Source organism: Lysobacter sp. Root916, from assembly GCF_001429785.1.
In the GTDB taxonomy this organism is placed as follows: domain Bacteria; phylum Pseudomonadota; class Gammaproteobacteria; order Xanthomonadales; family Xanthomonadaceae; genus Lysobacter.
In genome coordinates this window covers 1-57671 of the sequence record NZ_LMJF01000016.1, presented here as the reverse complement: position 1 = coordinate 57671, position 57671 = coordinate 1, and the positions used below count along the sequence as shown (strand labels likewise).

The window sequence follows — 57671 nt, the reverse complement described above, 5'->3', positions numbered from 1 at the left end:
TGTCCTACGCCAACGGCGGCGTGCCCGCGTCCAACGGCCAGATCATCCCGGGCGCGCAGGTGTTCTCCGGCTTCCGCGCCAGCGACGCCGGCGATTTCGACCGCCACAGCTATTCGCTCTATGCCGACGTCGAAGCCGACCTGACCGACAAGTTCTCCGCCGGCATCGCCGCGCGCTTCGAGAGCTACAGCGATTTCGGCGACACCACTTCCGGCAAGCTGTCGGCGCGTTATGCCTTCACCGACAAGGTCGCGTTGCGCGCCACCGCCTCCACCGGCTTCCGCGCGCCCTCGCTGCAGCAGCAGTTCTTCCAGTCGATCGCGACCAACTTCATCAGCGGCGTGCCCTACGAGATCGGCACCTTCCGCGTCGACAACCCCGCCGCGATCGCGCTGGGCTCGGAATCGCTGAAGGCCGAGGAATCCACCAACTACAGCCTGGGCCTGGTGCTGCAGCCCAGCGACAGCCTGTACATCACCATCGACGCGTACCACATAAAGGTCGACGACCGCATCCTGCTGTCGGAAAACCTGACCAGCACCGCGGTGCGCAACTACCTGCAGGCCAACGGCTACCCGGGCATCGGCGGCGGCCGCTACTTCACCAACGCCGTCGACACCAAGACCCAGGGCGTGGACATCATCGCGACCCAGAACTGGGACCTGGCCTCGGGCAAGTTCGGCCTCACCCTGGGCTACAACTACTCCAAGACCGAGATCGAGAAGATCGCGCCCAACCCGGCGCGCCTGGCCGCGATCGACCCGGCGGCGGTGCGCATCGGCCGCACCGAGATCGGCCGCATCACCAAGGGCGCGCCCAAGGACAAGTTCTTCCTGGCCGGCGATTGGGATACCGGCAACTGGAGCTTCAACGCCACCGCCACCCGCTACGGCGAGTTCACCGAGCTGCACGCGACCAATCCGCTGCTGGACCAGACCTTCAGCGCGAAGTGGACGCTGGACCTGGCCGCCACCTACCACCTCGATCAGTGGGACTTCACCGTCGGCGGCGACAACGTGCTCGACGAGTACCCCGACGAGTCCAAGCTGGTGCTGGGCACGCGCAACTACCTGCCCTACAACACCGCCTCGCCGTTCGGTTTCAACGGCGCCTTCGTCTACGTGAAGGCCGGTTACAAGTGGTGATCTGAACGGCGTGGTTGGAACGCCCGCATGCGACGACGGCCCGGACTCCCGGGCCGTCGTCTTTTTCGACCGGCGAATGCCGCCCCCGTGCGCCCAAACGATGGCGGCGGCGCATTCGCGGGGCCCGGGATCGGCTATAAGGAGTCACCCCGCCGCGCCGGCCTTGCGGATTCCCGAAGCCGCGCGCGGTTCCGACGTCTCCGCCCAAGGAGGGCCGCCATGCGCTTAGCCGGATCGCTGCTGCTGTCGTTCGCGTTGCCCGCCGTACTCGCGTTCTCGATCTCCGACGCCCTCGCCGCCCGCCGCGAACAAGTGGTGCTGATGCAGGGCAACGTCGCCGGCAAGCAGGTCGTGGAAACCGCGGCCGACGGCAGCGTGAAGGTCGAATACCACTTCACCGACCGCGGCCGCGGCGACCGCAGCAAGACGCGTTGGAAGCTCAATGCCGACGGCACCCTGGCCGACTACGCGGGCAGCGGCAACGACTATCTGCTCAATCCCTTCGAGGAGCGCTATCAGGTCCGCGACGGCCGCGCGAGCTGGAAGAACCCCAGCGAAAGCGGCGAGCGCGCGCTGTCCGCGCCGGCCTTCTTCCTGCCGCTGCAGGCGGCGCCGGAAATCTCCGGCGCGCTCGCGCGCGCGCTGCTGCAGGCGCCCGAGCGCAAGCTCGCGATCCTGCCCGGCGGCGAGGCGCGTCTGCAGACTTTGGGCGAGTACGAAGTCGCCGGCAAGAACGGCCCGGTGTCGCTGACCCTGCAGCGCATCGTCGGCCTGGACTTCACCCCGCGCTCGGTATGGTTGCGCGGCGACGGCGAAACCGCCGCGCTGATCGTCGCCTCGGGCTGGTTCGTGATCATCGACGCCGATCTGCAAGGCGCGCTGCCGAAGCTGCTGGAGCTGCAGGAGCAGGCCGACGCGAAGTGGGCCGCCGAGATGACCCAACGGCTCACCCATGTGCCCAAGGGGCCGCTGCTGATCCGCAACGCACGCGTGTTCGATCCGCGCGACCTGGCCGCCACCCCCGGTACCAGCGTGTTGATCGAAGGCGAGCGCATCGTCCGGGTCGCACCCGACGCCCAGCTCAAGGCGCCGGAGAACGCCGAGGTCCTCGACGCGCGCGGCCGCTTCCTGATGCCGGGCCTGTGGGACGTGCACAAGCACTATGCGTCCATCGAGGACGGCGCCCTCGACATCGCCGCCGGCGTGACCAGCGCGCGCGACGTCGCCAACAACTTCGACACCTTCCCCGAGCGCGTGAAGCGCTTCGACGCCGGCAGCGAAATCGGCCCGCGCGTGCTGATGGCCGGCTTCATCGACGGCCCCGGCCCCTACGCCGGACCGACCAAGATGTTGGTCGACACGCCCGAGGAAGCGCTCAAGGCCGTGGACTTCTATGCCGACCGCGGCTACGTGCAGATCAAGACCTATTCCTCTTTGAAACCGGAACTGTTCCCGATCATCGCCGACCGCGCGCACGCGCGCGGCCTGCGCGTGAGCGGGCACGTGCCGGCCTTCATGTCGGCGCGCCAGTTCATCGAAGCCGGCGCCGACGAACTGCAGCATCTGTTGTTCGTGGAACTCAACTTCATGTACCCGCGCGTGCAGGACACCCGTACCAAGGCGCGCCTGACCGAGGTCGGCGAGCACGCCTACGAGTTCCCGCCGGACAAGCCGGAGGTGCGCGAGTTCATCGATTTCCTCAAGCGCCACTACACCGTCATCGACGCGACCATGGCGCTGGAAGAGGACCTGTACAGCGGCGATCCCGACGCCAAGACCCCGCCCGGACTGCGCGGTGTGGCCGAGCGTTTCCCGCCGCAGGCCCAGCGCGGCCTGAGCTGGGGCGCGCTGAAGCCGCCGCACGGCAAGGAAGAGGCCTACAAGCAGGCGCTGCCGAGCATGATGCGTCTGCTCAAGGCCCTGCACGACGCCGGCGTGACCATCCTGCCCGGCACCGACGCGCTGGCCGGCTACATGCTGCATGCCGAGTTGGAGGTGTACTCACGCGCCGGCATCGCCAACGCCGAAGTGTTGCGGCTGGCGACGCTGACGCCGGCACAGGTGCTGGGCGTGGACAAGGACCGCGGCGTGATCGCGGCGGGCAAGCTCGCCGACCTGGTGCTGATCGACGGCGATCCGCTCGCCGACATGCGCGATATCCGCAAGGTCGACGCCGTGTTCAAGGGCGGCAAGCGCTACGACCCGGGCGAGATCGAGCAGGCGTTGGGGATCGTGCCGAGGAAGAAGCCCGCGGTCGCGGAATAAGGTCGCGACCGTAGCTCGATCCGGCTTACGCCGCTCCCACAGGAAGCGGCGCTCCCGCGACATCGATGGTCTCGCTGTGTGGGAGTGGCGAGCGATGGCTCGCTCTGCGTGGGAGCGGCAAGCGATCGCGCTGCGCGTGTGGGAGCGGCGTAAGCCGCGATCGAATCCCACAAACGACGTAGATCATTGAGCGCGAAACGGCCCGCCACAGCGGGCCGTTTCGCTCAGCCCTCAACCCTTGCGGAACACCAGGTGCCCCGCCTCGGCCTCGACCTGGATGACATCGCCGCTGACGAACTCGCCGCTGAGGATCTTCTGCGCCAACGGGTTCTCCAACTGCTGCTGCACCGCGCGCTTGAGCGGACGCGCGCCGTAGACCGGATCGAAGCCGACGTTGCCAATCAACGCCAGCGCCGCGTCCGACAAAGCCAGCTTCAGGCCGCGCTCGCCCAGACGCTTCTCCAAGCCAACCATCTGGATCTTGGCGATCTCACGGATCTGGCTCTTGTCCAGCGGATGGAACACGACGATGTCGTCCAGGCGGTTGATGAACTCCGGACGGAAGTGCGCCTGCACCACGCCCATCACCGCCGCCTTCATCTGGGTGTAGCTCTCGGCGCTGTCGTCGGCCGACAGCTCCTGGATCATCTGCGAGCCCAGGTTGCTGGTCATCACGATCACGGTGTTGCGGAAATCGACCGTGCGGCCCTGGCCATCGGTGAGGCGGCCGTCGTCCAGCACCTGCAACAGGATGTTGAACACGTCCGGATGCGCCTTCTCGACCTCATCGAGCAGGATCACGCTGTAGGGACGGCGGCGCACGGCCTCGGTCAGATAGCCGCCTTCTTCGTAACCGACATAGCCCGGAGGCGCGCCGACCAGGCGACTGACCGCGTGCTTCTCCATGAACTCGCTCATGTCGATGCGCACCATGGCGTCGCTGGAGTCGAACAGGAATTCGGCCAAGGCCTTGCACAGCTCGGTCTTACCCACGCCGGTCGGGCCCAGGAACAGGAAGGAGCCGCTGGGGCGGTCGGGATCGGACAGGCCCGCGCGCGAACGCCGCACGGCGTCGGAGACCACGCGGATCGCCTCGTCCTGGCCGACCACGCGCTGGTGCAGAGCCTGCTCCATCTTCAGCAGCTTCTCGCGCTCGCCTTCCAGCATCTTCGACACCGGGATGCCGGTCCAGCGCGCGACCACCTCGGCGATCTCTTCGGCGGTGACCTTGTCCTGCAGCAGCTTGAAGCCCTGGGTTTCGGCTTCCTGCGCGGCCTTGAGCTGCTTTTCCAGCTCCGGCAACTTGCCGTACTGGATCTCGCTCATGCGGCCGAAATCCTGGGTGCGCTGCGCGGCTTCCAGTTCGAGCTTGGCCTGCTCGATCTGCTCCTTGATCTTGGTCGCGCCCTGCAGGGTCGCCTTCTCGGCCTTCCAGACTTCCTCGAGGTCGTTGAAGTCGCGCTCCAGGGTGGCGATCTCGGCTTCGAGGTCGGCCAGGCGCTGCTTGGATTCGGCGTCTTTCTCCTTCTTCAGCGCCTCGCGCTGGATCTTGAGCTGGATCAGACGGCGTTCCTTGCGGTCCAGTTCCTCGGGCTTGGAATCGATTTCCATGCGGATGCGCGAGGCGGCCTCGTCCATCAGATCGATGGCCTTGTCGGGCAGCTGGCGGTCGGCGATGTAGCGGTGCGACAGGGTCGCCGCGGCGACGATCGCCGGGTCGGTGATCTCCACGCCGTGATGCACCGCGTAGCGCTCCTTGAGGCCGCGCAGGATCGCGATGGTGTCCTCGACCGTGGGCTCGCCGACGAACACCTTCTGAAAGCGGCGCTCCAGCGCGGCGTCCTTCTCGACGTACTTGCGGTACTCGTCCAGGGTGGTCGCGCCGATGCAATGCAACTCGCCGCGCGCGAGCGCGGGCTTGAGCATGTTGCCGGCGTCCATCGAGCCTTCGGCCTTGCCGGCGCCGACCATGGTGTGCAACTCGTCGATGAACAGGATCACCTGGCCTTCGTTCTTGGACAGGTCGTTGAGCACCGCCTTCAGGCGCTCCTCGAACTCGCCGCGGAACTTGGCGCCGGCGATCAGCGCGCCCATGTCCAGCGACAGCACGCGCTTGCCGCGCAGGCCTTCGGGCACTTCGTTGTTGACGATGCGCTGGGCCAGGCCCTCGACGATCGCGGTCTTGCCCACACCGGGCTCGCCGATCAGCACCGGATTGTTCTTGGTGCGGCGCTGCAGCACCTGGATGGTGCGGCGGATTTCCTCGTCGCGGCCGACCACCGGATCGAGCTTGCCCGATTCGGCGCGCGCGGTCAGGTCGATGCAGTACTTCTCCAGCGCCTGGCGCTGCTCTTCCGCATTTTCCGATTGCACGCTCTCGCCTCCGCGCAGTTTGTCGATCGCCGGTTCCAGCTTGGCCTTGTTGGCGCCCGCGGCCTTGAGCGCGCGACCGACTTCGCCGCCGTCGTCCAGCGCGGCCAGCAGGAACAGCTCGCTGGCGATGAAAGCGTCGCCGCGCTGCTGGGCCAGCTTGTCGGTGACGTTGAGCAGGCGCGCCAGGTCGTTACCCAGCGAGACGTTGCCGGCCTGGCCACTGACCTTGGGCAGTTTTTCCAGCGCTTCGCCGAGGCGCTCGCGCAGCAGGGGCACGTTGACGCCGGCCTGCGCCAGCAGGGGCCGCGTGCTGCCGCCGCTCTGCTCCAGCAGCGCGGTCAACAGGTGCACGGGTTCGATCACGCTGTGGTCGCGACCGACCGCCAGCGATTGCGCGTCGGCCAGCGCCTGCTGGAAACGCGAAGTGAGCTTGTCCATCCGCATGGAGGTTTCTCCGAAAGGTGTGGCGGCCCGGCGCGAGTGTCGCGCGACGGCCGCGAATGACCTGTTAATGCGGGCTGGATGGGGCGATTCAAGCGGCGCAGGGTCGCGGCTGGGGCGATGCTTCAGGCTGCGCTGCGGTACGGGCGCGATCGGTTGCCCTTACGCGGGCATGAAGAAAATCCCCCCTCTCCCCCCTTTTCAAAGAAGGGGAAGAGAGTCATCGCCCCCTTTGAAAAAGGGGGCGGGCGCCTGGGATGGGTGGATGCTGAGTGATGTTGAGGCGCGGGGGATTTGCTGTTGCGCGGGCAGGAGCAAATCCCCCCTAGCCCCCCTTTTTCAAAGGGGGGAAGAGAATCMGTCATCGCCCCTTTGRAAARGGGGGCRGGCGCCTGGGATGGCTGGATGCTGAGTGATGTTGAGGCGCGGGGGATTTGCTGTTGCGCGGGTAGGAGCAAATCCCCCCTAGCCCCCCTTWTYMAARGGGGGAAGAGAATCAGTCATCGCCCCCTTTGGAAAAGGGGGCRGGCGCCTGGGATGGCTGGATGCCCTGTGATGGTGAGGCGCGGGGGATTTGCTGTTGCGCGGGTAGGAGCAAATCCCCCCTAGCCCCCCCTTTTTCAAAGGGGGGAACAGCAATGGCATCAGACCCGGCTGGTCGGCTGCAGGATCTCGACCCAGTAGCCGTCCGGGTCCTTGATGAAGGCGATGTCCTTCATGCGGCCGTCGGTCAGGCGCTTCTGAAACTCCACGCCCAGTTGCTCGAAGCGCGCGCAGGCGGCTGCGACGTCCGGTACCGAGACGCAGATGTGGCCGAAGCCGCGCGGCTCGCTGTTGCCGTGGTGGTAAGCGAACGCCGCATCGTGTTCGGTGCCGTGGTTGTGGGTGAGTTCGAGCACGCCGCGCTGGCTCAGCAACCATTCGCCGCGCGCGGGCTCCTCGGCCGGGATTTGCGCCGGGTCCGCCACCAGCACCAGGAAGTACAGGCTGAATTGCGCCTCGGCGAAATCGCGCTTGCGCACCAGGGTGAAACCGAGCACGCGGGTGTAGAAATCCAGCGACCGGGCCGGGTCCTTGATCCGCAGCATGGTGTGGTTGAACACGAAGTCGCGGGTGGCGGCGTCGGGCCGGGCGGTCACGCCGGGCACGGCGTCTAGTTCGGTCTGCAGGGACATGGCGGGGCCGGAGTCGAAGGGGGAATCGAAGATATGAGGACGCGCGACGGCCGCCTCAAGCCGGCGCGTCGTCGCCGCGGCGCTGCAGCGACAGCAGGGCCATCAGCGCCGCCAGCGCCAGATAGGCGCCGATGAACTGCCAGGCGATGATGCGCGGCAGGCCTTCCAGCGCCCACGGCAGATAGATGCCGCCGCGCGGATCGACCGAGTGGATGATGCCGAACAGCGCCAACGCCGCGCCCGCCAGCAGGAAGGCCGATGCGCGCAGCAGGCGGCCGTCGACCATGGCCGCGACCGCCGAGGTCCAGATCATCGAGGTCATGATGAAGCCGTTGCCCAGGGTCACGATCACCGCCAGTTCCGGCAGGCCGTGGCCGTCCAGCGCGCTCATCAGCTGGGCGTGGTGCTCGGGCGCGATCCAGCCCGGATTGCCGGTCTTGATCGCCAGCATGTAGGCCACCGATGGCAGGAAACCGAACACCATCGCGGTGGCGTGCTTGCTGGGCGTGGCCTGGAAGGCCTGGGTGGTGATGTCCAGCGCGACGTAGACGATGATCGGCGCCAGCACCGCCAGCGGCAGCCACTGCACCAAGCCGGAGACGATGCCGAGCATGCCGCCCAGGCCCACGAACAGACCGGTCAGCAGGGTGTAGCCGCTGCGCGCGCCCATGTGCTTGTAGGCGGGCTGGCCGATGTAGGGCGTGGTCTGGGCGACGCCGCCGCAGAAGCCCGCGACCAGGGTCGAGAAGGCCTCGGCGAGCAGGATGTCGCGGGTGCGGTAGTCGTCGCCGGCCGCGCGCGCGCTTTCGCTGACATTGATGCCGCCGACCACCATCAGCAGCCCGAACGGCAGCAGCAGCGGCAGATAGGGCACGGTCGCGGGCAGGCCTTCGATGAAGCCCAGGGTCGGCCACGGCAGCACCAGGCTCGGCGGCACCGCCTGCGGCCAATGGAAGCCCGGCGCGCCCAGACCCAGCGCGCCCAGGCCGTAGTACAGCGCGGTGCCGAACACGAAGGCCACGAACACGCCTGGCAGGCGCACCGGCAATCGGCCCTTGGCGATCAGCACGTACAGCAGCAGGCCGAGGGTGACGAAGCCCACCAGCGGCGAACGCAGAGTTTCCACCAGCGGCAGGAAGCCCATCAGCACCAGCGCCACGCCGGCGATCGAGCCCAGCAGGCCCGCGCGCGGGATCAGGCGGGTGACCGCGTCGCCGGCGAACGAGAGCACGAACTTGAGCACGCCCATCACCACCAGCGAAGCCATGCCCAGCTGCCAGGTCGCGATCGCCGCGGCCTGCGGGTCCAGCCCGGATTGCTGGTAGGCGACGAAGGCCGGGCCCAGCACCAGCAGGGCCATACCGATGCTGGTCGGCGCGTCCAGGCCCAGCGGCATCGCGGTGACGTCGTCGCGGCCGGTCTTGGCGGCCAGGCGGCGCGCCATCGCCGTATAGATCAGGTTGCCGACCAGCACGCCGAAGGCGGTGCCCGGAAACATGCGCGTGTACACCACCTCGGCCGGGAAGCCGAATATGCCGATCAGGGCCGCGGCGATGAAACCCAGGATGGACAGGTTGTCCACGACCAGGCCGAAGAAGCCGTTGAAATCGCCGGCGACGAACCAGCGGCGCGAGGGGGAAGCGGTCATCGGCGGATCCTGGGCGAACGCGGGCACGACCTGGGATTGTGCGGGCTGGACGGGCCGCGCGAACAGCGCCGGGGCTAGAACGAAACGTCCGCCCGTTGGCGCGACCACAGCACCGACTGGTGCCCGCTCATGCGTTTCCAGGCCGCCCGGATCGCCTCGATGTCGGCGCTGCGCGCGGGCGTGTCCTCGTGCAGCACCACCAACACCTTGGCGCGCTGGCGCTCAGGCGCGGCGGCGCCGCGGAACAGCCACTGGCCGTAGCCCTCGAACACGGTCAGGCCGTCGGGAAAGCGCGGGGTGACTTCGCGGTCGAGGAAGGCGCGCCATTGCGCCTCGTCGATCCGGGTCTGGTCCTGGCCTTCGGTGCCGACGCTGAAGTAGAGCTCGCTGCGAATCCAGGCCTGCGCGGCGGCCGGGCGCGCGGCATCGCCGTGCAGGGCGGGATCGACGGTCGCCGGCGCGACGCTGGCGCAGGCGCTCAGGACTAGGCACAGGGACAGCAGCAGGCCGTGACGTGGCATGGTCGGGCGCTCCGGGGCGGTCGTTGCATGGTTGCCGGCCCGGTGGGGCGGCGCAAGGGTGGCGGCGATGTTGGTGGGTGTCGTGTCGTGCTTGTAGCGAGGTGTCGCACATAGCGACGAACTTGCAGGGTAAAAGCAAATCCCCCTCAATCCCCCTTTTTCAAAGGGGGAGGACTGGCGGCGGCGCTGCTATTTCGGGCTTCGCCAGGAGGTTCCAAAGTGTGGAGGCACCGGGCTTTGCACCCTCCTTTGGAAAAGGGTGAAGCCGTGCGTTTACGAACTGCAGGTTCGTGCACCAATGAACGCCGGCAGGTTATGCCTGTCGGCCGGGCGGGTTGGGAGGATTTGCTATTCGGGCGTTGGTCGGCCTGCGCTGCGCTGGCAAGGCTTCAATCGAGAAAACGCGCGCGCTGCTCCGGTGTCGGCAGCAGGCAGTGTTGGTAACGGCCGAACCAGCGATAACGGTTGCGCGCGACCAAGCGATAGAGCGGATCGCGCAGCGCGCGCGGCAGCCAGCGCAGGATCGCCGCGAGGCGCCAGACGCCGCCCAGACCGACCAGCACGCGCGCGATGGCGTCGGTGTCGGTCCAGGCCTGCCCGCCCTCGATCAATAGGAACGACATCGGATCGTCCGGATCCAGTCCGTGCGCGGACAGCAAGGCGCGGCCCTGCTCGCCCTGCATCGCCGCGAATCGGTAGCGCTGTTGGCGGTCGTGGCGCAGCAGGAAGCGCACCCAGCCGTTGCACAGCGCGCACACGCCGTCGAACACGATGATCGCGTCGTGGCGCGGGCCGCGATCCTGCGTCGTCGTCGCGCGCTCGTGGGTTTCAGTCGACATCCAGCCAGCCCCGGTAGTGCACCAGCAAACCCGCCAGCGGCAAGGCTGCACGCACGTCGAAGCGATAGCGCCCTTCGCGCTCGGACTCGCTCGCGCTCACGCCGTCGAACCAGCGCGCCGGCAGCGGCAAACCCAGCGCGTGCACGCGCGCGACGCGCCAGCGCACCGCGGCGTCCTCCACGTCCAGGGCGAAGCCGAAACGCACCAGGCCCAGGCGTTCGCACAGCAAGCCGTCCTGCGCCCACAGGCGCGAGGGCATGTCGTGGCCGGCGAAACGGCGCAGCCAGCGTTCGGATTCGGGGCTGGCGACGATCTCCACTTCGATCGCGTCGCGGGTGGCCGGCGGCAAACGCGTCGCCCAGGCGCACAGACGCGATAGCCAGCCGGTACCGCGCTCGGATTCGACTTGGCCGCGATAGCGGTGCAGGCCGGCGCGTTCGTGCAAGGCACGCACGCTCGGCGGTAAAGCCTCGTAGCGCGCGCCCAGCAGTTGCCGATACAGCGAAACCGCGGCGACGCTCATCCGATCGGGCCCCGAGCCGAGCGCCCGTCGGGCCGATGCGCCAGTCGCGTCCATCGGCAAGCGCACGAAGATCCGGCGTGGACGGCGCGCGCCATTCGCTTCAGTCCAGACCGCGCAGCGCGGGCGGCACCGCGTACTCGCGGCCGTCGTAATACAGGCGTTCGCGGCTTTTGCGCGCGGGGCTTTCGACGTTCGAACACTGCCCGTCGCTTGCTTGTTCGTTGCGATGGGCGCTGGCGCTGCTGGCCACCAGCAGGCCGGCGTAACCGTGATCGCGCTTGCCGTCGATGGCGACGGTGCGCTGCACGCTTTCGAACTCGCCCGCGCACTGCGTGTCCCATTCGCCGCGATCCAGCGCGACCTGCAGCCGGCTCAGCACCGGACGCAGGCGGGCGCCGTCGGGCACGTACAGGCTCAAGGAGGTGCTGCTGTAGGGATTGGCGCGCGAGGCGCCGGTGTAGCTCACGCGCAGGCCGAAGGCGGTGGTGCGCTCGTCGAGACGGTAGCGCGCGGTATCGAGGCTCAGGCCGCTGACCCGGATCGCGTCGGAGTCCAGCGCATTGGCCTCGCGGTAGCGCTGCAGGATTCGGGGGCGCGCGGAGTCGGCGACCAGCAGCTCCAGATCGGCCGGTTCCACCTCGAGGTCGGTGGCGGCTTCGTGCTGCAGCTTGAGCGCCAGCAGGGTCTTGTCCGGCGCGGCCGGCCAGACCTTGCAGACCACCTCGCCGAGGTTGATCCAGCGCGCGGGCGATTCCGGCAGGCGCAACAGTTCGCCGTTGTCGCCGGTTTCGCCTTGCGCGCCGGGATAGGCGGCCTGGAGCAACTCGTAGACGCGCGACTGGCAGTCGGCGGCCATCGCCGGCAGCGGCGCGGCCATCGACAGGAGAGACAGCAGCAGGCATCGGCTGGCAGCGCGCATCACGTGATCCATATCAGGCTGGCCATGCGCCCGCCGCGTTGGTCGCGGCGGTGCGAATAGAAACGGTGCGGATCGGAGATCGTGCTCAGCCCGCCGCCATACACCCGGGCGGAATCCAGCCCGGCCGCGACCAGGCGGCGGCGCGCGAGCGCGTACAGATCGACGCGCCAATGTTCGGCGCGGCTGGCGACGAAGGCCTCGGCGGCGCCGGTATCCTGGGCGACGAAGGCTTCGAAGACCTCGGCGCCGATCTCGTAATCCCGCGGGCCCGCCGCCGGTCCCAACCAGGCGCGCAGCCGCGACGGCGGCGTGCGCAGGGCCGCGACCGTGGCTTCGAGCACGCCCGCGGCCAAACCGCGCCAGCCCGCGTGCGCGGCGCCCACTTCGCTGCCGTCGTCGGCCGCGAACAGCACCGGCAGACAGTCGGCGGTGAGGATGGCGAGCACGCAGCCCGGCGTGGCGGTCACCGAGGCGTCGGCCTCGGGTTCGCCGGCGCTGGAGCCGGCCTCGCCCTCGAAGCGCGCCACCTCGACGCCATGCACCTGACGCAGCCAGCGCGGCGGCGACGGCAGCGCGGCGTGTTCGATCAGCGCGGCGCGGTTGCGCAGCACCGCATCGGTCTCGTCGCCGGCGCGCAGGCCGAGGTTGAAGCGGTCGAACGGCGGCGCCGATACGCCCGGGCCCGTGCGCAGCGTGGTGAAGCCGCGCACGTTGGCCGGCGCGGGCCAGTCGGCTTGCAGCCAGGCGTCGCCGTCGCGCATGGCTCAGCGCGCCTTTTCGGCGGCCGCGACGGTGTCGTCGTGCAGGGTCTTGATCAGCGCGCGCATGTCCGCCGGCACCGGCGCGCTGCAACGCACCGGTTCGCCGGTCACCGGATGTACGAACTCCAGGGTTTCGGCGTGCAGGGCCTGGCGGCGGAAACCGCGCAGGGCCTCGATCAACTCGGGGGTGGCGCCGCGCGGCAGCTTGAGCGGGCCGCCGTACAGCGGATCGCCGATGATCGGGTGCTTGAGGTGGGCCATGTGCACGCGGATCTGGTGGGTGCGCCCGGTCTCGAGCCGGCACTCCAGCAGGGTGTGGGCGCGGAAGCGCTCGCGCAGACGGTAGTGGGTGACCGCGTCGCGGCCGTCCTCGCGCACCGCCATGCGGATGCGATCGCGCGGATGGCGGTCGATCGGCGCGTTGGCGGTGCCGCCGGAGACCAGCGCGCCCACCACCACGGCCAGATACTGGCGGTGCACCTCGCGCGAGGACAACTGCTCGACCAGGGCGGTGTGCGCCGGCAGGGTGCGCGCCACCACCATCACGCCCGAGGTGTCCTTGTCGAGGCGGTGGACGATGCCCGCGCGCGGCAGCGCGGCCAGGCCGGGGTCGCGGTGCAGCAGGGCGTTGACCAGGGTGCCGGCCGGATTGCCGGCGCCCGGGTGCACGACCAGGCCGGCCGGCTTGTCGATCACGATCACGTGCTCGTCTTCGTACAGCACGTCCAGCGCGATGTCCTCGGGCTCGGAATGGGTCTGGATGTCGAGCACGGCGGTCAGGGTGACGGTCTCGCCGCCGCGCACCGGATCGCGCGGGCGGACTTCGCGGCCGTCGAGGCGGGCATCGCCAGACTTGATCCAGGCGGCCAGCCGGGAACGCGAATAGTCCGGGAACAGCTCGGCCAGGACCGCGTCGAATCGGCGCCCGGCGGCGCTGTCGGGCACGGTGGCCTGGAGGGGGTTTACGGACTCGTTCATCGGATGGGCAGGATTCAGGGGCTGGGCGCGGGGACTGCTATTATCGGCGCTTCGTGCCTCCGGCGCCCGCGAACCCTGCCATGACCCTTCGTTTCGCCCGTTCACACCGTCTCGTCCGACTGCTGTCCCTGCTGCTGATCGTGGTCCTCGCCGGTACTGGCTGCGGCCGGTTGGGCAAGATGTTCAAGGACAAGGACGCGGACGAGGGCCAGCCGGTGGAGGCGTTGTACGACAAGGCCCACACCTCGATGACCAATGGCAACTGGGCCGCCGCCGAGAGCACCTTCAAGCGCCTGGTCGCCCAGTACCCCTATGGCCCCTACACCGAACAGGCCCTGGTCGAGACCGCCTACGCCCAGTTCAAGTCCGGCAAGCACGACGACGCGATCAGCAGCATCGACCGCTTCATCCGTACCTACCCGACCCACCGCTACGCCTCCTACATGTACTACCTGCGCGGCCTGGTGAACTCCAGCCGCGACACGGTGTTCCTGCAGCGCGTGTGGCGCCTGGACTCCAGCCGCCGCGACCTGGCCACGCCGATGCAGGCCTACAACGACTTCTCGATCGTGGCCGATCGCTATCCGAACAGCCGCTACGCCGCCGATGCGCGCCAGCGCATGATGGCGCTGCGCGACACCTTCTCGCGCCACGAGCTCGACGTCGCCCTGTACTACCTGCGCCGCACCGCCTATGTGGCCGCGGCCGAGCGCGCCAAGTACCTGCTCGAGACCTACCCGCAGAGCAAGTACCAGAACGACGCCGTCGCCACCCTGGCCGTGGCCTACGCCGGCCTGGGCAACGAGACCCTGGCCGCCGACGCCAAGCGCGTGCTGCAGCAGAACGACCCCAACCACCCGTATCTGCAGAGTGGCGAGTGGCCGGACTACCCGGGCAACTGGCGCAAGCTCAACCCGTTCGCGGGCGAGAAGTCGGCGCTGGACAACCAGGACCGCAAGGCGAACTAAGCCTGCGACCGCGCCGGGATACGACAGACGCCGCCTTCGGGCGGCGTCTGCGTTTGCGGGGTGTGGTGGGCGGATTCGGGATCGTCGCGCCGACGGCTTTGGCGGCATGGCGCTGAAGTCACCGGATCCCCGCCTTCGCGGGGATGACGAGCAAAAGAGAAAGACCTCCCCAACCCGCCGACAGCGCAGTTGCTGGGGTGCTGCGCGTCGTTCTGTCGTCTACGCGCGGCCCGTAGGATGCGGTGAGCCGTAGGCGAACCGCATCGCGCACGTCGGCGCGTTTACATGCGCTGCACGCCCAACACCACGTTGAGGCGGCGCACCTTGCGCATCACATCGGCGAGGTGGCGGCGGTCGCCGACCTCGATCGAGAAACGCATGATCGCGATGTTGGAGTCGCGCTCCAGATACTCGACGCGGTCGATGTTGGACTCGGCCTCGGCGATCGCCGCGGCGACCTGGGCCAGCGCGCCGGGGCGGTTGTCGACCTCGATGCGCAGCGCGGCGCCGAAATCGCCGCTGACCTGGCGGTCCCAACCGATCGCCACCCAGCGGTCGGGCGACTTTCGGTAGTCGGCGACGTTGGGACAGTCCAGGCGGTGCACCACGATGCCCTTGCCGGCGGTGTGGTAGCCCATGATTTCGTCGCCGGGCAAGGGCAGACAACAGTTGGCGAAGCTGATCACGCCGCGCTCGGCGCCGGTGATCAGGATCTTGTCCTCGGTCATGCGCGGGCGGTCGATCGCGCGACCGCGCGGCTTGCCCGGGGTCTCGCGCGCGAGCGCCAGCGCGACTTGGTTGGGCATGCGGTTGCCCAGGGCGATGTCGGCCAGCAGGGCCTCCAGGCGCGGGTAGCGGCTCTCGCCCAGATAGGCTTCCAGCCGCAGCGCCGGCACCCGGTCCAGCGAGGTCTCCAGCGCTTCCAGCGCGCGGTCGAGCATGCGGTGGCCGAGCTGGACCGCATCCTCGTGTTCGAGCTGCTTGAGCTGCTGGCGGATCGAGGTGCGGGCCTTGCCCGAGACCACGAACTCCAGCCACTGCGGCTTCGGCGTCGAGGACTTGGCGGTGATGATCTCCACGCGCTGGCCGCTGGCCAGCTTGGTGCGCAACGGCACCAGCTTGCCGTCGACGCGCGCGGCGACCGCGCGGTTGCCGACGTCGGTGTGCACGGCGTAGGCGAAATCCAGCGCGGTCGAATTGCGCGGCAGCGAGAGGATGTCGCCCTTGGGCGTGAACAGGTAGACCTCGTCCGGGAACAGGTCGACCTTGACGTTCTCCAGGAACTCCAGCGAGGAACCGGTCGAACGCTGCGACTCGACCAGGCTGGCGATCCAGCTGTGGGCGCGGGTCTGGGCGCTGTTGGGGCCTTCCCCGCCGTGCTTGTAGGACCAGTGCGCGGCGATGCCGCGCTCGGCGATCAGGTCCATCTCCTCGGTGCGGATCTGCACCTCCACCGGCGAGCCGTAGGGGCCGAACAGCACGGTGTGCAGCGACTGGTAGCCGTTGGCCTTGGGGATGGCGATGAAGTCGCGGAAGCGCGAGTCCAGCGGTTTATAGGCCGAATGCACCACGCCCAGCGCGTGATAACAGTCCGGCACGCTCTTGACCACGACGCGGAAGCCGAACACGTCCATGACCTGGGTGAAGCTTTTATGCTCGTGGTGCATCTTGGTGTAGATGCTCCACGGCGATTTGACCCGGCTGATCAGGCGGTGCTGCAGTTTTTCCTTGGCCAGGCGCTGGGCCAGGTGCGCCTCGATCTGCACCAGCGATTCGCGCCGCACCACCGGCTGGGTGCGGATGCGCTTCTCGATCACCGCGTGGCGCCAGGGATGCAGGGCGCGGAAGCCCAGGTCCTGCAGCTCGGCCTTGATCAGGTTCATGCCCAGGCGCTGCGCGATCGGCGCGTAGATCTCCAGGGTTTCCAGGGCGATGCGCTCGCGCGCCTCGGCGCTCTGCGCGCCCAGGGTGCGCATGTTGTGCAGGCGGTCGGCGAGCTTGATCAGGATCACGCGCAGGTCGCGCGCCATCGCCAGCAGCATCTTGCGGAAGCTCTCCGCGGCCGCTTCCTGGCGGTCGCGGAACTGCAGCTTGTCCAGCTTGGTGACGCCGTCGACCAGCTCGGCCACGGTCTCGCCGAACTCGGTCGCCAGGCCCTCGCGGGTCAGCGGAGTGTCTTCGATGGTGTCGTGCAGGATCGCCGCGATCAGGGTCTCGACGTCCAGGCCCTGGTCGGCCAGCACCTTGGCCACCGCCACCGGATGGGTGATGTAGGGCTCGCCCGACTTGCGGGTCTGGCCGGCGTGCGCGGCGGCGCCGATCGCCCAGGCGCGCCGCAATACCTGGCGCTGCGCCTCGGGCAGGTAATGCGCGGATTGCTCGAACTCGCGCACATAGTCCGGCAGGTCCGCGTCGTCGTGGGCGGGAACCGGATAGGACTGCAGCGCGGGCTCGGCGGGGGTCATAAGGGCAATCTACGCGGGCGGCGGCGCGGCTTGCAACGCGGTCGCATGCGAATCCGGCGCCGGAAACATGAATATGGTGGCGATTATCGGAATCCGTGTGTGGAATGCCGGTATTCCGGGGCTAAGGGAAGGCCCGTTCGCGGCGGCCGCGACTGCATTCCCCTGCTTCCTGTGGGAGCGGCGTAAGCCGCGATCGCGCGGTCCCGACCCGGGATTCAATCGCGGCTTACGCCGCTCCCACATCAAGCCCGGAAACCGACGCCACAGCCGCCAAGGCTCCGCAATCGCATCCGCATACGAAAACGGCCCCGCCGAGGCGGAGCCGTTGGTCTCGCGGGCGCGGCCCTGAGGCCGCGGCCGGGATCAGTCGTCGCCCTTGGACAGGTCGTCGTCGGCGACCACTTCGGCGGCGGCCCATTCCAGCGCCTCGCGCTCCTTGCGCTCGCGCTCGGACTTCTCGACCGCGTCGATGTATTCGGGGTTGATCTGGCGCGCGGCGATCTCGCGCAGCGCCAACACGGTCGGCTTGTCGTTGGCTTCGCTGTTGTCCAGCTGCGGCTCGACGCCGTTGGCCAGCTGACGGGCGCGCTTGGCGGCCAGCATGACGAGTTCGAAGCGGTTATCGACCACTTCCAGGCAATCTTCGACGGTAATGCGGGCCATGGGGCTCCTGGCGGCCGGTGCGGCCGTCTTTACAGCGGATGGGGACCGGGAAGTTTAGCCCCGCCCGCGGTCCAGAGCAAGATTCGGGCCCTTTCAACATTAAGAATCAATCACTTAACCACGCCACAGTGGTGCAGCGACTGTAGGAGCGGCGCAAGCCGCGTCCGCGCCAATGGGCTACGGCGTCACTGCGGGTAGGTCCAGGGGTCGCCCGGTCGCGGCTCACGCCGCTCCTACTCCCAGGCGGGAAGGCCGGCCTACCTCTCTCAGCCCTCGTCGGCGAGCAGGGCGGTGATCAGGCGCGAATGGCGCGCCACCTGCGGATCGCGGCGCAGCCGGCTGGCGACGAAGATCGCGCACATCTCGTCGACCGCGGTGTCGAAGTGCTCGTTGACGATCACGTAGTCGAATTCGCCGTAATGCGACATCTCCTCGCGCGCGGCCGCGAGCCGCTGCTGGATGACTTCCTCGCTGTCTTGCCCGCGCGTGCGCATGCGCGATTCCAGGGCCTGGCGCGACGGCGGCAGGATGAACACGCTGACCGCGCCGGGCACCTTGTTGCGGACCTGGCGCGCGCCCTGCCAGTCGATCTCCAGCAGCACGTCGCGGCCACTGGACAACTGCGGCTCCACCGATTGGCGCGCGGTGCCCTTCCAGTCGCCGTGCACGCGCGCGTGCTCGAAAAAGTCGCCCGCCTCGACCATGCCCTCGAACTCCTCGGCGCTGACGAAGTGGTAGTGCTCGGCGTGGCGCTCGCCCGGCCGCGGCTGGCGCGAGGTGAACGAGATCGACAGGCTGATGTTCGGATCGCGGGCCAGCACCGCATTGACGATGCTGGATTTTCCGGCGCCCGAAGGGGCTGCGACGATGTAGAGGGTTCCGCGCATTAGGCTGGGATTCGTGATTGGGGATTCGGGATTAGCAACGGCGAACCAGCAGCGGGATCAGAGCGTTCGGCCGATTCGCGATGGCTTTGGCCAATCTCGAATCCCCAATCCCAAATCCCGGCCCTATTCGATGTTCTGGATCTGCTCGCGGACCTGATCGATCAGCACCTTCAGCTCCACCGCCGCCGCCGAACTGCGCGCGTCGACCGACTTGGAACCCAGGGTGTTGGCCTCGCGGTTGAATTCCTGCAGCAGGAAATCCAGCCGACGACCGACCGCCTCGCGCAGCTTGAGCACGCGGCGGGCTTCGGCGACATGGGAATCGAGCCGATCCAGCTCCTCGTCCACGTCCAGCTTTTGCAGCCACAGCACCAGTTCCTGCTCGACCCGGCCCTGATCGAAACCGCCGACGCCGCTGGACTGCGCCAGATCGGCCAAGCGCGCCTCCAGCTTGGTGCGCTGACCGGTGCGGATGCCCGGCATCATGCCGCGCACGTCGGCGGCGATCGCGGCGATGCCGTCGACGCGCTCGGCGATCACCGTCGCCAGCTTGGCGCCCTCGCGCTCGCGCGCGGCCAGGAATTCGTCCAGCACGCCGTCCAGCAGATCCAGCGCGGCGGCCTGCAGCGCGGCCTGGTCGGTGGCCGGGGTCTGCAGCACGCCCGGGAACTGCAGCAGGTCGGTGAGTTCGGTGCGCAGGCCGGGGAAGCGCGCCTGCAGGTCGATCGCCAGATCGCCCAGTTCGCGCAGGCGGCTGGGGTTGAGCTGCAGCGCGGCGGCGCCCTCGGGCGCGCGCAGGCGCAGCACGAAATCGAGCTTGCCGCGGCTGACGCGGCTGGCGATGCGTTCGCGCAGCGCCGGTTCCAGCGCGCGCAGCTCGTCGGGCAGGCGCAGGCCCAGCTCCAGGAAGCGGTGATTGACCGAGCGCAGCTCGCAGCCGAGCGTGCCCCATTCGGTGACGCGTTCGCCGCTGGCGAAGGCGGTCATGCTGCGGATCATGCGGTGGTCCAAGGCCTACAGGGAGCGAATGGTAAACTCGCCGGCCACCAAAACGGTAACTCATGGCCATGACCGGCACTTCCGCCGCCCCCACCGACGCCTTCGCGCGTCCCAGCGGGCGCACGCCCGGGCAGATGCGCGAAGTCCGCATCGAACGCGCTTATACCGCCCACGCCGAAGGCTCGGTGCTGGTCAGCTTCGGCCAGACCCGCGTGCTGTGCACCGCCAGCGTCGAAAACAAGGTGCCGGCCTTCCTGCGCGGCAAGGGCGAAGGCTGGGTCACCGCCGAGTACGGCATGCTGCCGCGCGCCACCCACACCCGCAGCGACCGCGAGGCCGCGCGCGGCAAGCAGGGCGGGCGCACCCTGGAAATCCAGCGCCTGATCGGCCGCGCCCTGCGCGCCTGCATCGACCGCAAGGCCCTGGGCGAGCGCACCATCACCCTGGACTGCGACGTGCTGCAGGCCGACGGCGGCACCCGCACCGCCGCGATCACCGGCGCCTATGTGGCCCTGGTCGACGCGGTGCGCTGGCTGCAGGCGCGCCGCGAGATCGCCAAGGACCCGATCTTCGGTGCGGTCGCGGCGGTCTCGGTCGGCGTCTACCGCGGCGTGCCGGTGCTGGACCTGGACTACGCCGAGGACAGCGACTGCGACACCGACATGAACGTGGTCATGAACGACGGCGGCGGCTTCATCGAGCTGCAGGGCACCGCCGAGGGCCATGCGTTCCGGCGCGAGGAACTCGACGGCCTGCTAGGCCTGGCCGAGGCCGGCATCGCCGAACTGATCCAGCACCAGCGCGACGCCCTGGCGCGATGAGCGAGACGGCGATGCGACGCACACTGGGCAGCCTGACCCTGGTCGTGCGCGACTACGACGAGGCGATCGCCTACTACACCGGGGCGCTCGGCTTCGTCCTGCTCGAAGACATCGACCAGGGCGGCGGCAAGCGTTGGGTGCGGGTGTCGCCCTCGCCGGGCAATGAGACCGCCCTGCTGCTGGCCCAGGCCGTCGGCGACGAGCAGCAGGCCGCGATCGGTCACCAGACCGGCGGCCGGGTCGGCTTCTTCCTGCACACCGACGACTTCGCCCGCGACCACGCCGCGATGAGCGCGCAGGGCGTGCGCTTCATGGAGGCGCCGCGCCACGAGGCCTACGGCACGGTGGCGGTGTTCGAGGACCTGTACGGCAACCGCTGGGATCTGTTGGAGCTGAAGCGATGAAACTGGTGCTGGCGAGCAGCAATCCAGGCAAGTTGGTCGAACTGCGCGAACTGTTGGCCGACACCGGCATCGAGCTGGTCGCGCAGAGCGATCTGGGCGTGGAGGATGCCGAGGAAACCGCCAGCACCTTCGTCGAGAACGCCCTGCTCAAGGCGCGCCACGCCTGCGCGATCACCGGGCTGCCGGCGCTGGCGGACGATTCGGGCATCTGCGTCGACGCCCTGGGCGGCGCGCCGGGCCTGTATTCGGCGCGCTATTCGGGCGTGCACGGCGACGCCCAGGCCAATATCGACAAACTGCTGCTGGCGATGAAGGACGTGCCCGAAGGCCAGCGCGCCGCGCATTTCTACGCCGTGATCGTGCTGTTGCGCCATCCCGGCGATCCGCAGCCGATCATCGCCGAGGGCGTGTGGCCGGGCCGGATCATCGACCAGCGTCGCGGCACCGGCGGTTTCGGCTACAACCCGGTGTTCCTGGACCCCGACTACGGCCTGACCGCGGCCGAGATGGACACCGAGCTGAAGAATCGCCTCAGCCACCGCGGCCGCGCCCTGGCCGCGCTGCGCGAGAAGTTGCTCGACGCGATACGTTAAGCACCCTTCCGCGTTGCGCTGGCGGCTTTACGCGCGGATCGACGCGCAGGTAGGCGCAGCGACCCTGTCCCGGCGCCGTCTCGGCCGCTTCGCGGTGCATGCAGGCACGACCAGTAAGGCCCGGCGCCGGAACGCGGCAGGCGTCACCGGCCGACGAACGCCACCCGCGTATCCTCTTCGCCAGCGCGCGGCTGCCCCGGGCCGATGCGTCCGCCCCATCCCACCGACCCGATCCGCATGCCGCCTTCCTTCCCGCTCCGCCCCGCCGCGCTGGCCCTGACCGGCGCGCTGCTCCTGACCGCCTGCAGCTCCCTGGACGGCCTGTCGCCGCTGACCTGCAGCCGCAACGAGATCCGCGAACAGGGCGACGCCACGCCCGCGCAGCGCCGCTACGCGTTCCCGTTCCGGATCGAGTACGAACAGGACGGCCGCCGCGGGGTGGTCGAAAACAGCCTGATCTGCGTTTATCGCGGCCGCGAGTACCTGGGCGACTGCGACAACGCCAACCGCTGGAGCATGTCCCTGGCCCAAGGCCGCGGCCTGTACGTGGGCCTGGGCGCGCCGCGCAAGGACCGCCAGGTCGCCTACGACCCCGGCGATTGCGAACTGCTGGTCAACCATGGCCAGGACCAGCCCTCCTACGTGGCGATCGGCCCGGACGCCGGCGAAGCCGACGACGCGGCCCTGCTGGATGCGCTGTCGATGCGCCGCGACTACGGCATCCGCATCGTCGACTACCGCATCGACCTCGGCGCGCGCCAGCCGCGCGCCGCCCGCTAAGCCGATGCTGTCGCTGCCGCCCCTGTCGCTGTACGTGCACCTGCCCTGGTGCGTGCGCAAATGCCCCTACTGCGACTTCAACTCGCACGAAGGCCGCGGCCCGCTGCCGTTCGCGGACTACGTCGACGCCCTGCTCGCCGACCTGGATCACGACCTGCCCCTGGTCTGGGGCCGCACCGTGCAGACCGTTTTCTTCGGCGGCGGCACGCCCAGCCTGTTCCCGCCCGAGGCCATCGACTGTTTCCTCCAGGCTGCGAGCGCGCGTCTGCGCTTCGCGCCGGGCTGCGAGATCACGCTGGAAACCAACCCCGGCACCGCCGAACACGGCCGCTTCGAGCTCTACCGCGGCGCCGGCGTGAACCGCCTGAGTTTCGGCATCCAGAGCTTCGACGACGGCTGCCTGCGCCGCCTCGGCCGCATCCACGACAGCGGTGAGGCCGAAGCGGCGGTCAAGCTGGCCCAGGACGCCGGCTACGACAACCTCAATCTCGACCTGATGTACGCCCTGCCCGAGCAGAGCCTGGCCATGGCCGAGCGCGACCTGGAGCGCGCGTTCGCGCTGCAGCCCGCGCACGTCTCGCACTACCAGCTCACTCTGGAGCCGAACACGGTGTTCGCCGCGCGCCCGCCGCAGGGCATCCCCGACGACGACGGCGCCTGGGACATGCAGGAGCATTGCCAGGCCCTGTTGGCCGCGCACGGCTACGCCCAGTACGAAGTCAGCGCCTACGCGCGCCCGGGCCGGCGCTGCGCGCACAACGTCAATTACTGGCGCTACGGCGATTACCTGGGCATCGGCGCCGGCGCCCACGGCAAGATCACCCTGGGCGCCGAGCAGGCGGTGCTGCGGCGCTGGAAGCTCAAGCATCCGACCCAGTACCTGGCCCGCGCCGGCAGCGCCGAGGCGATCGGCGGCGACGACCGGATCGGGCCGGAGCGGCGCCCGTTCGAGTTCATGCTCAACGCGCTGCGCCTGGTCGAGGGCTTCGCCCTGAGCGATTTCGAGGCCCGCACCGGCCTGCCCGAGGCCAGCATCGCCGCGCCGCTGCAGGCCGCCTACGCCCAGGGCTGGCTGGAGCGCGACGGCGCGCGCGTGCGCCCGACCGAGCTGGGCCGGCGCTACACCAACGACGTGATCGCGCTGTTCCTGGAGGACTGAGCGCCCGCATCCGCGCGCGTTTCGCGCGCCCGCCGTGCTGTCCCGCAGCATGGCGCCCGACTGTCGTCCAACGCGCGCTGGCCGCGCCTGCCGCCGGCCCGCGTTCGAATCGGTGGTCGCTCCATTCCGGCCGCTTGGCCGCGACAGGGCTGGCGGGTCTCAAGGGGGCGTGATTAGATCGCCCGATTCGGTATTGGTGAGTCCTGCATGTCCGCGACGTTCGAACCGCTAGGCAAATCGTTTCCGCGGCCCACGCTGGCCTCCGCGGCGATGCCCAAGCGCGTGCGGCGGGTGCTCGAGCATCTGTACGCCCTGGTCTCCGACGAAATGGCGCGGGCGCTGGACCTGATGCTGATCGAGTACGAGCAGCAGCTGTTCCGCCAGGCCGATCAGGCGCGCAACCCCAGCCTGCAGTCGGTGCACCTGGAAACCCTGCGCCTGGTGCGCTTGAACCGGGTCGACCTGGTGCCGCGCTACCTGGTCGGGCTGGAAACCGCGCTGACCAAGGTGCGCGAGCCGGTGGTGGCCGCCGAGGATCAGCAGGCCCTGCCGACCTTCCGCGACCTGCGCCTGGTCGACGATCGCGAAATCGACGAACACACCGCCCTGCGCACGATCGCGACCCGCCAGGAAACGCGCGCCGGCCTGCCGCTGATGCTGCTGGGTCAGCGCTTCGGCGTGCTCGCCGGCGCACCCGCCTACGACGCCGAGCGCCTGCCGCTGGGCCCGCACAGCCTGGGCCGGATCCTGGCCGAGGCCTGCTCGGTGCTGCAGATCGGCCAGGAAGCCAAGCTCGACCTGTACCGGATCTACGACGTGCAAGTGATGGCCGGCTACGCGCAACTGGTCGAAACCATGAATGCCCTGCTGGCGCGCGAGAACGTGCTGCCCAGCCTGTCGTTCGTGCCGATCCGCGCCCGCCCGACGGCGCAGAACGTCGAGCGCGGCGAAGACCCGCGCAGCGCGCGCGAGGACGGCAGCCGCGGGCCGCGCGGCGCGCGCCCGTACACCGCCTGGACCGGCCAGACCGACGTCGCCGCGATCGCGGCCGGGGGCGACGAGGGCGGCGACTACGCCTCGCTGCAGCAACTGCTGTCCGGGCGCCGCGACCTGCTCGGCAAACTGCGCCCCGGCGCGCAGCCTGCCGCGCGCCCGCCGCTGCCCACCGACGACCTCATCGACGCCCTGCGCGCGCTCCAGGCCACGCCCGCGCAGGCCGCGCCGCCGCAGCGCAGCGTCTCCGACCTGCGCCAGACCCTGCTCGCCCAGGCCCGCCAGCAACGCGGCGAGGCCGCGACCCTGTCGCGCGAAGACAGCGACGCTTTCGAGCTGCTGGACCTGTTCTACGGCGAGATCGAGCGCGAACTGCGAGGTGACGCCGCCACCACCGGCCTGCTCGGGCGTTTGCAGGTGCCGCTGCTGCGCCTGGCGCTGCAGGACCGCGCCTTCTTCGTGCGCAGCCAGCATCCGGCGCGCCAGTTGTTGAACGCGGTCGCCGAAGCCGGCGCGAGCTGGATTCCGAAAGAGGAATCCGATCCGCAGCTCAACGAGCAACTGCGGCGCGCGGTCGATCATGTGGTCGAGCACTACGACGGCGACGCCACGGTATTCGAGGCCGCCAACCAGAGCCTGCAGGACCATCTGCGCACGATGGCGCGCAAGGCCGAAGTCGCCGAACGTCGCCACGTCGAAGCCGCGCGCGGCAAAGAAAAACTGGAGATGGCCAAGCAGCAGGCCGGCGAGGCGATCCAGTCCGCGGTGCACGGCCAGGCCCTGCCCAAGTTCGTGCAGGCGCTGCTGACCCAGGCCTGGTCCGACGTGTTGACCCTGACCCTGCTGCGCCACGGCGAAGAATCGGACGAATGGCGGCGCCAGGTCGAGGCGACCCGCCAGATCGTCGCCGCCAACGTGGTCGGCGCCAGCGAACGGGCGCCCGGCGGACTGGACGGCGATATCGAACACGCCCTGACCCTGGTCGGCTACCACGCCGACGAGGCCAACGCGATTTCGCGCCAGCTCACCGTCGGCGCCACGGCCGCCAACGACGACGTGGCCTCGCGCACCGAGCTGGCGATGAAGCTCAAGGCGCGCGCGCGCCTGGGCGAGGACAACAGCGCGGTCAAGCGCGACCTGCCGCCGCGCGGCGAGCAGGAACAGATCTGCTGGGAGCACATCCGCACCCTGCCCTTCGGCACCTGGTTCGAATTCGTGGTCAATCAGCAGGGCGATGCGGTGCGCAGACGACTGTCGTGGTTCAGCACCGTCACCGACAACGCGCTGTTCGTGAACCAGCGCGGCCAACGCATCGGCGAGCAGTCGCTGGACAGCCTGGCGCGGATGATGGCGCAGGGCCAGGCGCGCGTGGTCACCGCCGAGAAGGGCCGTCTGGTCGATCGGGCCTGGAACGCGGCCCTAGGCGTGCTGCGCGGCTTCGTCGGCGGCCAGAAGACCGAGGAGGCGCAGGCATGAGCGAGGAATTCCGCCGCGTGCGCCGACGCCGGGTGCAGGACACCGTGCAGGTCGTGGACACCATGACCGACGTGGTGATCGGTCAACTCAGCAATCTGTCCGAGACCGGCATGCTGCTGATCGCGAACACGCCGCTGGTCGACGACGCGCTGTACCAGCTGCGCTTCAGTCTGCGCGATGCCCCACACCACGCTTCGCCGATCGAAGTCGGCGCGCACCTGCTGTGGCAGGACCGCACCAGCATGCCCGGCCAGACCTGGAGCGGCTTCCGCTTCATCACCATGCTCGAGAGCGAGATGCTGCAGCTACGGCAGTGGCTGGATTCGCCGGGCGGCACTTACGAGTGAAGCGGGTAAGGCAGGAGTGAGCGGGGAGGAGTGAGTAGCGAGCGGGAGAGCGCTTGCGACGCGCGCCATGTTCGATACATGGGATGGCGTGTCGAAGCGGTTCGGCGAAGCGCGACGATGCGGTTCGCCTTCGCCTCACCACATCCTACGTCCGTCGTCCGATTCGGTGGCCTGGCCGGCCCGCCGTAAGGTGCGGTGGCGACCGCACCATCGCCATCGGCCCGAACCGCCGCATCAAGGCGCTCAACGTCGATGGAACGGCACCGGCTCGGGCTGGTGCAGCGCGTAGCCCTGCGCGTAGTCCACGCCCAGCGCGCCCAGCTCCAGCAGAATCTCGTCGCTGGTCACCCACTCGGCGATGATCTTCAAGCCGCGCTGATGGCCGATGTCGGTCACCGCCTTCACGATCGCATGACTCATCGGGTCGGTGAGCAGGTCGCGGATGAAGGCGCCGTCGATCTTGATGATGTCCACCGGCAGATTCTTGAGATAGCCGAACGAGGACATGCCCGCGCCGAAGTCGTCCAGGGCGAAGCGGCAGCCGACCGCGCGCAGGCGCTCGATGAAGCGCGCGACCTGGGCCAGGTTGCGCACCGCCACGGTCTCGGTGATCTCGAAGCAGACCCGCTCGGGTGCGACCGCGTGGCGCTTGAGCAGTTCCAGGATCAGATCGGCCAGGGTCTCGTCCTCGATGCTGGCGCCGGACAGATTGATCGTCGCCGTGCGCAATTGCGCGCCCGAAGGATGCAGGCGGTCGAAATTGGCCAGCGCGGTTTCGATCACCCAGCGATCGATCATCGGCATCAGGCCGTAGCGTTCGGCGGCCGGGATGAAAGCGCCGGGCACCACCAGCCGGCCCTCCTCGTCGCGGAAGCGCAGCAGCAGTTCCAGGTGCAGGCCGGATTCGGCGCTGGGCGACAACGGCCAGACCTCCTGGTACTTGAGCAGCAGACGGCCCTCGTCGATCGCCCAGCGCAGGCGGTTGGCCCATTCCATCTCGCTGCGCCGGCGCGCGGCGTTGTCGTCGTGCTCGGAATAGAAATGCACGCGGTTGCGCCCGCTCTCCTTGGCCATGTAACAGGCGGTGTCGGCCTGCGATAGCAGGTCCTTGAGGGTCACGTTGGGCCGGTCCAGCATCACCCCGCCTATGCTCGCGGTGATGGTGTAGGTGCGCTGCTCCCATACGAACACGTAGCCGTCGATGTGCTCGCGCAGGCGTTCGGCGACCAGCGCCGCGCCGGCCTGGTCGTGGACTTCGGTGGCGAGCACGCCGAATTCGTCGCCGCCCAGGCGCGCGAGCACGTCGCCGCCGCGCAGGTGACTGCTCATCATGGTCGCCAACTGGCTCAACAGCTGATCGCCGGCGACGTGGCCGGAGGTGTCGTTGATGAGCTTGAACTGATCCAGGTCGATATACAGCAGCGCGCAAGGCGAACCGCCCGCGGCAACGCCCGCCAGCACGCGCTCGATCCGGCGCTCGAACTCGCGCCGGTTGTAGAGCTCGGTCAGGGTGTCGTGGCTGGCCTGATAGGTCAGCAGTTCGGTGAGCTGGCGCTGCTCGGAAATGTCGGAGGCCACCATCAGCAGCCGGGCGCGCCCCTCCAGGACCACGCTGGTGATCGACACGTTGGCCCAGAAGCGATCGCCGTTGACGCTGCGCAGCATCGCCTCGGCGTTGGCGCAGTCGACCAGATCGGCAGCGCGCAGCTTGTCTCGCAGCAGCGCATCCTCGAACAGCTCCGGCAGCGGTACTTCGTAAACGGTCTCGCCCAGGCGCGCGCGCGAGGCCTGGTTGGCGTAGGAGATGCGGCCGTCGTCGCGGCGCGCCAGCAGCACCAGCGCCGGCAGCAGTTCGTTGAGCGCGCGGAAGCGCTCCTCGCTCTCGCGGTAGCGCCGGCTCATGCGCGAGCCCAGCTCCAGCGCGAGCCGGCGGGTACGCGCGACCGACCACACCAGCAGGGCCAGCAGCACGCTCGCGAGCAGGCCGGGCAACAGAATCCAGTTGCGCTCGCTGGCCACGTCGGCGATCGGCTGCAACGCGTGCATGCGCACCCGCCAGCGGCGGCCGCCGTAGTCGAGCTGGCGTTCGAAGCGATAGCCGGTGTCCGTCGCTGGCGCCGGGCCGGTCGCGAACAGCAGCGCCGCGCCGTCGCTCATGTCGCTGACCTCGACCTGCAGCTCGCGGCGCGCGTCCTCGCTCAGGCTGCCTTCGATCAGTTGCCCGGCATGGAACGAGATCGCGATCGAGCCGCGCATGCGCGCGCGCCGCTGTTGGATATCCAGCGGCGGCGGTCCGGCCGAGAACACCGGCAGGCGCATGGTCACGCCGTCGCGGCGCGGATCGGCCGCGCCCTGCTGGGCCAGGCGGAACGGCGCCGACAGCACCGCCTGGTCGCTATCGCGCGAGCTCAGCACGCCGACCAGGTTGGTCGGTTGCAGATTCACGTCCAGGCCGATCAGGCGCTCGTTGCCGCGCAGCGGCGCGACTAGCTCGGTGATGTAGTGATCGCCGTCCACGCGCGACTCGCGGCGCGAATAGGCCATGGCCTCCAGACTGGGGAAGCGGTCGCGCGGACGCACGTTGGCGTAGAGGTTGGCGTACTCGTCGGCGGTGATCGCGTCCGAGGTCAGGAACAGGGTCTGGACCGAGCGCAGCAGCAGTTCGCAGGACTGCAGGCGGTCGACGATGGCGTGGTAGCCGCGCTCGGCGCTGCTGTCGAGCGCGGCGGTGCGGTCGTCGACCACGCGGCGCTGCTGCGCGCCGCCCAACCACAGGGTCAGGCCGACGCCGAAGGCCAGCGCGAGCAGGCTCCAGGCCCAGGCCGGGATGCCCAGCGGCGCGATCCGCTCGGGCACGCCCCCGCCCGGCGGCTCGGCTGCGCCGCCATAGCGACGAGCGCCGCCCAAGGCGCCGGCCTGCGAGGACGAAGAGACTCCTGATAAATCCCTGGACGTCCCCAAGCGACCCTCCATGATGTCCCACGATCCGGCGATCCTATACCGCGTCGATCTCGTTGAGCTTCGACGTTGCGTTCACAAAGCCTGGGCGTGCCGGTGGCCATCGACGGCACGTGCGAACCGCGTCCGCGCCTCGGGTCCCGACACACCTATAAGAAGCCTTACGCAATCAGGGCGATGCGAGCGGCCATCGGCGACGTAGGCGCCGTGATCGTGTCGGCGCGCCGGTTCGATTTTGTGACGTGGGCAGCACGATTTTGTGACGTGGGCGACAGCACGGCGAGCATCGGCGGTGTCTGTGCCACGCTCGCCGGCTGGATAGACCCGGAACGCAGCAGCGATCGGGCCGTAGGTTGCGCTAGGCGGGGCTCATGCTCAGCGGTCGACCTGGATCATCCGCCGAGCGCGGCGCAGGCATCCCAGCCCTGCGGCGTGCCGGCCGTGGAATCGCCGTTGAAGTTCTCGCGTAACGTCGTCTGCGCCCATTCGTCGGCTTCGCCGCGCTGCGCCGGGCTCAGGCTTGCGCCAGCCAGAGCGAGCTGGCGATCGATCTGGGCGATCCGGAAGCTCTCCGCTCCCAGACGATAGAGTTTGAGGTAGCGATAGTGCTGATAGGGGTCGGAGCCGACCAGGCCCGCGAGCATGCTCTGCGCGCCCGGCTCGTAGGCGCTTTGCAGCAGGTCCACCACGCGCCAGTCGCCAGCGGCCAGGCCGCTCTCGATCAGCCGGGTCGCCTGCTGGCGGTAGACGCCCAGCGCGCCGGGCTGCTTGAGCAGGCCGCGCGTGTCGTACAGCGGCCCGCGGCTGAGGTAGCAGGCGCGCGCGTCGGCGTCGCCGAGCCGAGCCGCCTGCGCCAGGTTCGCGTTCAAGGTATCGAGTATCTCGTCGCTGACGCCCTCGCACAGCGTCCGTCCCTGGTCGACGTCGCGTTGGCGAATCGCGGCGGTGTCGAGCAAGGCCTGGTAGGTGCGCAACTGCGCCGCGCTCAGATTCTCGGTCTTCTGTTCGGTGAGATCGTGGGTGTTGCGCATCGTCGACCACTCGATCGCGCGCTGGCGGCTGCAACGGTTGAGGTCGCGCAACAGGCGCGCCGCGGCCCGGCCGTCGCCGGCGTTCGCCTGCGCCTGCAGTTGCGCGTACACCGACTTGAGCGGCGCGTCCAAGGGCGGCAGCCGCGCGCCGCGATCGAAGGTCAGCGAGGCCTGGGCGACCATGGCCAGGTTGCTGCCCGGCGCTCCGCCGACCGGCTGCTCGGTCGCCGCGGCCGACACCGGCGGCGCGGGCGCGCGCGCGCCTTGGTTGCGGCCGTACAGGTAGGCACCGACGATGGCCGCCAGGGCCAGGGCGGCCAGAAACAGTAGTCGATATCGGCTCATGTCGAAGTCTTGCTCGCTGGGGCCGGCACAGGCCCGATTCGGTGGCCGATTCGTAGCGAAACCCGCAACGATGGAAGCCAGAAAGCATTCATTCTTGAGACGTGGCGAATGAGCATGGATCCCAGCCGGGTGCGGTCGAATCGGTGGAGTTGCTGCTGCTGAACTCGTTCTGGAATTTTTCCTGCGCCCACCGATCGGCATCCGCGAGCTGTTCCGGTTGGATCCGCGCGGCCGCCAGCGCCAACTTCCGATCCATGTCGGCGGCGCGGCCGCGTTCCGCGCCGAGGCGGTAGAGCTTGAGGTAACGGTAGTACTGGACGGCATCCGAACCCAAGGTGCCGGCGAGCATGCCATCCGCGCCAGGCTCATACGAGCGGCGCAGTATGTCCACCACTTTCCAATCGCCCGCGGCCATGCCGGCGTCCACCATCGACTTGACGCTGCTGCGGTACTCCTGGATCCATTCCGGATGACGCATGAGTCCGCGTGCGTCGTAGCCGGGGCCGCTGGCGAGATAACAGGCGCGCGCATGCGCCTCGCCCAGTTGCGCCGCTCTTTGCAAACTCGACAGTTGCGAATCCAGCATGCCGCGATCGAGCCCGTCGCAGAGCGCGCGGGTCTTCTGGATGGCCTGCTTGTGCGATTCCACCGCCTCCAACTGCACCCGATAGCGCTCCAAGGCCTGCGCGCTGGTCCCGTCGATCTTGTCGGCCAGGGTCTCGTCGGCCACCCGTGTCAGGAACCATTCCAGATTGTCGAGGCTGGCGCAGGTACGAAGGTCCTGGTACAAGCGCGTGGCCGCCGCGACATCGCCGGCATCGGCGCGCGAGCGCAGGTCGTTGAAGATCCGCTTCAACGGCACATCGCGTGACGGCAGCGACGCCATCATCCGGACCGGGTCGCTCGATGCGGCATTCGTGCCTGTCTGCGGCCCCCGAGCGGTGGCGATGGACGCAGCCGCCGCCGGTGCCTCCGGACTCCGGCCTCGCCCCAGGAAGTAGGCGCCGATCAGCGCGGCCAATCCGAACAAGGCGATCAGGATGTAGCGCAATTGCATTCCCGAATCCACTCCAGAACCGCAAGAAGCATCGGCAACGGGACTAGCCGCCTGCCGTTGTCGCGAGATGCCGGCCGCTGTCGCGACGCCCCAATCAACGCCGAACCGGACAGGGCGGCCCCTCGCGAGGCCGCCCTGCGCGCACCAGTGAAGCGCTACTGGTACGGCGAACCGTCCCGCACGTATGCGGCGGCGGCAATGCCGGTATCGCCCTTCAAGATCGCCTGGTTCTTGCCTGCGGCCGACGGCAATCCCACCTTAAGATTAACCGCACCCGAGACCAGCGAGTCGAGCAACTGGGTCAGGATCGGCAAACCCAGGGCGATGTTGCCGCAGCCCTTCGCCGCCGGCACGGCGAACGTATTGTCGACCAGGATATTGCCGGTGTTCTGGAAATACGCGTACGGGTCGTTACCCACCTGGATGGAATCCAGGCTGCCGGGGCTGCCCGAGATCGGCGCGGTGGGCGCCGGCGGAGCGGTGGTGCCGGTTTGCAGCTTGACCACGACCGGATTCTGCGCGGAACCGATGTAGCAGGAGTTGCCGAGGAACGGATTCTGCAGGCGCACGCGCAGCGCAAGCCTCACCGCGGTCGGGTCGCCACCCCAGTTCGGGTTGAGCGCCGCACCGAAATCGGTCTGTATCGTCTGCACCGGCTCCATCGTGGCGGTCACGTCGTTGACCGAATTGACCACGCTCCAGAATGCCTGCCACAAGGGCAGCGGCCAATTCGGCGCCGGGTTGACGATGCCGAGCAGGCCGCCCGGGACCTTGCCCGGCGGGGAATTGAGCGTCGGCGCGCCTACCGCCTCGAACAGCGGCGAAGGCTGGATCCCGGTGATACCGCCCTGCAAGACGATCGGCTTGTCGATCGGCAAGGTGGTGGTGCCGATGGTGAACGAGCCCGAGGTGGTGACGCTGTGCACGCAAGCGGTCCCTTCTTCCTGAAGGGGCAGGCTTTCGTACGGGCAGAACTGGAACCTCTCGTAACCTGCGGCCGGTGGTGCCGCCGTCGCGGCAGGCGTGACGACGACTCCGGCCAACGCCGTGGCAAGGGCCGTGAATAGCAATGCCTTGGACATGATGAACTCCTGAATCTAAGGAAGAATCCTGATCTGCGCCCAGCGGACGCAAGTCCGCCGCCCGTTGGCGATCGCCGCATCACCGGGCTATCGCTGCATGCGCCGGTTCGATCGAGCCCCATCCAACCGGAGGGGCCCGATGCTCCGCCCCAGCGCCTTCGATACCGCCCGCCAAGAACGCCGCATCAGGCGCGTGTCTCGCGCGCCTGATGCAGCGGATGGCTAAGCGGCTATTTCCACGACATCCCCGCGTCCCTCGGCAATCGCTCCAAGCAGCGAGGAGATTCGCGCCCTACTTACATGAAGCGAAGCGGCGCGTTGGCCGTCAGCGTCGAGGTGGACCTGACGTTGGTGCAAGGCGACGGTGCGGGGAGGAACTGCGCGGTGAAGGTGAACGTCGCGTTGGTCGCGGTGTTGTTCAGGTTACTGAGCGAACCGGCGGCGACGCCGCCCGTGCACACGCGCGCCGGCGTGTTGAACCTGACCTGGATCGGGTTCGGATAGGACGTTCCGCCGATCGTCACGCTCGAGCTCGTCGCGCCCGACCCCACGCCCGGGGAAACGCCCCAGCTCAGGTTCTCCGCCGTCACGTTGCCCGTGCAGGCCGAGCCGCCGGTGAAGGTGGCGCTGGCGATCGACGCAGCGCCGCTGGTCAGCTGCATGTTGAAGGTGGCGCTGGAACACGGAACCGCGATACCCGAGACCGTAGCGGTGGTGCTGCCGGTGATCGTCACGTAAGTACCGGCGGGCGTGGTGTCCACCCAGGCGCTACCGTTCCAATACTCCCAACCGGCGAACGCGGGCGAGGCCACGAGCGGGCCCACCGCGATCAGGGAGGCGAGAAGGGTGGCTTTCAACTTAGTCATCGTATTTGCTCCACAGTCGATAATCGAAATCCCCGAACGCGAAGCGCGCGGAGGTCGTGCCACGGGGGAAAGGCAAGTGCCGTGGCGGCACCGAACCGAGGGGCACCGAACATCAGCCTGTTCGAACTCTTGCTCTCATTCGCCAGAGCGCTGAAACAGATGCGTCCTTGGTCTGTATCGACCGCCCACGGATGCGGGCGGTTGATGGGGTGAAACCGCTACTCAGAAGAACCCCTTGCGGATCGAGAGTCCGAAGATGCGCGGGTCCTGCAGGAACACGTTCGACGTCAGGCCGCTGTCGTCGCTGTTGAGGAAAGTGCCGGTGATCGCCTCGCCATCCAGCGCGTTCTTGACGTACAGCTGCACGGTCAGATCCTGCTCGGGCTTGTACCAGGTCAGCGACAGATTGACGTTGCCCCAGTCGTGCAGGCGATCGATCCGGTCCTGATAGACGCGCGCCCAGCTCTTGCCCTGGTAATAAAAGTCCGCGCGCAAGGTCAGGTCGCTTTCCGCCAGCGCGAACGTGTACTGCGGGCTGAGGCTGACGGTGATCTTCGGCGCATTCGGCAATTCGTGGCCGCCCACATTCTTGGCGAATCCGGCGCCTCCGTTGGGCGCATCGATTTCCGGATTGTAGAAAGCGCCGCCCAGCAACCACGCATTGTCGCCAGGGCCGCCATTGAGGCCCCGATCCTGGGTGAAGCCGCCCAGGCCGGTGGGCAGATTGACCGTGCAGAAGCTGTTCAAGTAATTGGCGAGGCTGCTCTCGTCGAATATCTGATAGAAATTCTCGAAGAACCGCTCCACCATCGCCTTCGGCGCGATGCAGTTCGACGCCAATTGCATCCACGGCCGCACGACCACCCAGTCGGGATTGCCCGCCGTCCTATCCATCACGTCGATGGAGTACTGGTTGGCGCCGATACGCGTGCGCAACAGGCCGACGTTTCCGCTGAGCTGGAACTGCGAGGTAGGCCGCCACACCGCTTCGATCTCGGCGCCCCAGGTCTTGGCGTCGAAGTTCTCGTTCACCGTCTGCCGGTCGATGATCTGCGAGACCTGATAGCCCTTGTAGTCGTTGTAGAAGGCGGTCGCGTTGAGGATGAACCGGCCGCCGCCCATCACGTTCTTCATGCCGACTTCCAAGGCATTGACGTACTCGGCCTTGAAGCGCGGGTCCTTCGGAATAAAGGACAACACCTCCGGATTGGCGCCGATGCCCGGGGAGTTGGTGCCGCCGGCCTTATAGCCCCGCGACAACGACGCATAGACCATGGTGCTGTCGGTGAAGGAAAGATCGGGCGACCAGTCCAGCACCAGACGCCCGGTCGGCTCGTTCCAGGTCTGCTTGATCGTCCCGCCGGCCGGATAGCCGTAACCGACATAGCCGCCGCCCAGCAGCGGGAAGTCCGGATCCGTGGAGCTCGCCAGCAGCAGCTGGCTCGGCACGGGGGTGGTGGTCTTGACGTCGCGAGTCCAGCGCAGGCCGGCGGTCAATTTCCACTTGTCGTTGATCTGCCAGTAGCCCTCGCCGAAGACCGCCGAGGAGCGGGTGTTGGCGATGTTGCGGCTACGGAAGTAGTTGTGACCTTGGCCGTTGATGGATCCCAAGGGATTGGGATCGATGTACACGCAAGGAAAATGCCTTCCGAAGAAGTCAGTCTCCACCGAAAGGGCCGTCCCTGGCGTACAGGTGGCTGGACTCAGCACACCGCCTCTTCCGTTGAAAAAGTTCTGAGCAGCAGCAGTGAAGAGGTTACTGAAAACGTAGTAGCTCTCGTCGATCTTGAATTCGAGGTAGTTCGCGCCGACGCTGAAATTGAACGGACCGTCGTAAGAGGACTGCAGGCGGAACTCCTGCGACCATTGCCGGCTGTCGGCATCGACCAGATCGACCAGCAGCAGGCGGTCGGAACAACCCAATTGCGGGTCGCAGAACACGCCGCCGGGCGTAAGCGGATAGGCGGGAACGAGGTTTCCGTCCGGATCGAACTGAACCACCTTGTTGGAATCGGTAAAGATCGGGTTGGACTGGAAGCGCCCGTAGTCTTGAGTGGAATAGTACTGATCGCGGGTATACAGCGACTGCGACACCAAGTTCAGGTGGTCGCCGATTCCGACATCGAAATTGAACTGCAGGATGTCGTTGGTGGCGTGGAACTTCGGATCGTAGCTGGTCGCGATCTCGCGCAGATCGCGCGATTGCTTGACTCCGGAATACGGATCGACGCCTTGCGAGATCAGGTATGCCGGATTGAAGTTGTCCGCGAAGAATCCCAGGGCGCCCGCCGTGGTCTGCGCGGCCAGCACCGACGGCAGGCTGTTGCCGTTGGGCACGCCGAAAGCATCGTTGTCGTACAGCGATCCGTCCTTACAGGCCTGGCTCAGGAATCCGACGTCGTTCGGCCGCAATGTCACGTTGCCTATCGAGGTCGGCCCGGCATCGTTGTGACACAGCTGCTTGCCCGTGCGCGAGCGCGTGTCGTCTTCCTGGAAGTGCTCCCACACCAGGCTGGCGTTGAAGCGGTCGCTGGGCGTATAGCTGGCCGACAAGCGGGTGGAAAGCAGATCGCGATCATTGATGTCCTTGCCGGTGACCGTGTTGTGGTCGTAGCCGTCGCGCTTGGTGTACTGGGTGGCGAGGCGCAGCGCGAAGGTATCGCTGAGCGGCACGTTGATCATGCCGTTGATGCGTCGCGTGTTGTAGTTGCCCACCTCAGCCTTCACGTCCGCATCGAAGCCATCCAGGTTGGCCAGATTGGGAATCATATTGACCACGCCGGCGGTGGCGTTGCGACCGTACAGGGTTCCCTGCGGGCCGCGCAGCACCTCGACCCGCTCGACGTCGAAGTACTCCTGCTCGAACAGGCGGTTGCGGATCATCGGCGTGCTGTTGAAGCTGATCGCCACGGCCGGGTCGGTGGTGACCGACAAGGCCTGGGTGCCGATGCCGCGGATCTGGAAGTTGTAGCTGGCGAAGTTGGTCTTGCTGAAGCTGACGTTCGGGGTCGCGGTGACCAGGTCGCCGCCGGTTTCGATCTTGCGGCTGCCCAGATCGTCGCCGCTGAAGGCGCTGATCGCGATCGGCACCTTCTGGATGTTCTCGACCTTTTTCTGCGCGGTAACGACGATGGTGTCGAGATTGGTCGCCGCCTGCGCATTGGCCGCGGCGGTGGGATTGGGCGCCGTCGACTCTGCCTGGGAATCCGCTGCCGGCTGCGTCTCAGCGGTCCCCTCTGCGTTTCCCGGCGGTACCGCGTCGGAAGGCGGTTTGGCGTCCCCTGCCGCCGAACTGCCGCCCGCGTTGCCGTTGATGAGGATCGCGCCGGAGGCGCTGGTGGAGTATTGGAGACCGGTGCCGCTGAGCAGTTCGTCGAGCGCCTGCAAGGCCGGCTTCTCACCGCGCACCGCGCGCCCGGTCTTGCCGACCGCGAGCTCGGGCGCGTACAGCAGCTGCTGGCCGCTCTGGCGCGCGTACTCCGACAAGGCGGCGTCGAGGCGCTGCTGCGGGATGTCGAACTTGGCGGTGGCCGCATCGCCGCGCGCGTGGGCGCTCAGATACGGCAGCAGCGCCAGCAACAGCACGCAGGGTTTGAGTACACGCCTCGACAGTCCCTTCTGGTCTCCCACTCGCATCGACTCCCCTCCGGTTGCGGGCCCACTTCATGTGGCCTGGTCTCTATAGGGACGCAGCGTCTCCGAAAACCCGAACCCGTCCCGGCACGATCGTGGTGCCACGCGCGATCGCGGCCGCGAATAGCGCGTGTTTCGCCTGGCAATCGTTTTGCAGCGCAGCAAATTCGCGCGCGCCATCGCCCCGACGCAGCATCGGCCTGCGTCGTCCCATTGCCTGAGAATGCCGCCGCGCGCGGGCGCGCGAGGGGCGGCGGATGCGCATGGCGGCATGGCGCATTGCTGCGCCGCGCCATGCGTCGGGATGCCGCGGGTATCAGCCGCGCTCGGGCGCGCGCGGCTTGAGTACGATCGCTGCGTTCTTGCTGGTCGCGCGTTCGATCGGGAAGTACGCGGTCACCGCCTCGACGAAGGTGTCGGTGTCGCCGGTGTTGAACGCGCCGCTGATCTTCAACGAGGCCAGACGGGTATCGCCGAGCACGATGCGGTTGCGCGAGTAGCGATTGATCTCGGCCACCGCGTCGGCCAGGCTCTCGTTCTCGAACACCACCTGGCCATGCCGCCAGCTCACTTCACGCCTGACGTCGGCCACACGCACCTGCGGCACGGTCGCGGCCAGCGCGACGAACTGCTGGCCCGGCTGCAGCTCCGCGGTGGGCGCGGCGGCCATCGCGGCGGTCCGGGTGCGCTCGCGGGTCACGGTTACGCGGCCCTCGAGCAAGGTGACCTCGAACAGGCGCTCGGACATGTGGACTTCGAACTCGGTGCCCAGCGCCGTGACCTGGCGGCCGTCGGCGGTGACGATGAAGGGCCGGGTGCGGTCCTTGGCCACCTTGAACAGGGCCTGCCCGCGTTCCAGCGTGACCGCGCGGGTCTTGCCCTGGTAATGCACGGACACGCGGCTGTCGGTGTTCAAGGTGATCACCGAGCCGTCGGCCAGGGTCACTTCCGAGCGTTCGCCGACGGCGGTCTCGTGGACATTGCCGGCGATCGCGTCCTGCACGCCCTGGACCATCCGGCCGGGCGCGTCGGGCCGCAGGATCAGCAGGCCGACCGCGGCGACCACCAGCAGGGAGGCCGCGATCGAGTAGCCATAGGTGCGCGCCGCGCACGACAGCCGCGACTTGGATGCGCGCGCCAGCGTCTCGCGCCGCAGCGCCAGCATGTCGGGCGCGTCGGCGACCGCCTGCGCGAGCGAGCGCGCGGCTTCCACGCGCCGGAACGCGGCGGCGTGCGCCTGCGAACGGTCGCGCCAGGCCTCGAAGGCCGCGCGCAGGGTGCCGTCGGCGCCGTCGGCGTCGCTCAGGACCTCGCTCCAGCGCGCGGCCGCTTCGTCGATATCGTCCGGCAGCGGGCCCGGTCCGTTGGCGATGGGGGTGGTCTGCCATTTCATCCGACACCCCCTAGCGACCGCTTCGGTCCGGCGGCGCGGCACCAGGAGCCCGGGGCACAGGCCCGGATCGGCGTGGCCCGGCTCATTCCGGCTTCTCCGCGTCCATCGCGCGGCCCAACTGCGCCAGCGCTTTGGCCATGTGCTTTTCGGCGGCGCGCACCGAAATTCCCAGCATGTTGGCAATGTCCATATATTTCCGCTTCTCCATGGTGCGCAACACGAACACGTCGCGCGTACGCTGCGGCAGCGCGCGCAAGACGGCGACAGCCAATTTCACCGCCTCCTCCCCTAGTAAGACGCGCTCCGGCGAGATTTCCGTAGCGGGTTGATGAATTTCTTCGTCGAAGGACACGTGCGCGTCCTGGTCGCGGGCCTGGCGGCGGCGGCCCCAGTCGCGCAGGGCGTTGGCGGCGATCTGGAAGACGTACTGTTTGACGTGCTCGATCGGGCCCCCGCGCGCGCGCCGGAGCAGGTGCAGGAACACTTCCTGGGTCAGGTCCTCGACTTCGGCGGGATCCTTGACTCGCTTGGAGAAGAATCCGCGCAGTGGCGCGCGGTACTGCTGGGAGATGTTCTCCCATTGACTGGAGCAATCCTCGCCGTAGTCGGCGAGCGATGCCGGTTCGCGCGTAGACGGCGCCGGATCGGCCATCGAGTCCCCTCCCATACGCGTTGGTATGCGCAGGCCGGCAGCATACTCCGTCGGAGCGGCGCGGGTGTATCGGCCCGCACGCGGTCCGGCCGGATGTTGAGAACCGGCGATTTTCCCGGGAAAAACCGCGATTCATTCGACCGCCATCCGATGCGGCGGCGCAGCATTTCGGATGCGCGCAAGCCAGTTGCGGCGACGGCGGAACCTCGACGGACGTGGCGCATCCGACCGCCGCGCGCACGCCCGACCCGCAGCGACCGATCCGGCAAAGTCGCGCGCGCCGATGCGCATCGCCGCGTCCTGCGGCGGCGAGCGGAATCCGTCAAAATCCCCGCACGCCCCTCCACGAGACCTCCCACGATGTCCCACGATCCAGCGAGCCTGTACCCCGCCCACCTCGCCGAGCTGCAGCGCCGCGTACACGAGGCCCTGGAGCGCGCCGGCCTCGATCATCTGGTCGTGCCCAGCGGGAACTCGCACTACCAGGTGTTCGACGACCGCGACTACCCCTACGCGGTGAACCCGCAGTTCAAGGCCTGGCTGCCGCTGACCCGCAACCCCGGCAGCTGGCTGGTCGCGACGCCCGGCCGCAAACCCAAGCTGATCTACCTGCAACCTTTCGATTACTGGCACGTGGTGCCGCAGGCGCCGAGCGGCTATTGGGTCGACCACTACGACATCGTGGTGATCCGCAAGCCCGAGGAAGCCCTGGCCCATCTGCCGGCCGACCCCGCGCGCTGCGCGATCCTGGGCGAGCCGCGCAGCGCGCTGGGCGCCTACGTGCCCAACAATCCGCAGGCCGTGATCGACTATCTCGAGTTCCACCGCGCCTACAAGACGCCCTACGAAGTGCAGATGATGCGCGCGGCGACCCGCCGCGGCGTGCGCGCGCACCGCGCCGCCGAAGCCGCGTTCCGCGACGGCGCCAGCGAGTTCGACATCCACCTGGCGTACTGCGCGGCCGCGCGCCAGGAGGGCGCCGATCTGCCTTACAACAACATCGTCGCCCTCAACCACAACGGCGCCGTGCTGCACTACACCGAACTCGAGCGCGAGGCGCCGGCGCAGCTGCGCAGCTTCCTGATCGACGCCGGCGCCAGCCACCACGGCTACGCCTGCGACATCACCCGCACCTACGCCGCCGACGCCGGCGGCGAGTTCCAGGCCCTGATCGACGCGGTCGACGCCGCCCAGCTGAAGATGTGCGACCAGGTCCGCGCCGGCCACGACTACAAGCGCATCCACCTCGACGCCCACCTCGCCCTGTCCGGCATCCTCAAGGACTTCGGCGTCATCAAGCTTTCGCCGGAATCGGCGCTGGAGACCGGCGTCAGCAACGTGTTCTTCCCGCACGGCATCGGCCACGGCATCGGCCTGCAGGTGCACGACGTCGCCGGCTTCGCCGCGTCCGACCGCGGCGGCACCATCGCCAAGCCCGAGGGCCAGCCCTATCTGCGCCTGACCCGCGAGCTCGCGCCGGGCATGGCGGTGACGATCGAACCGGGCGTGTACTTCATCGACCTGCTGCTGGACGGCCTCAAGCAGGGCCCACATGCCGACGCGGTGGACTGGAACCGGATCGACCAGTTCCGCCCCTACGGCGGCATCCGCATCGAGGACGACGTGGTCTGCACCGACGGCGCCCCGATCAACCTCACCCGCGACGGCTTCGCGGAAGCGGCCTGAGACGCGCGCGCCCTTGCAACGCACGCCCCCGCATCGTGTGCTGTTCGTGTGCGGCCACAACCGGCTGCGCAGCCCGACCGCCGAACACCTGTTCGGCGACCGCGCCGATCTGGAGGTCGCCTCGGCCGGCCTCAAGCACGACGCCGAGCAACCGCTCGGCGCCGAGCTGGTGGACTGGGCGCAGCTGATCTTCTTGATGGAGAAGGCGCAGCGCGCCAAGCTGCAGCAGCGCTTTCGCGCGCAGCTGCTGGGCAGGCGCGTGGTTTGCCTGGATATACCGGACGAGTACGACTATATGGACCCGGCGCTGGTGCGGCTGTTGGAAGCGAAGGTGCCGCGGTACTTGTGAGCTAGGTTCGCGCGACGGCCGGTGCGGTTCCCTGCGCGGCACCGCCGCGCCCGCGCCACTATCCGCACGGGCGCCGCAAGCTCTTACCAGACCCGATACACCCGACCGCTCTGCACGCCTTCGACACTGCGCTGGTAAGCCAGCGCGGCGCGCGCGGCGGTCACCGGCTCGAAACCGGGGAAGAACGCGCCGTAGTCGCTCCAGGATTCGGCCAGCACACTCGGGCTGACCGCGTTGATGCGTACGCCGCGCTGCAGTTCGAACGCCGCGCCCTGCACGAATCCTTCCAAGGCGCGATTGACCGCGCTGGCGTTGGCGCCGGCGCGGATCGGTTCGTCGGCGACGATGCCGGTGGTCAGGGTGATCGAACCGCCGTCGTTGAGCGCATGCTGGCCCAGCAGCGCTAAGCGCACCTGGCCCAATAGCTTGTCGTTGAGGCCGATCGCGAACTGCGCCGGGCTCATTTGCGGCAGCGGGCCGAAATGCAGCACGCCGGCCGCAGACACGATGGCGTCGACCTTGCCGGTCTTGCGCAGCAGCGCCGCCACGCTGGCGTCGTCGGTAATATCGACCGGGTACTCGGCGCTGCCGCGGCTGGCGGCCAGCACCTCGTGATGGGACAGGGTCTGGGCGATGGCGCGGCCCAGCGTGCCGCTGGCGCCGACTAGCAGGATTTTCATGGCGGAACTCTTACGGTAGGAATGGTCCACAGTGTGCGCGCCCAATCCGGGCCGTGGCATGCGCTAGCATTTCGGGCACCCCTAACTGAGAGTTAGCCATGGATCTGCTGCGCGCGATGGCGGTCTTCGTTTCGGTCGCCGACACCGGCAGCTTCGCCGCGGCCGCGCGCGCGCAGCGGGTGTCGGCGGTGATGGTGGGCAAGCACGTGCATCAGTTGGAAACCCACCTGCGCGCGCGCCTGCTCCAGCGCGACACCCGCAAGCAGCGGCTCACCGAAGTCGGCGCGGCCTTCCTGGAAGAGGCGCGGCAAGCGCTGGAGCAAGTACGCCGCGCCGAGACCGTGGCCGAACGCCTGCAGGACCACGCGCGCCCGCGCGGGCACCTGCGCGTGACCGCGCCACTGACCTTGGGCACCGCCGCGGTGGCGCCGCTGGCCACCGCGTTCCTGCGCGCGCACCCGGACGTGTCGCTGGACCTGGTGTTGGCCGACCGCATGAGCGACCTGATCGCCGAAGGCTTCGACGCCGCCATCCGCATCGGCCCCCTGCCTGATTCCGACCATCTGGTGGCGCGCCCGCTGCGGCCCTATCGCATGATCGTGTGCGCCTCGCCCGAGTACCTGCGCGAACGCGGCACGCCGCACAGCCCGAGCGAACTGGCCCAGCACAGTTGCCTGAATCATCTGCTCTGGCACCCCAACGCGGGCTGGCTATTCGCCAGCCTGGGCGGCGAGCCGCTGCGCCTGCGCGGCCGCTTCGCCTCCAATCACGGCGACGCCCTGCGTCGCGCGGCCTTGGACGGCTGCGGCATTCTGCTGCAGCCCGAAGTGCTGCTGGCCGACGACCTCGCCGCCGGCCGATTGCTGCCCTTGTTCGAACACGACCTACCGCCGCCACGCCCGGTGCACCTGCTGTACCCACGCGACCGCCAGCCCCTGCCCAAACTCAGCCGCTTCGTGGATGCGGTGTTGGCCGCGATGGGGCCGTAGGCCCGAGGGCCGGGCATGCGCTGGCCGCTGCGCATGTCAACCTAAAGCCTGCATCACCCCTCGCCGGCACCGGCCACCACGCAACGATGCGGTTCGCCTCCGGCTCACCACATCCTACGAGCCCGATCGCGCCCGCAAGACAGCGCCAGCACGCCGTTACCGTTACCGTTACCGTTACCGTTACCGTTACCGTTGCCGTTGCCGTTGCCGTTGCCGTTGCCGTTGCCGTTGCCGTTGCCGTTGCCGCGGCATTCAAATCCAAAAGCCCCGCACTCACCCGACCAACCGTAGACCCGAAGGGCGGCGCGCAGGACGCGCGCCGTTTTTCGAATGGACAGGGACGTCCATTCGAAAAATCCCCGCGCCAGCTCCGAACCCGCAGGGCGCCAGACCCGAAGGGCGGCGCGCAGGACGCGCGCCGTTTTTCGAATGGACAGGGACGTCCATTCGAAAAATCCCCGCGCCAGCTCCGAACCCGCAGGGGAGGTTTGGTCACGCTAGCCCTTCTCTTTGGTTACTTTCTCTTGGGCTAGCAAGAGAAAGTGACCCGCATGCGCAGCAGGCGGAAGCCCTTGACCTTCGGTCTGAAAAGACGAAAGCAAAGCAATAGCAAATCCTCCCCAACCCTCCTTTGATAAAGGAGGGAGCTAGGAGCAAGAGAAAGTGACCCGCATGCGCAGCAGGCGGAAGCCTTTGACCTTCGGTCAGAAAAAGACAAAAGCAAAGCAACAGCAAATCCTCCCCAACCCGCCCGGCCAGCAGGCATAGCCTGCCGGCGCTCAGCCGCGCACGAACCTGCGGTTCGTAAACGCACGGCTCCACCCTTTTCCAAAGGAGGGAGTCAAAAGCGAAAGCGGGCTTGCATGTGAGTGCATGCTAAAGACACTGGATGCTCGGCTCCGCCGAACTAAAGCAGAGCCTGCCTTCGCGGAGATGGCCAGCAACAGCAAGAGCCGGCCTAGGCTGGCCCGAAGCGCGAGAGGTGGTGAGCACAGCCGAGCGGCGGCTACGGCTACGGCTACGGCTACGGCTACGGCTACGGCGACAGCGACAGCGACAGCGCGCGACTAGAACGAGAGGCGCGGGCGAAACCCACTCCCCCTACCCCATCAACGCCTCGATCTCATCAGCGCTGCGCGCCAGTTTGTCGGTCAGCACCTGATAGCCATCCTTGGTGACCAACACATCGTCCTCGGTGCGGATGCCGATACCCCGCCACTTCGGATCCACGCTGGTGTCGTCGGCCGACACGTACAACCCCGGCTCGATGGTGAACACCATGCCCGGCTCCAGCAGGCGCGACTCGCCCTCGATTCGGTACTCGCCGACGTCGTGCACGTCCAGCCCCAGCCAATGCCCGGTCTTGTGCCGGTAATAGCGGCGGTAGCTGCCGTCGGCGATGTTCTTCTCCAGCTTGCCCTTGAGCAGGCCGAGTTTGAGCAGACCCTCGGTCAAGGTCTCGACCGCGGCATTGTGCCCCGCCTCGTAGGCCACGCCCGGGCGCGCCTGCGCCAGCGCTGCGGCCTGGGCCGCGCCGACCAGATCGTGCAGCGCGCGCTGCGGCGCGCTGAAGCGGCCGTTGACCGGGAAGGTGCGGGTGATGTCGGCGGCGTAGCCACGGAATTCCGCGCCGGCGTCGATCAGGACCAGATCGCCGTCGCGCGCCACGCCGTTATTGGCGCGGTAATGCAGCACGCACCCATTGGCGCCGGCGCCGACGATGCTGCCGTAGGCCGGCTCGGCGTCGTGCATGCGGAACACGCGTTCCAGCTCGGCCTGCAGTTCGTACTCGCGCACGCCCGGGCGCGCCGCGCGCATCGCCACCTCGTGCGCCTGCACGCTGATGTCGGCCGCGCGCTGCATCAGCTTGAGTTCGTCGCGGTCCTTGAACAAACGCATCTCGTCGAGCAGATGACCCAGCTCGAGGAACTCGTGCGGCGGCTGCGCGCCCTGTCGCACCATCGCGCGCACGCGGTTGAGCCAGCCGATCAGCTTGAGGTCGAACTCCTGATCGCGGCCGAAGTGGTAGTACACCCGCGAACGCCCTTCGAGCAGGCCGGGCAGGATGTCGTCGAGATCGGCGATCGGATAGGCGTCGTCCAGGCCGAAGGCCTCGACCGCGCCCTCGGGGCCGAAACGCGGGCCGTCCCAGCCTTCGCGCTCCAGATCGCGCTCGCGGCAGAACAGCAGGGTTTCGCCGTGCTTGCGGCCCGGCACCAGCACCAGCACCGCCTCCGGCTCGGGGAAGCCGGTGAGGTACCACAGGTCGGAATCCTGCCGGTACGGGTAATGGGTGTCGCGGCTGCGAATCAGCTCGTTCGCCGACGGCAGCACCAGGATGGCGTCGTCGCCGGCCATGCGCATGAGCTGCTTGCGGCGGCGCGCGTAGGCCTTGGCGGAAATCTGGCTGGCGATGCCGGCGGTAGTCATCGTCGCGACGCCCTTGGATTCAGTTCAAACGTTGCCGGTGCTGGCTGGCCAGCACACAGTCGCCGTGCAGCAGCAGCGCGGCCACGCGCACGAATTCCTCGATCTCCACCAACGCTTCCTCGTCCTCTTCGTCGCCGTCGTCCTGCGGCTGGGCGACGGCGAGCTTGGCCAGATCGCCCAGCGCCTCGCGGCCTTCCACCGACAACGCGTTGGCCGAAGCGCCGGCCAGGCCGAATCCGCCGAGGAAACCGCGGCACCATTCGAACAGCGCGCCGCTGCGCTCGGACAGCGAGGCCTCGGCGTCGGGCAGCAGCAGGGCGAAATCGAAACTGCGGTCGGACAGCTGCGCGGCGCTGGCCAGACGCAGCTGGTCGAGCGCGCTGTCGGCCTCCGGCGCGGTCAGGGCATCGTCGGCCAGCACTTTGGCCGGCCATTCGCGCAGCGAGGCGCCGCCGCCGGCCAGCCAGCCGCACAGGGCCCCATGGAGTTCGGAAGGCGACGCGGCGAGCGCGAGTTGGCGGCTCTGAGCGTCGACGGCGGACAGGTCGGGCAGTTCGATGGAGGGCACTGGCATGGCTGCGTGGGGGTTGCGTCAGTTTAGCAACGCAGCGACGCGGCTTGTTGCGGCGGACGACGCCTGCCTACACTGCGCGTTGCCACGCCCTGTGCCCCGGTGTCCGTGCGTCCATCCCCCATCGCCGCTATTCGCGTCGCCGGCCTGCTCAGCGCTCTGCTGGTGTTGGCGGGCACGGTGTTGCCGGTCGCAGCGGCAACCCGGGACTATTACTTCACCCGTCTGGGCAGCGAAATCGGCCTGGCCCAGAACTCGGTGACCGCGCTGGCCCAGGACGCCCAGGGCTTCGTCTGGGTCGGCACCCAGGGCGGCCTGCACCGCTACGACGGCCAGCGCTTCGTGCCCTATCGCCACGATCCGCGCGATCCGGCCAGCCTGCCCGACAGCTACGTCACCACCCTGGCGCTGGAAAGCGAGCGCGCGCTCTGGGTCGGCACCTACTCCGAATACGTGGCCCGGCTGGACCTGGCCACCGGCCGCATCCGCCGCTACTCGGCCGCGGGCGGCAGCCAGGCCTCGCGCCAGGTCATGGCCCTGCTCTACCGCGGCGGCCGGGTCTGGGTCGGCAGCGTGGCCGGGCTGGAGCGCCTGGACCCGGCCAGCGGCCGCCGCCAGAACCTGCTGAAGCTGCCCGACAGCACGCGCGACCGGCCCTGGCAGAAGCTGGTGTCGGACAGGGACGGCAATGTCTGGTACGGCAACGCCGCCGGCCTGTACCGGATCGGCACCGACGACCGGGTCGAGCGGATCGAGCCGCAGCCGGTCGCCAGCCTGTTGCGCGACCACCGCGGCCAGATCTGGGTCGGCCGCAACGACGGCCTGTTCCGCGTGCACAGCGACGGCCGCAGCCTGATTCGGGTCCTGCCGGCCGACACCGACGCGCCGGCGTCGCCCGCCGACGTGCGCGCGATCGTCGAGGCGCCCGACCGCCGCCTGTGGCTGTCGGTGTTCGGCGACGGCCTGCGCCGGTACGACCCCGATAGCGGCAGGATCGAAGCGGTGCGCGAGGACGCCGGTATCGACGCCGGCCTGCCTGAGGACACCATCGCCAGCCTGATGGTCGATCACGGCGGCCTGCTCTGGGTCGGCGGCACCTTCCGCGGCGTCGCCCTGGCCGATCCGCGCGGCACCCGCTTCAGTTACGTGCTCGATATCGACAGCGGGCGGCCGCGCAATGCCGCCGCCGACGACAGCATGCGCGCCATCATCGAGGACGAGGGCGGCGCGCTGTGGCTGGGCAGCGACAACGCGCGCCTGCTGCGTTACGACCTGCAGCAGGACCGGTTCGACGACTACACCCGCCTGATCGGCGAAGGCGTGCGGGTGATGGCCTTCGGCCGCGCCGACCGCGGCCGGCTCTGGGTCGCCACCAGCCAGGGCTTGCGCCGGCTCGACCCGGTCGCGCGCCAACTCGAACGCATCGACCTGGGGCCGTACAGCGCGACCGCGCTGCGCAGCCTGATCGTCGCCCACGACGGCACGCTGTGGCTGGGCAGCACCGGCACCGGCGCCTTGCATTACGATCCCGCCAGCGGCGCGATCGCCCAATACGGCTACCGCGAGGGCGACCCCAAGGGCCTCAGCCATCCGGTGGTGCACGCCTTGCTGGAGGACCGCCAGAACCGCATCTGGCTGGGCACCGGCGACGGCCTGGACCTGCTGGAACCCGCCAGCGGGCGCATGCGCCACTACCGCCACCAGGCCAACAACCCCAACAGCCTGGCCGGCAATCTGGTGCGCGCCCTGCACCAGTCCGAGGACGGCACGGTCTGGGTCGGCGGCCACGCCGGGCTCGACCGCGTGGTCGAACGCGGCGGCGAGATCCGTTTCGTGCATCCGCTGGGCGCGGCCTTGAACGAACGCCCGGTGCCGGTGGTGTTCACCGTCGCCGAAGGGCCGAACGGGCGCCTGTGGCTGGGCACCGACGCCGGCATCCTGCGCTTCGACGTGGCGCCGGGCTGGGTGCGCCGCTACGGCCTGGCCGACGGCCTGCAGGACCTGGAGTTCAACGGCGGAGCGGTCACCCAGCTGCGCGACGGCCGCTTCGTGTTCGGCGGCGTGCGCGGTCTGAACCTGTTCCTGCCCGCGCGCATGGTCGATTCGCGCTACACCCCGCCGGTGCGCCTGCTCGGGGCCTGGATCGGCGCCGAGGCCACGGTCGACAGCGGCGCGCTGTGGCAGCCCGCGCGCCTGGACGTGCCCGCCGCGGCCGGCATCCTGCGCCTGCGCGTGGGCGCGCTGGATTTCGCGCCGGATTCCAGCATCCGCTACCGCTACCGCATGGACGGCTTCGATCGCGGCTGGATCGAGAACGGCATGCGCCAGGACATCACCTACACCCGCCTGCCCGCCGGCCGCTACACCTTCCGCGCCCAGGCCACCAACCGCGACGGGGTGTGGAACTCGCGCGAGCTGGTCATCCCGATCCACGTCGCGCCGCCGCTGTGGCGGCACCCGATGGTGATCCTGGCCGCGGTCCTGGCCCTGGTCGCCCTGCTCGCCAGCGCCGGCTGGCGCTGGCACCGCGCGCGCCAACGCGAGCGCGGCTACTTCCAGCAGATCCGCGAGCGCGAGGAGCGTTTGAAGCTGGCCCTGTGGGCATCGGGCGAGCAGTTCTGGGATTACGACCTGAGCCGGCGCGAGATGCACCGCATGCGCGTGGACGAACAGCACGCGCAGACCCCGGACATCGGCGTCCAGACCCACGTGGTCGACGATCACGAGATCCACACCGACGACCAGGCGCGCGTGCTCGACCTGCTCAAGCAGCACCTGCGCGGCGACGCCGCGCTGTTCCTGTCCGAGCACCGCATCCGCAACCCAGGCGGCGGCTGGAGCTGGATCCGCGCGCGCGGCAGGGTGGTCGAGCGCGACCCCAAGGGCCGCGCCCTGCGCGTGGCCGGCACCGCGCGCGACATCACCGCCAACCGCAGCGCCGAGCGCGATCGCCGCATCTCCAGCGAGGTCCTGCGCAGCATGGCCGAGGCGGTGGCGGTGATCGACCGCGACTTCAACTTCGTCTCGATCAACCCTGCCTTCACCCACATGACCGGCTACGGCGACGCCGAGGTGATCGGGCGGTCGGCCAGCCTGCTCGACAGCCGCCAGCACGACCCCGAGTTCTACCAGGAGATGCGCGCCGAACTGCAGCGCAGCGGGCGCTGGTCGGGCGAGATCTGGCAGTCGCGCAAGGACGGCGCCGAGTTCCTGTGCTGGCTGCAAGGCAGCGCGGTGCTGGATACCGGCGGCCAGCGCAGCCACTACGTCGCCGTGCTCAGCGACATCACCGACCAGAAGCGCGCCGAGCAGGAACTGCGCTACCTGGCCAACTACGACACCCTGACCAGCCTGCCCAACCGCACGCTGCTGTCGGAGCGGCTGTCGCGCGCAATCGTGCGCGCGCGCCGCCAGGGTCACCGCATCGCGGTGCTGTTCCTGGACCTGGACCGCTTCAAGGACATCAACGACTCGCTGGGCCACGCCGCCGGCGACCGCATCCTGCGCGCCGCCGCCACCCGCCTGCAGGAAACCGTGGGCGCCGAGCACACCGTCGCCCGCCTGGGCGGCGACGAGTTCACCGTGGTGCTGGAAAACATCGACACGCCCGAGGACGCCGAGGCGGTCGCGCGCCGGCTGATGCGCGCGTTCGAGACCCCGCTGGATTTCGACGAGCGCCACGACGTGTCGATCTCGCCCTCGATCGGCATCAGCCTCTACCCCGATCACGCCCAGGTCCCGACCGACCTGCTCAAGCACGCCGACACCGCGATGTACCAGGCCAAGGCCGCCGGCCGCCGCACCTACATGCGCTACACCGAGGCGATGGACGTCGAGATCCGTCGCCGCGCCACCATCTCGGCGGCGCTGCGCAAGGTCCTGGACCGCGGCGAGCTGCGCCTGGTGTATCAGCCGCGGCTGTCGCTGCAGGACCAACGCATCACCGGCGTAGAGGCCCTGCTGCGCTGGCGCAGCGCCGAGTACGGCGACATCTCGCCGGCGCAGTTCATCCCCCTGGCCGAGGAAAGCGGGCTGATCCTGGAGATCGGCGAATGGGCCATGCACGAGGCCTGCCGGACCCTGGAACGCTGGCGCCAACAGGGCCTGGACCAGCTGTCGATGTCGGTCAACGTCTCGGCCCTGCAACTGCTGCGCAGCGATCTGCCGCGCACGGTCGCACGCGCCCTCGACGAAAGCGGCATCCCCGCCTGGCGCCTGGAGCTGGAACTCACCGAGAGCGTGATCATGGCCAACGCGGTCCAGACCGCGGCCACCCTGCAGGCGATCCGCGACCTCGGCGTCGGCCTGGCGGTGGACGATTTCGGCACCGGCTACTCCTCCCTGGCCTACCTCAAGCGCCTGCCGATCAACACCCTCAAGATCGACAAGGAGTTCGTCGGCGACCTCGGCCGCGACCCCGACGACGAGGCGATCACCAGCACCGTCATCACCATGGCCCACTCGCTGGGCCTGAACGTGGTCGCCGAGGGCGTGGAGTCGGAGGCGCAGATGGAGTTCCTGCGCGAACACGGCTGCGACGAGATCCAGGGCTATTGGCTGGCGCGGCCGCTGGAGGTCGAGCAATGCCTGGCCTTCATCCTCGCGCGCACGCCCGCCGTGGCCGCGCCCCCGCCGGCCGCGGACTGAGACCGCCGGCCCGCTCCGACGCATCCGTTCACCTGGCGGTCCGGTCCGCGCCGTCGCCTGCTTGACCGGCTCCCGGCTCCCTGCCTATCGTGGCCGTATGGACCGCGCCGAACTGCTCGCCCAAATGCAATCGCTCGCCGACCGCGTCGACGAGTTGGCCGAGCGCGCGCGTCGTCTGCACGACGAGAACCGCAGCCTGCGCCAGCAACAGGAACAGCTGGCCGGCGAACGCTCGGCCCTGCTGGCCAAGAACGAGCAGGCGCGCACCCGCGTCGAAGCGATGATCGCGCGGCTGAAGTCGCTCGAGCAGCACACCTGAGCACGAGCCGATGAGCGCCAGCGAACCCGTCAGCATCCGCCTGCTCGACCGCGAGTACACGGTCGGCTGCGAGCCGTCCGAACGCGACAGCCTGCTGTCGGCGGCTAAGCTGCTGGACAGCAAGATGCGCGAGATCCGCGGCGGCAACCGCATGGCCGCGCTCGACCGCGTGGCGGTATTGGCCGCGCTGAATCTCGCCCACGAACTACAACAGTTGCGCGGCGAGAACGAAAGCCGCGATCGCGAACTCGCGCGCACCCTGGGCGACCTGCATCGCAAGCTCGACGGCCTGTTCGAGACCGCGCCGCGCTGAGTCCGCGCATGGTCGAATCCGCACCGCTCGCGCCCAACGCGCGCTGGCGGCGCCCGTGAACGCAAGCCGATCGGCCGTTTGCGCCGACGCGATCACATGTTCGATGAATCGCAACGCAGCATCGCCGACGAGCGGGCATGCGCACCCGCACTCCCGCGCTATACTTCGCCAACGTCCTCTGCTGTGCGCGACGGCGTGCACAAACATTCGCCTTGTCCCTTAATTACGACCACGGGGGCGCAGCGGAAGCCCGGAGTGCAAGTCCGCCTCGTAGCGGGAAGCCCGAAGGCAGCCAAGCGTCCCCACTTGAACCCCGGGTTCAAGGTCGTTTGGCATGCATCGCCATTGGCGGAGGACTACTTATTCCGGACGGGCGCCTCGCGGCGCCCGTTCCTTGTTGGCGCGCCGCCGCGAGCGGCCGCGTGCCGCCCCCAGATGGAAGCCCCGCCGCATGACGGCTGACCGTGCGGCATTGCGCCGCGACCTGCGCGAGCGCCGCCGCGCCTTGAGCGCGGCCGACCGCATCGCCGGCGCCGAGCGCCTGGCCGCGCGGTTGCTGGGCCTGCCGTTCGCGCCCCAGGCCGGCTACGTGGCCGGTTACTGGGCCCTGGACGGGGAAATCGGCCTGCACGTCTGGCAACTGCGGCTGCCGCCGGAGTGCATCTATTGCCTGCCCGTGCTCGGCGACGACGGCGCCCTGCGCTTCGCGCCCTGGCGCGCGGGCGACCCGCTGGTCAGCAACCGCTACGGCATCCCCGAGCCCGACGTGGCCGCGAGCTCGCTGCTGGCGCCGCAAGACCTGAGCCTGGCGGTGGCCCCTCTGGTCGGTTTCGACCCGCGCGGCCACCGGCTGGGCATGGGCGGCGGCTGGTACGATCGCAGCTTCGCGTTCCGCCAGCGCGAGCCCGCGCCGCCCTGGCTGGTCGGCGCCGCGTTCGAGGTCCAGCGCGTCGACGCGCTGGACCGCGCCGACTGGGACGTGGCCCTCGACGCCGTGTGCAGCGACGCCGCCGTCTACGACTGCCGACATTCCCTGATCGCGTGAACGCCCCCATGACCGCACGCCGCCGCTACTGGCTGATGAAGTCCGAACCCGACACCTTTTCCATCGACGACCTCGAGCGCGTGCGCACCGAACCCTGGAACGGCGTGCGCAACTACCAGGCGCGCAACTACATGCGCGACGGCATGAAGGTCGGCGACGGCGTGCTGTTCTACCACTCCAACACCGCCGTGCCCGGCATCGCCGGCCTGGCCAGCATCGCCAGCGCCGCCTACCCGGACCCGACCCAGTTCGACGCCAAGTCCGATTACCACGACCCCAAGAGCACGCGCGAAGACCCTCGCTGGCTGCTGGTGGACGTGGCCTTCGACCGCAAGCTCAAGCGCGTGATCACCCTGGACGAGATCAAGGCGCGCGCCGACGAACTCGGCGAGGACTTCGCCCTGACCCGACGCGGCAACCGCCTGTCGGTGCTGCCGGTGACGGCGGCGCAGTGGAAGCTGCTGTTGGCGATGGAGTGAGTGGAGCCGGGATTCGTGATTGGGGATTCGGGATTCGCAAAAGCGCCTCGAGACTCAAACGAATCTGCGAAATCCGCGCCGCCGCCCGCTCTAACCAATCCCGAATCCCCAATCACGAATCCCTACTCATGACTGAAGCCAAGCGCCTGGCCGGCGAAAAAGCCATCGACTACATCGAGGACGGCATGATCGTCGGCGTCGGCACCGGTTCCACGGTCGCCTACTTCATCGATGCGCTGGGCCGGATCAAGGAGCGCATCAAGGGCGCCGTGTCCAGCTCCGAGCAGAGCACCGCGCGCCTGAAGGCGCTGGGCATCGAAGTGCTGGACCTCAACGCCACCGGCCCGCTCGCGCTGTACGTCGACGGCGCCGATGAGTGCGATCCGCACAAGCGCCTGATCAAGGGCGGCGGTGCCGCGCTCACGCGCGAGAAGATCATCGCCGAGGCCAGCGCCAAGTTCGTCTGCATCGTCGATCCGGCCAAGCGCGTTGACGTGCTGGGCAAGTTCCCGCTGCCGGTGGAAGTGGTGCCGATGGCGCGCAGCCTGGTCGCGCGCGAGATCCTGGGCATGACCCGCGCCCAGCCGGTCTGGCGCGAGAACGTGGTCACCGACAACGGCAATTGGATCCTCGACATCCACGGCCTGGCCATCACCGACCCGGTGGCCCTGGAAACCGCGATCAACCAGATCCCGGGCGTGGTCAGCGTCGGCCTGTTCGCGCGCCGCCCGGCCGATGTCGTGATCGTCGGCGGCGAACCGCCGATCGTGCTGTAAGCGATTGATCCTGAAATAAATCTCAGCATCCGAGACGATCCGCCGGCATGCTCGGCGGATCGCCGGCCGGCGGCCCTCGCAGGGCCCGTCGCGCGGCGCGATACTTCGCTACCCCTGCGTGGCCCGCCGCCGTGACCCTGCGCTGCCTGTTCGTCGACTTCAACTCCTACTTCGCCTCGGTCGAGCAGTACGACCGGGCGGATCTGCGGGGGCGTCCGGTCGGCGTGGTGCCGGTGATGGCGGCGACCACCTGCTGCATCGCCGCCAGCCGCGAAGCCAAGCGGCACGGGGTCAAGACCGGCACGCCGGTGCGCGAAGCGCTGGAACGCTGCCCCGATATCGCCATCGTGCAGGCGCGACCGGCGCGCTATGTCGAGCTGCACCATCAACTGATCGCGGCGATCGAGGACTGCATCCCGATCGACGGCAAACCGCTGTCGATCGACGAGGTCGCGTGCCGCCTGATGGGGCGCGAGCGCCAGCGCGACAACGCCATCGCGATCGCCCAGCGGATCAAGCAGACCTTGATCGATCGCGGCCTGAGCCCGGCGATTCGCTGCTCGATCGGCATCGCGCCCAATACCTTTCTGGCCAAGACCGCTTCCGACCTGGAGAAGATCGACGGCCTCACCGTGGTCGAGTTGGCCGACCTGCCGCATGCGCTGCACGGTCTGGACCTGCAGGACCTGTGCGGCGTCGGCCCCTCGATGCTGCAACGCCTGCACGACGCCGGCCTGAGCACGGTCGCGCAGCTTACCGCCGCGCCGCGCGAACACCTGCGCGCGATCTGGGGCGGCATCGAGGGCGAGCGATTCTGGGCCCAGCTGCGCGGTATCGAGCCGCCTTCGCGCCAGCGCAAGGCGGTGGGCTCGGTCGGCCACTCGCATGTGCTGGACCCGCAGATGCGCAACGCCGAAGGCATGCGCTCAGTGATGTTCAAGCTGCTGGCCAAGGCGGCGATGCGGTTGCGCCAGGAGCGCTGCCAGGCGCGCGGGCTCAGCCTGCACGTGCGCTTCATCGGCCGCGAACAGCGCTACGACCGCGGCCTGTCCTTCGCCGCCTTGGACGACACACCGACCCTGCTGCAACTGCTGGCCGAGGCGATCGAACCGCTGATGCGCGCCGCCGCCAGCGGGCGCTGGAATCTGCAACGCCACCCGCCGCTGTCGGTGGCGGTGTCCCTGATCGATCTGCAGCCCTGCGCCGCCGAGACCGGCGCCCTGTTCGCCGACCGCCATCGCAACCAGGCCCTGACCCGCGTGCTCGATCAGGTCAACCAGCGTTACGGCAACAATCGCCTGTACTTCGGCGCGATGCACGAGGCCCTGGCCCAAGGCGCCGCACCGATGCGCATTCCGTTCGGCCACATCCCCGACGAAGCCACCGAAGCCGACCTCGGCGCCGCGCCGCTGGTCGCCGATCCGAGCATGGACGAACTCTGGCTGCAGCGCCTGCGCCAGTTCAACGTACTGGCCGAGACCGTGCACCGCCAGGCGCGCGACGGCACCGAGCCGAAACCGGCCGCCGCCGCCACGCACCAACCCTCGGGCGTCGGCGGCTGGGTACGCAAACGCCGCGGCCAACCCGGCGATGGCGAGCGCGGAAGCACGGGCTCGCTGTTCTGAAAACCCAGCCTCCTTCGCATTGGCCTCTCCCGCAAGCGGCAGCAAACACGGCAAAGCGCCCCGCTTAAAGCCCCTCTCCCGCACCGCGGGAGAGGGGTTGGTGTGAGGGCCGCCGCAAGTACTACAAAGCGCCCTGCTTAAGCCCCTCTCCCGCACCGCGGGAGAGGGGTTGGGGTGAGGGCGGCCCCAACGCTTAAGCATCCACCCCCACAAACCCACCCGTCTGCCGCTTCCACAAACGCGCGTACAAGCCGTCGTGCGCGATCAGTTCCTCATGCGTGCCGGTCTCGATGATCCGTCCCTGGTCCATCACCACCAGCCGGTCCATGCGCGCGATCGTCGACAGGCGGTGCGCGATCGCGATCACCGTCTTGCCCTGCATCAGCGAGTCCAGGCTGTCCTGGATCGCCGCCTCGGCTTCCGAATCCAACGCCGAGGTCGCCTCGTCCAGGATCAGGATCGGTGCGTTCTTCAACAACACGCGCGCGATCGCCACACGCTGGCGCTGACCACCGGACAACTTGACGCCGCGCTCGCCGACCAGCGCCTCGTAACCCTGGCGGCCCTCGCCGTCGACCAGACGCGGAATGAACTCGTCCGCGCGTGCCTCGCGCGCGGCCGCGCGCATCTCGTCCTCGCTCGCATCCGGTCGCCCGTACAGCAGGTTGTCGCGGATCGAGCGATGCAGCAGCGAGGTGTCCTGAGTGACCACGCCGATCTGCGAACGCAGGCTCTCCTGGGTGACGCCGGCGATGTCCTGCCCGTCGATCAGGATGCGGCCGCCCTCGAGGTCGTACAGGCGCAGCAGGATGTTCATCAGGGTCGACTTGCCCGCACCCGAAGGTCCGACCAGACCGATCTTCTCGCCCGGCCGCACCGTCAGATCGAGGTCGGCGATCAGTCCGCTGTCGCGGCCGTAGTGGAAATGCACGTTCTCGAAGCGCACCCCGCCCTCGGCCACGGTCAGGGCCTTTGCGTCCTCGCGATCGACCACCGTCAACGGCCGCGAGATCGTCTCGATGCCGTCCTGCACCGTGCCGATGTCCTCGAAGATGCCGTTCACCGTCCACATGATCCACCCGGACATGTTGTGGATGCGAATCACCAGGCCGGTGGCCAGCGCGATCGCACCGACCGTGATCGCGCCGCGGTGCCACAGCCACAGCGCCAGGCCGCAGGTACCAACGATCAGCAGGCCATTGACCACGGTGATGCTCATACCCATCAGCGTGGTCATGCGGGTCATGTCGCGCGAACGCGCGGTCTGCTCCTGCATCGCCTCGGCCACATATTGCTCTTCGCGCCGCGAGTGCGCGAACAGCTTGAGCGTGGCGATGTTGGTGTAGCCGTCGACGATGCGCCCCATCAGCTTGGAGCGCGCGTCCGAAGCGCGCCACGAACGCAGCTTCACCCGCGGCACGAAATAGCGCAGCAGGCCGATGTAGACCACGATCCATACCAGCAACGGCACCACCAGCCACGCATCCGCCTGCGCGAACAGGTAGATCGCCGAACCCGAATACACGATCACGTACCACAGCGCATCGAAGGCCTGGGTGGTGGATTCGCGCAACGATGGCCCGGTCTGCATGATCCGGTTGGCGACGCGGCCGGCGAAGTCGTTCTGGAAGAAGCCCAGACTCTGCCGAAGCATGTAGCGATGGGTCTGCCAGCGCACCAGGTTGGTCATGCTGGGATGCACGGTCTGGTTGAGCAGCAGATCGTGCAAGCCCAGGAAAAACGGCCGCGCGATCAGCATCACCGCCGCCATCCACAGCAGGTCGCCGCCGTGTTGCGCGAACAGTCGGTCGGGCGAGGCGGTGTTGACTAGGTCGACCACCTTGCCCAGGTAGTCGAACATCACCACCTCGACGATCGCGACGAAGAAACCGACCACGGTCAGGACCGCGAACACCGGCCAGGCCTGGCGGATGTAATGCCAGTAGAACGCCGCGACCGTGCGCGGAGGCATGACCTCCGGCGCGGGGCGGAAAGGGTCGATCAGGGATTCGAACCAACGAAATATCATCATGGCCTTGAGCCTAGGTTGAGCGTGGAAACTCCCGCCGCGCGGCGAGCGTTCCGGGACTAGGGCCCGGGAACACGAACGCGCGTAGGCGAACAGGCGCCAGTGGCGCCGGATCAACGAATCGGGAGTGGGGCGGCGGACGAGCGCGCGCGATCAGTGGCCACAACAGGCCCTGACGACGGACGGTCTGCCTGGCGCGGCCTGAAACCAGGCCGCGTACGCGGACTTAGCGGTGTACCGCGCCGATGTTGGTGAACTTCATGCTCAAGTCTCCTCCCCATTCGGGGATCAGTAGGATCGCGAGCCCGAGCGGGCCGCGACCGGCACGCCGCGCTGAATCGCGCGACGGCAAACGAGAGTGTAGCGACAGCGCCCCGCGGATGCAGGCGCGGCGGTGAAACGCCAAGATCCGCACATACCTAACGGCGGGCAAGCTGGTCCCTCGAGCGCGCCGCCCGGCTTTGGGGTAGGAGCGGCGTAAGCCGCGACCGCGCCAGTCCGAGCGACGTCGCCGCTTCGGGCCCGCCTCCTGTGGGAGCGGCGTGAGCCGCCTGTGGGAGCGGCGTGAGCCGC

45 protein-coding genes and 1 other RNA gene (1 of these 46 running past the window's edge) are annotated in these 57671 nt (G+C 68.6%); 21 read left to right on the top strand and 25 right to left on the bottom strand.

All coding sequences use genetic code 11. The features are described 5' to 3' along the window. Together ASE35_RS18540 and ASE35_RS18535 are read left to right on the top strand one after the other, a co-directional pair. Positions 1-1145 carry the end of a TonB-dependent receptor gene (locus ASE35_RS18540; RefSeq protein WP_057164746.1) on the top strand. The gene continues 1255 nt to the left of window position 1, outside the view, so only the last 1145 of its 2400 coding nucleotides appear in the window; its start codon lies off the left edge, out of view; it ends in the stop codon at positions 1143-1145. A gap of 219 nt (positions 1146-1364) precedes the next feature. Further along, the gene (locus ASE35_RS18535; protein ID WP_057164745.1) at positions 1365-3410 is read left to right on the top strand and encodes an amidohydrolase family protein; all 2046 of its coding nucleotides are present in this window, start codon (positions 1365-1367) and stop codon (positions 3408-3410) included. Between the two features lie 231 nt (positions 3411-3641). Here the strand turns inward: ASE35_RS18535 and clpB are convergent, their stop codons facing one another. The 9 genes from clpB to rluD all read right to left on the bottom strand — a co-directional run bounded on the left by clpB (position 3642) and on the right by rluD (position 13588). Further along, the gene (clpB, locus tag ASE35_RS18530; protein ID WP_057160833.1) at positions 3642-6227 is read right to left on the bottom strand and encodes an ATP-dependent chaperone ClpB; all 2586 of its coding nucleotides are present in this window, start codon (positions 6225-6227) and stop codon (positions 3642-3644) included. Between the two features lie 641 nt (positions 6228-6868). Further along, positions 6869-7399: a lactoylglutathione lyase gene (gene gloA, locus ASE35_RS18525; protein WP_057160834.1), complete on the bottom strand. Its 531-nt coding sequence runs from the start codon at positions 7397-7399 to the stop codon at positions 6869-6871. 55 nt (positions 7400-7454) lie between these two features. After that, positions 7455-9047, bottom strand: coding sequence for a hypothetical protein (locus tag ASE35_RS18520; protein ID WP_057164845.1), 1593 nt, complete (start codon positions 9045-9047; stop codon positions 7455-7457). Positions 9048-9121: 74 nt separating this feature from the next. Next, positions 9122-9568, bottom strand: coding sequence for a DUF3574 domain-containing protein (locus tag ASE35_RS18515; RefSeq protein ID WP_057164744.1), 447 nt, complete (start codon positions 9566-9568; stop codon positions 9122-9124). A 389-nt stretch (positions 9569-9957) separates the two neighbouring features. Beyond that, entirely contained in the window at positions 9958-10407 is a 450-nt protein-coding gene (locus ASE35_RS18510) for a thiol-disulfide oxidoreductase DCC family protein (RefSeq protein ID WP_057164743.1), read from the bottom strand. Further along, on the bottom strand, positions 10397-10930 hold the full coding sequence (locus tag ASE35_RS18505) for a DUF4166 domain-containing protein (RefSeq protein ID WP_082611368.1): 534 nt from the start codon (positions 10928-10930) through the stop codon (positions 10397-10399). The genes ASE35_RS18510 and ASE35_RS18505 overlap by 11 nt, the downstream gene beginning before the upstream one ends. A 100-nt stretch (positions 10931-11030) precedes the next feature. After that, positions 11031-11849, bottom strand: a complete 819-nt coding sequence (locus tag ASE35_RS18500; protein WP_157489565.1) for a hypothetical protein — start codon at positions 11847-11849, stop codon at positions 11031-11033. Further along, positions 11849-12610, bottom strand: coding sequence for a peptidoglycan editing factor PgeF (pgeF, locus tag ASE35_RS18495; RefSeq protein ID WP_057164740.1), 762 nt, complete (start codon positions 12608-12610; stop codon positions 11849-11851). The genes ASE35_RS18500 and pgeF overlap by 1 nt, the downstream gene beginning before the upstream one ends. A 3-nt stretch (positions 12611-12613) precedes the next feature. Then, on the bottom strand, positions 12614-13588 hold the full coding sequence (gene rluD, locus ASE35_RS18490) for a 23S rRNA pseudouridine(1911/1915/1917) synthase RluD (RefSeq protein WP_056182469.1): 975 nt from the start codon (positions 13586-13588) through the stop codon (positions 12614-12616). An 80-nt stretch (positions 13589-13668) separates the two neighbouring features. Between rluD and ASE35_RS18485 the strand changes: the two genes are divergently transcribed. Then, positions 13669-14556 carry an outer membrane protein assembly factor BamD gene (locus tag ASE35_RS18485; RefSeq protein ID WP_056182472.1) on the top strand — a complete coding sequence of 296 codons (888 nt, stop codon included), beginning with the start codon at positions 13669-13671 and terminating at the stop codon, positions 14554-14556. A 281-nt stretch (positions 14557-14837) separates the two neighbouring features. Here ASE35_RS18485 and ASE35_RS18480 read toward each other — a convergent pair whose 3' ends face one another. From ASE35_RS18480 to ASE35_RS18465, 4 genes are all read right to left on the bottom strand, one after another. Next, positions 14838-17021 (bottom strand): bifunctional (p)ppGpp synthetase/guanosine-3',5'-bis(diphosphate) 3'-pyrophosphohydrolase, encoded by a 2184-nt coding sequence (locus ASE35_RS18480; protein ID WP_056182474.1) that lies wholly within the window; start codon positions 17019-17021, stop codon positions 14838-14840. A gap of 363 nt (positions 17022-17384) precedes the next feature. Further along, positions 17385-17684, bottom strand: coding sequence for a DNA-directed RNA polymerase subunit omega (rpoZ, locus tag ASE35_RS18475; protein ID WP_055900332.1), 300 nt, complete (start codon positions 17682-17684; stop codon positions 17385-17387). A gap of 266 nt (positions 17685-17950) precedes the next feature. Further along, positions 17951-18571: a guanylate kinase gene (gmk, locus tag ASE35_RS18470; RefSeq protein ID WP_056182477.1), complete on the bottom strand. Its 621-nt coding sequence runs from the start codon at positions 18569-18571 to the stop codon at positions 17951-17953. A gap of 123 nt (positions 18572-18694) precedes the next feature. Continuing rightward, positions 18695-19570 (bottom strand): YicC/YloC family endoribonuclease, encoded by an 876-nt coding sequence (locus tag ASE35_RS18465; RefSeq protein ID WP_056182480.1) that lies wholly within the window; start codon positions 19568-19570, stop codon positions 18695-18697. 68 nt (positions 19571-19638) lie between these two features. On the opposite strand from ASE35_RS18465, the gene rph reads away from it, so the two are divergent. The 7 genes from rph (at position 19639) to ASE35_RS18430 (ending at position 26143) form a co-directional block, all read left to right on the top strand. Continuing rightward, a complete protein-coding gene (rph, locus tag ASE35_RS18460) occupies positions 19639-20391 on the top strand; it encodes a ribonuclease PH (RefSeq protein ID WP_056182608.1) in 753 nt (250 codons plus the stop codon). Between the two features lie 11 nt (positions 20392-20402). Beyond that, positions 20403-20795 (top strand): VOC family protein, encoded by a 393-nt coding sequence (locus ASE35_RS18455; RefSeq protein ID WP_056182611.1) that lies wholly within the window; start codon positions 20403-20405, stop codon positions 20793-20795. Further along, entirely contained in the window at positions 20792-21388 is a 597-nt protein-coding gene (gene rdgB / locus ASE35_RS18450) for an RdgB/HAM1 family non-canonical purine NTP pyrophosphatase (protein ID WP_056182482.1), read from the top strand. The genes ASE35_RS18455 and rdgB overlap by 4 nt, the downstream gene beginning before the upstream one ends. 237 nt (positions 21389-21625) lie before the next feature. Continuing rightward, positions 21626-22168 (top strand): hypothetical protein, encoded by a 543-nt coding sequence (locus tag ASE35_RS18445; protein WP_056182485.1) that lies wholly within the window; start codon positions 21626-21628, stop codon positions 22166-22168. A 4-nt stretch (positions 22169-22172) separates the two neighbouring features. After that, the gene (gene hemW, locus ASE35_RS18440; protein ID WP_057164738.1) at positions 22173-23327 is read left to right on the top strand and encodes a radical SAM family heme chaperone HemW; all 1155 of its coding nucleotides are present in this window, start codon (positions 22173-22175) and stop codon (positions 23325-23327) included. Between the two features lie 207 nt (positions 23328-23534). Then, on the top strand, positions 23535-25796 hold the full coding sequence (locus tag ASE35_RS18435; RefSeq protein ID WP_056182492.1) for a DUF1631 domain-containing protein: 2262 nt from the start codon (positions 23535-23537) through the stop codon (positions 25794-25796). Beyond that, positions 25793-26143, top strand: a complete 351-nt coding sequence (locus ASE35_RS18430; protein WP_056182494.1) for a PilZ domain-containing protein — start codon at positions 25793-25795, stop codon at positions 26141-26143. The genes ASE35_RS18435 and ASE35_RS18430 overlap by 4 nt, the downstream gene beginning before the upstream one ends. Before the next feature lie 243 nt (positions 26144-26386). On the opposite strand, the gene ASE35_RS18425 is transcribed toward ASE35_RS18430, so the two are convergent. From ASE35_RS18425 to ASE35_RS18390, 8 genes are all read right to left on the bottom strand, one after another. Continuing rightward, on the bottom strand, positions 26387-28999 hold the full coding sequence (locus ASE35_RS18425) for an EAL domain-containing protein (RefSeq protein WP_235567273.1): 2613 nt from the start codon (positions 28997-28999) through the stop codon (positions 26387-26389). 494 nt (positions 29000-29493) lie between these two features. Continuing rightward, positions 29494-30477: a hypothetical protein gene (locus ASE35_RS18420; protein ID WP_057164737.1), complete on the bottom strand. Its 984-nt coding sequence runs from the start codon at positions 30475-30477 to the stop codon at positions 29494-29496. Positions 30478-30565: 88 nt separating this feature from the next. Next, complete coding sequence (locus tag ASE35_RS18415; RefSeq protein ID WP_157489563.1) at positions 30566-31534, bottom strand: hypothetical protein; 969 nt, start codon at positions 31532-31534, stop codon at positions 30566-30568. Between the two features lie 155 nt (positions 31535-31689). Further along, positions 31690-32616 carry a hypothetical protein gene (locus ASE35_RS18410; RefSeq protein ID WP_200944035.1) on the bottom strand — a complete coding sequence of 309 codons (927 nt, stop codon included), beginning with the start codon at positions 32614-32616 and terminating at the stop codon, positions 31690-31692. A 296-nt stretch (positions 32617-32912) separates the two neighbouring features. Then, positions 32913-33473, bottom strand: a complete 561-nt coding sequence (locus ASE35_RS18405) for a hypothetical protein (protein WP_056182505.1) — start codon at positions 33471-33473, stop codon at positions 32913-32915. Positions 33474-33704: 231 nt separating this feature from the next. Further along, positions 33705-37118 carry a TonB-dependent receptor gene (locus ASE35_RS18400; protein WP_082576653.1) on the bottom strand — a complete coding sequence of 1138 codons (3414 nt, stop codon included), beginning with the start codon at positions 37116-37118 and terminating at the stop codon, positions 33705-33707. A 313-nt stretch (positions 37119-37431) separates the two neighbouring features. Further along, complete coding sequence (locus ASE35_RS18395) at positions 37432-38508, bottom strand: FecR domain-containing protein (RefSeq protein ID WP_056182508.1); 1077 nt, start codon at positions 38506-38508, stop codon at positions 37432-37434. Between the two features lie 82 nt (positions 38509-38590). Continuing rightward, positions 38591-39160, bottom strand: coding sequence for a sigma-70 family RNA polymerase sigma factor (locus ASE35_RS18390; protein ID WP_162250682.1), 570 nt, complete (start codon positions 39158-39160; stop codon positions 38591-38593). A 360-nt stretch (positions 39161-39520) separates the two neighbouring features. Between ASE35_RS18390 and pepQ the strand changes: the two genes are divergently transcribed. Both pepQ and ASE35_RS18380 read left to right on the top strand, forming a co-directional pair. Then, on the top strand, positions 39521-40846 hold the full coding sequence (gene pepQ, locus ASE35_RS18385; protein WP_057164735.1) for a Xaa-Pro dipeptidase: 1326 nt from the start codon (positions 39521-39523) through the stop codon (positions 40844-40846). A gap of 13 nt (positions 40847-40859) precedes the next feature. Next, positions 40860-41195, top strand: coding sequence for a phosphotyrosine protein phosphatase (locus tag ASE35_RS18380; RefSeq protein WP_235570112.1), 336 nt, complete (start codon positions 40860-40862; stop codon positions 41193-41195). A gap of 83 nt (positions 41196-41278) precedes the next feature. Here the strand turns inward: ASE35_RS18380 and ASE35_RS18375 are convergent, their stop codons facing one another. After that, positions 41279-41935: a short chain dehydrogenase gene (locus tag ASE35_RS18375; protein WP_082611367.1), complete on the bottom strand. Its 657-nt coding sequence runs from the start codon at positions 41933-41935 to the stop codon at positions 41279-41281. A gap of 38 nt (positions 41936-41973) precedes the next feature. Here ASE35_RS18375 and ASE35_RS18370 point away from each other — a divergent pair, with 38 nt between their 5' ends. Next, positions 41974-42864 carry a LysR family transcriptional regulator gene (locus ASE35_RS18370; RefSeq protein WP_057164732.1) on the top strand — a complete coding sequence of 297 codons (891 nt, stop codon included), beginning with the start codon at positions 41974-41976 and terminating at the stop codon, positions 42862-42864. A gap of 1101 nt (positions 42865-43965) precedes the next feature. Here the strand turns inward: ASE35_RS18370 and ASE35_RS18365 are convergent. Together ASE35_RS18365 and ASE35_RS18360 are read right to left on the bottom strand one after the other, a co-directional pair. Next, on the bottom strand, positions 43966-45294 hold the full coding sequence (locus tag ASE35_RS18365; RefSeq protein ID WP_057164731.1) for an aminopeptidase P N-terminal domain-containing protein: 1329 nt from the start codon (positions 45292-45294) through the stop codon (positions 43966-43968). 19 nt (positions 45295-45313) lie between these two features. Then, positions 45314-45853, bottom strand: coding sequence for a UPF0149 family protein (locus tag ASE35_RS18360; protein ID WP_200944038.1), 540 nt, complete (start codon positions 45851-45853; stop codon positions 45314-45316). Positions 45854-45973: 120 nt separating this feature from the next. Here ASE35_RS18360 and ASE35_RS18355 point away from each other — a divergent pair, with 120 nt between their 5' ends. The 8 genes from ASE35_RS18355 (at position 45974) to ASE35_RS18325 (ending at position 55069) form a co-directional block, all read left to right on the top strand. Then, the gene (locus tag ASE35_RS18355) at positions 45974-50512 is read left to right on the top strand and encodes an EAL domain-containing protein (RefSeq protein WP_157489561.1); all 4539 of its coding nucleotides are present in this window, start codon (positions 45974-45976) and stop codon (positions 50510-50512) included. A 97-nt stretch (positions 50513-50609) separates the two neighbouring features. Then, positions 50610-50831 (top strand): TIGR02449 family protein, encoded by a 222-nt coding sequence (locus tag ASE35_RS18350; protein WP_055900271.1) that lies wholly within the window; start codon positions 50610-50612, stop codon positions 50829-50831. Positions 50832-50841: 10 nt separating this feature from the next. After that, complete coding sequence (locus ASE35_RS18345) at positions 50842-51144, top strand: cell division protein ZapA (RefSeq protein ID WP_056182533.1); 303 nt, start codon at positions 50842-50844, stop codon at positions 51142-51144. A gap of 172 nt (positions 51145-51316) precedes the next feature. Beyond that, a non-coding RNA gene (ssrS, locus tag ASE35_RS20850) (6S RNA) lies at positions 51317-51503 on the top strand. 92 nt (positions 51504-51595) lie between these two features. Then, positions 51596-52189 carry a 5-formyltetrahydrofolate cyclo-ligase gene (locus ASE35_RS18340; protein ID WP_057160849.1) on the top strand — a complete coding sequence of 198 codons (594 nt, stop codon included), beginning with the start codon at positions 51596-51598 and terminating at the stop codon, positions 52187-52189. A gap of 8 nt (positions 52190-52197) precedes the next feature. Further along, the gene (locus ASE35_RS18335) at positions 52198-52668 is read left to right on the top strand and encodes an EVE domain-containing protein (protein ID WP_056182538.1); all 471 of its coding nucleotides are present in this window, start codon (positions 52198-52200) and stop codon (positions 52666-52668) included. Between the two features lie 128 nt (positions 52669-52796). Next, on the top strand, positions 52797-53444 hold the full coding sequence (rpiA, locus tag ASE35_RS18330; protein ID WP_057164729.1) for a ribose-5-phosphate isomerase RpiA: 648 nt from the start codon (positions 52797-52799) through the stop codon (positions 53442-53444). A 131-nt stretch (positions 53445-53575) separates the two neighbouring features. Continuing rightward, positions 53576-55069 (top strand): hypothetical protein, encoded by a 1494-nt coding sequence (locus tag ASE35_RS18325; protein ID WP_056182545.1) that lies wholly within the window; start codon positions 53576-53578, stop codon positions 55067-55069. Between the two features lie 193 nt (positions 55070-55262). Here the strand turns inward: ASE35_RS18325 and ASE35_RS18320 are convergent, their stop codons facing one another. Further along, positions 55263-57095, bottom strand: a complete 1833-nt coding sequence (locus tag ASE35_RS18320) for an ABC transporter ATP-binding protein (protein ID WP_056182621.1) — start codon at positions 57093-57095, stop codon at positions 55263-55265. Positions 57096-57671 lie beyond the last annotated feature (576 nt).

Excerpts from the sequence above, each read along its gene's own strand:
- ASE35_RS18535 (WP_057164745.1), top strand. The coding sequence starts at position 1,365 with ATGCGCTTAGCCGGATCGCTGCTGCTGTCGTTCGCGTTGCCCGCCGTA.
- clpB (WP_057160833.1), bottom strand. The coding sequence starts at position 6,227 with ATGCGGATGGACAAGCTCACTTCGCGTTTCCAGCAGGCGCTGGCCGAC.
- gloA (WP_057160834.1), bottom strand. The coding sequence starts at position 7,399 with ATGTCCCTGCAGACCGAACTAGACGCCGTGCCCGGCGTGACCGCCCGG.
- ASE35_RS18520 (WP_057164845.1), bottom strand. The coding sequence starts at position 9,047 with ATGACCGCTTCCCCCTCGCGCCGCTGGTTCGTCGCCGGCGATTTCAAC.
- ASE35_RS18515 (WP_057164744.1), bottom strand. The coding sequence starts at position 9,568 with ATGCCACGTCACGGCCTGCTGCTGTCCCTGTGCCTAGTCCTGAGCGCC.
- ASE35_RS18510 (WP_057164743.1), bottom strand. The coding sequence starts at position 10,407 with ATGTCGACTGAAACCCACGAGCGCGCGACGACGACGCAGGATCGCGGC.
- ASE35_RS18505 (WP_082611368.1), bottom strand. The coding sequence starts at position 10,930 with ATGAGCGTCGCCGCGGTTTCGCTGTATCGGCAACTGCTGGGCGCGCGC.
- ASE35_RS18500 (WP_157489565.1), bottom strand. The coding sequence starts at position 11,849 with ATGCGCGCTGCCAGCCGATGCCTGCTGCTGTCTCTCCTGTCGATGGCC.
- pgeF (WP_057164740.1), bottom strand. The coding sequence starts at position 12,610 with ATGCGCGACGGCGACGCCTGGCTGCAAGCCGACTGGCCCGCGCCGGCC.
- rluD (WP_056182469.1), bottom strand. The coding sequence starts at position 13,588 with ATGAACGAGTCCGTAAACCCCCTCCAGGCCACCGTGCCCGACAGCGCC.
- ASE35_RS18485 (WP_056182472.1), top strand. The coding sequence starts at position 13,669 with ATGACCCTTCGTTTCGCCCGTTCACACCGTCTCGTCCGACTGCTGTCC.
- ASE35_RS18480 (WP_056182474.1), bottom strand. The coding sequence starts at position 17,021 with ATGACCCCCGCCGAGCCCGCGCTGCAGTCCTATCCGGTTCCCGCCCAC.
- rpoZ (WP_055900332.1), bottom strand. The coding sequence starts at position 17,684 with ATGGCCCGCATTACCGTCGAAGATTGCCTGGAAGTGGTCGATAACCGC.
- gmk (WP_056182477.1), bottom strand. The coding sequence starts at position 18,571 with ATGCGCGGAACCCTCTACATCGTCGCAGCCCCTTCGGGCGCCGGAAAA.
- ASE35_RS18465 (WP_056182480.1), bottom strand. The coding sequence starts at position 19,570 with ATGATCCGCAGCATGACCGCCTTCGCCAGCGGCGAACGCGTCACCGAA.
- rph (WP_056182608.1), top strand. The coding sequence starts at position 19,639 with ATGACCGGCACTTCCGCCGCCCCCACCGACGCCTTCGCGCGTCCCAGC.
- ASE35_RS18455 (WP_056182611.1), top strand. The coding sequence starts at position 20,403 with ATGCGACGCACACTGGGCAGCCTGACCCTGGTCGTGCGCGACTACGAC.
- rdgB (WP_056182482.1), top strand. The coding sequence starts at position 20,792 with ATGAAACTGGTGCTGGCGAGCAGCAATCCAGGCAAGTTGGTCGAACTG.
- ASE35_RS18445 (WP_056182485.1), top strand. The coding sequence starts at position 21,626 with ATGCCGCCTTCCTTCCCGCTCCGCCCCGCCGCGCTGGCCCTGACCGGC.
- hemW (WP_057164738.1), top strand. The coding sequence starts at position 22,173 with ATGCTGTCGCTGCCGCCCCTGTCGCTGTACGTGCACCTGCCCTGGTGC.
- ASE35_RS18435 (WP_056182492.1), top strand. The coding sequence starts at position 23,535 with ATGTCCGCGACGTTCGAACCGCTAGGCAAATCGTTTCCGCGGCCCACG.
- ASE35_RS18430 (WP_056182494.1), top strand. The coding sequence starts at position 25,793 with ATGAGCGAGGAATTCCGCCGCGTGCGCCGACGCCGGGTGCAGGACACC.
- ASE35_RS18420 (WP_057164737.1), bottom strand. The coding sequence starts at position 30,477 with ATGAGCCGATATCGACTACTGTTTCTGGCCGCCCTGGCCCTGGCGGCC.
- ASE35_RS18415 (WP_157489563.1), bottom strand. The coding sequence starts at position 31,534 with ATGCAATTGCGCTACATCCTGATCGCCTTGTTCGGATTGGCCGCGCTG.
- ASE35_RS18410 (WP_200944035.1), bottom strand. The coding sequence starts at position 32,616 with ATGTCCAAGGCATTGCTATTCACGGCCCTTGCCACGGCGTTGGCCGGA.
- ASE35_RS18400 (WP_082576653.1), bottom strand. The coding sequence starts at position 37,118 with ATGCGAGTGGGAGACCAGAAGGGACTGTCGAGGCGTGTACTCAAACCC.
- ASE35_RS18395 (WP_056182508.1), bottom strand. The coding sequence starts at position 38,508 with ATGAAATGGCAGACCACCCCCATCGCCAACGGACCGGGCCCGCTGCCG.
- ASE35_RS18390 (WP_162250682.1), bottom strand. The coding sequence starts at position 39,160 with ATGGCCGATCCGGCGCCGTCTACGCGCGAACCGGCATCGCTCGCCGAC.
- pepQ (WP_057164735.1), top strand. The coding sequence starts at position 39,521 with ATGTCCCACGATCCAGCGAGCCTGTACCCCGCCCACCTCGCCGAGCTG.
- ASE35_RS18375 (WP_082611367.1), bottom strand. The coding sequence starts at position 41,935 with ATGCCACGGCCCGGATTGGGCGCGCACACTGTGGACCATTCCTACCGT.
- ASE35_RS18370 (WP_057164732.1), top strand. The coding sequence starts at position 41,974 with ATGGATCTGCTGCGCGCGATGGCGGTCTTCGTTTCGGTCGCCGACACC.
- ASE35_RS18365 (WP_057164731.1), bottom strand. The coding sequence starts at position 45,294 with ATGACTACCGCCGGCATCGCCAGCCAGATTTCCGCCAAGGCCTACGCG.
- ASE35_RS18350 (WP_055900271.1), top strand. The coding sequence starts at position 50,610 with ATGGACCGCGCCGAACTGCTCGCCCAAATGCAATCGCTCGCCGACCGC.
- ASE35_RS18345 (WP_056182533.1), top strand. The coding sequence starts at position 50,842 with ATGAGCGCCAGCGAACCCGTCAGCATCCGCCTGCTCGACCGCGAGTAC.
- ASE35_RS18340 (WP_057160849.1), top strand. The coding sequence starts at position 51,596 with ATGACGGCTGACCGTGCGGCATTGCGCCGCGACCTGCGCGAGCGCCGC.
- ASE35_RS18335 (WP_056182538.1), top strand. The coding sequence starts at position 52,198 with ATGACCGCACGCCGCCGCTACTGGCTGATGAAGTCCGAACCCGACACC.
- rpiA (WP_057164729.1), top strand. The coding sequence starts at position 52,797 with ATGACTGAAGCCAAGCGCCTGGCCGGCGAAAAAGCCATCGACTACATC.